63 protein-coding genes and 1 pseudogene (1 of these 64 only partly in view) are annotated in these 56,270 nt (G+C 43.5%); 22 read left to right on the plus strand and 42 right to left on the minus strand.

Translation table 11 applies throughout. The features are described 5' to 3' along the window. Positions 1 to 132: 132 nt before the first annotated feature. The 5 genes and pseudogenes from BN1067_RS01650 to BN1067_RS19715 form a co-directional block, all read right to left on the minus strand. Positions 133 to 420, minus strand: a pseudogene (locus tag BN1067_RS01650) (transposase); the annotation flags it as partial. Continuing rightward, entirely contained in the window at positions 407 to 559 is a 153-nt protein-coding gene (locus tag BN1067_RS19710) for a hypothetical protein (RefSeq protein WP_199868448.1), read from the minus strand. The gene BN1067_RS19710 and the pseudogene BN1067_RS01650, both read right to left, overlap by 14 nt. A 198-nt stretch (positions 560 to 757) precedes the next feature. Beyond that, complete coding sequence (gene pdaA / locus BN1067_RS01655) at positions 758 to 1,552, minus strand: delta-lactam-biosynthetic de-N-acetylase (RefSeq protein WP_053217198.1); 795 nt, start codon at positions 1,550 to 1,552, stop codon at positions 758 to 760. Positions 1,553 to 1,693: 141 nt separating this feature from the next. Then, positions 1,694 to 2,995, minus strand: coding sequence for a Na+/H+ antiporter family protein (locus BN1067_RS01660; protein WP_053217199.1), 1,302 nt, complete (start codon positions 2,993 to 2,995; stop codon positions 1,694 to 1,696). 128 nt (positions 2,996 to 3,123) lie between these two features. Continuing rightward, positions 3,124 to 3,273 carry an SE1561 family protein gene (locus BN1067_RS19715; RefSeq protein ID WP_199868449.1) on the minus strand — a complete coding sequence of 50 codons (150 nt, stop codon included), beginning with the start codon at positions 3,271 to 3,273 and terminating at the stop codon, positions 3,124 to 3,126. A 191-nt stretch (positions 3,274 to 3,464) separates the two neighbouring features. On the opposite strand from BN1067_RS19715, the gene BN1067_RS01665 reads away from it, so the two are divergent. After that, positions 3,465 to 4,328, plus strand: a complete 864-nt coding sequence (locus BN1067_RS01665; protein WP_053217200.1) for a mechanosensitive ion channel family protein — start codon at positions 3,465 to 3,467, stop codon at positions 4,326 to 4,328. A 90-nt stretch (positions 4,329 to 4,418) separates the two neighbouring features. Here BN1067_RS01665 and BN1067_RS01670 read toward each other — a convergent pair whose 3' ends face one another. From BN1067_RS01670 to BN1067_RS01680, 3 genes are all read right to left on the minus strand, one after another. After that, positions 4,419 to 5,219, minus strand: coding sequence for a YfkD famly protein (locus BN1067_RS01670; protein ID WP_053217352.1), 801 nt, complete (start codon positions 5,217 to 5,219; stop codon positions 4,419 to 4,421). 122 nt (positions 5,220 to 5,341) lie between these two features. Next, entirely contained in the window at positions 5,342 to 5,965 is a 624-nt protein-coding gene (locus BN1067_RS01675) for a YczE/YyaS/YitT family protein (protein WP_053217201.1), read from the minus strand. Between the two features lie 78 nt (positions 5,966 to 6,043). After that, positions 6,044 to 6,436 carry an OsmC family protein gene (locus BN1067_RS01680; protein WP_053217202.1) on the minus strand — a complete coding sequence of 131 codons (393 nt, stop codon included), beginning with the start codon at positions 6,434 to 6,436 and terminating at the stop codon, positions 6,044 to 6,046. Positions 6,437 to 6,648: 212 nt separating this feature from the next. Between BN1067_RS01680 and BN1067_RS01685 the strand changes: the two genes are divergently transcribed. The 3 genes from BN1067_RS01685 (at position 6,649) to BN1067_RS20055 (ending at position 8,950) form a co-directional block, all read left to right on the plus strand. Then, a complete protein-coding gene (locus BN1067_RS01685; RefSeq protein ID WP_053217203.1) occupies positions 6,649 to 7,827 on the plus strand; it encodes an MFS transporter in 1,179 nt (392 codons plus the stop codon). A gap of 242 nt (positions 7,828 to 8,069) precedes the next feature. Beyond that, the gene (locus BN1067_RS01690; protein ID WP_053217204.1) at positions 8,070 to 8,615 is read left to right on the plus strand and encodes a 2'-5' RNA ligase family protein; all 546 of its coding nucleotides are present in this window, start codon (positions 8,070 to 8,072) and stop codon (positions 8,613 to 8,615) included. Positions 8,616 to 8,662: 47 nt separating this feature from the next. Continuing rightward, positions 8,663 to 8,950, plus strand: a complete 288-nt coding sequence (locus tag BN1067_RS20055) for a hypothetical protein (RefSeq protein ID WP_053217205.1) — start codon at positions 8,663 to 8,665, stop codon at positions 8,948 to 8,950. A 291-nt stretch (positions 8,951 to 9,241) separates the two neighbouring features. Here BN1067_RS20055 and rbsK read toward each other — a convergent pair whose 3' ends face one another. The 6 genes from rbsK to BN1067_RS01725 form a co-directional block, all read right to left on the minus strand. Continuing rightward, positions 9,242 to 10,153, minus strand: coding sequence for a ribokinase (gene rbsK / locus BN1067_RS01700; protein WP_110943257.1), 912 nt, complete (start codon positions 10,151 to 10,153; stop codon positions 9,242 to 9,244). 29 nt (positions 10,154 to 10,182) lie between these two features. After that, the gene (locus tag BN1067_RS01705; protein ID WP_053217206.1) at positions 10,183 to 10,872 is read right to left on the minus strand and encodes an amino acid ABC transporter permease; all 690 of its coding nucleotides are present in this window, start codon (positions 10,870 to 10,872) and stop codon (positions 10,183 to 10,185) included. A gap of 6 nt (positions 10,873 to 10,878) precedes the next feature. Further along, on the minus strand, positions 10,879 to 11,751 hold the full coding sequence (locus tag BN1067_RS01710) for a transporter substrate-binding domain-containing protein (protein ID WP_053217207.1): 873 nt from the start codon (positions 11,749 to 11,751) through the stop codon (positions 10,879 to 10,881). A 203-nt stretch (positions 11,752 to 11,954) separates the two neighbouring features. Continuing rightward, positions 11,955 to 12,785 (minus strand): YihY/virulence factor BrkB family protein, encoded by an 831-nt coding sequence (locus BN1067_RS01715; protein WP_053217208.1) that lies wholly within the window; start codon positions 12,783 to 12,785, stop codon positions 11,955 to 11,957. Positions 12,786 to 12,817: 32 nt separating this feature from the next. Then, the gene (locus tag BN1067_RS01720; RefSeq protein WP_053217209.1) at positions 12,818 to 13,108 is read right to left on the minus strand and encodes a hypothetical protein; all 291 of its coding nucleotides are present in this window, start codon (positions 13,106 to 13,108) and stop codon (positions 12,818 to 12,820) included. Then, positions 13,101 to 13,595 carry a low molecular weight protein-tyrosine-phosphatase gene (locus tag BN1067_RS01725; protein ID WP_053217210.1) on the minus strand — a complete coding sequence of 165 codons (495 nt, stop codon included), beginning with the start codon at positions 13,593 to 13,595 and terminating at the stop codon, positions 13,101 to 13,103. The genes BN1067_RS01720 and BN1067_RS01725 overlap by 8 nt, the downstream gene beginning before the upstream one ends. A 272-nt stretch (positions 13,596 to 13,867) precedes the next feature. Between BN1067_RS01725 and BN1067_RS01730 the strand changes: the two genes are divergently transcribed. Continuing rightward, a complete protein-coding gene (locus tag BN1067_RS01730; protein WP_053217211.1) occupies positions 13,868 to 15,247 on the plus strand; it encodes an alanine/glycine:cation symporter family protein in 1,380 nt (459 codons plus the stop codon). A 50-nt stretch (positions 15,248 to 15,297) separates the two neighbouring features. On the opposite strand, the gene BN1067_RS01735 is transcribed toward BN1067_RS01730, so the two are convergent. The 3 genes from BN1067_RS01735 to BN1067_RS01745 form a co-directional block, all read right to left on the minus strand. Further along, positions 15,298 to 17,466, minus strand: a complete 2,169-nt coding sequence (locus tag BN1067_RS01735; RefSeq protein WP_053217212.1) for a sensor domain-containing protein — start codon at positions 17,464 to 17,466, stop codon at positions 15,298 to 15,300. Positions 17,467 to 17,808: 342 nt separating this feature from the next. Next, positions 17,809 to 18,477, minus strand: a complete 669-nt coding sequence (locus BN1067_RS01740; protein ID WP_053217213.1) for an SOS response-associated peptidase — start codon at positions 18,475 to 18,477, stop codon at positions 17,809 to 17,811. 331 nt (positions 18,478 to 18,808) lie between these two features. Beyond that, complete coding sequence (locus tag BN1067_RS01745; RefSeq protein WP_053217214.1) at positions 18,809 to 19,183, minus strand: DnaJ family domain-containing protein; 375 nt, start codon at positions 19,181 to 19,183, stop codon at positions 18,809 to 18,811. A gap of 281 nt (positions 19,184 to 19,464) precedes the next feature. Here BN1067_RS01745 and BN1067_RS01750 point away from each other — a divergent pair, with 281 nt between their 5' ends. From BN1067_RS01750 to BN1067_RS01765, 4 genes are all read left to right on the plus strand, one after another. Continuing rightward, complete coding sequence (locus tag BN1067_RS01750) at positions 19,465 to 19,596, plus strand: YflJ family protein (RefSeq protein WP_110943299.1); 132 nt, start codon at positions 19,465 to 19,467, stop codon at positions 19,594 to 19,596. 259 nt (positions 19,597 to 19,855) lie between these two features. Then, positions 19,856 to 20,863 (plus strand): rod-share determining protein MreBH, encoded by a 1,008-nt coding sequence (gene mreBH, locus BN1067_RS01755; RefSeq protein ID WP_053217216.1) that lies wholly within the window; start codon positions 19,856 to 19,858, stop codon positions 20,861 to 20,863. Between the two features lie 100 nt (positions 20,864 to 20,963). After that, complete coding sequence (locus BN1067_RS01760; RefSeq protein WP_053217217.1) at positions 20,964 to 21,308, plus strand: DUF1428 family protein; 345 nt, start codon at positions 20,964 to 20,966, stop codon at positions 21,306 to 21,308. Between the two features lie 180 nt (positions 21,309 to 21,488). Continuing rightward, the gene (locus BN1067_RS01765) at positions 21,489 to 22,964 is read left to right on the plus strand and encodes a UDP-N-acetylmuramoyl-L-alanyl-D-glutamate--2,6-diaminopimelate ligase (protein WP_053217218.1); all 1,476 of its coding nucleotides are present in this window, start codon (positions 21,489 to 21,491) and stop codon (positions 22,962 to 22,964) included. Positions 22,965 to 23,016: 52 nt separating this feature from the next. On the opposite strand, the gene BN1067_RS01770 is transcribed toward BN1067_RS01765, so the two are convergent. Continuing rightward, entirely contained in the window at positions 23,017 to 23,652 is a 636-nt protein-coding gene (locus tag BN1067_RS01770) for a uracil-DNA glycosylase (RefSeq protein WP_053217219.1), read from the minus strand. A 91-nt stretch (positions 23,653 to 23,743) separates the two neighbouring features. Next, complete coding sequence (locus tag BN1067_RS01775; RefSeq protein ID WP_053217220.1) at positions 23,744 to 23,962, minus strand: YdbC family protein; 219 nt, start codon at positions 23,960 to 23,962, stop codon at positions 23,744 to 23,746. 97 nt (positions 23,963 to 24,059) lie between these two features. On the opposite strand from BN1067_RS01775, the gene BN1067_RS01780 reads away from it, so the two are divergent. Further along, entirely contained in the window at positions 24,060 to 24,287 is a 228-nt protein-coding gene (locus BN1067_RS01780; protein ID WP_053217221.1) for a DUF2164 domain-containing protein, read from the plus strand. A 28-nt stretch (positions 24,288 to 24,315) separates the two neighbouring features. Here BN1067_RS01780 and BN1067_RS01785 read toward each other — a convergent pair whose 3' ends face one another. From BN1067_RS01785 to BN1067_RS01820, 8 genes are all read right to left on the minus strand, one after another. Then, positions 24,316 to 24,828: a GNAT family N-acetyltransferase gene (locus BN1067_RS01785; RefSeq protein WP_053217354.1), complete on the minus strand. Its 513-nt coding sequence runs from the start codon at positions 24,826 to 24,828 to the stop codon at positions 24,316 to 24,318. Positions 24,829 to 24,965: 137 nt separating this feature from the next. Continuing rightward, entirely contained in the window at positions 24,966 to 25,493 is a 528-nt protein-coding gene (locus BN1067_RS01790) for a hypothetical protein (protein WP_053217222.1), read from the minus strand. Between the two features lie 105 nt (positions 25,494 to 25,598). Continuing rightward, positions 25,599 to 25,820, minus strand: coding sequence for a hypothetical protein (locus BN1067_RS01795; protein WP_053217223.1), 222 nt, complete (start codon positions 25,818 to 25,820; stop codon positions 25,599 to 25,601). 36 nt (positions 25,821 to 25,856) lie between these two features. Next, positions 25,857 to 26,153, minus strand: a complete 297-nt coding sequence (locus BN1067_RS01800) for a DUF5658 family protein (protein ID WP_053217224.1) — start codon at positions 26,151 to 26,153, stop codon at positions 25,857 to 25,859. A 101-nt stretch (positions 26,154 to 26,254) separates the two neighbouring features. Next, on the minus strand, positions 26,255 to 26,917 hold the full coding sequence (locus BN1067_RS01805; RefSeq protein ID WP_053217225.1) for a TasA family protein: 663 nt from the start codon (positions 26,915 to 26,917) through the stop codon (positions 26,255 to 26,257). Positions 26,918 to 26,942: 25 nt separating this feature from the next. Next, positions 26,943 to 27,539 (minus strand): signal peptidase I SipW, encoded by a 597-nt coding sequence (gene sipW / locus BN1067_RS01810; protein ID WP_053217226.1) that lies wholly within the window; start codon positions 27,537 to 27,539, stop codon positions 26,943 to 26,945. After that, complete coding sequence (tapA, locus tag BN1067_RS01815; protein ID WP_053217227.1) at positions 27,536 to 28,414, minus strand: amyloid fiber anchoring/assembly protein TapA; 879 nt, start codon at positions 28,412 to 28,414, stop codon at positions 27,536 to 27,538. The genes sipW and tapA overlap by 4 nt, the downstream gene beginning before the upstream one ends. A gap of 115 nt (positions 28,415 to 28,529) precedes the next feature. After that, positions 28,530 to 29,147, minus strand: a complete 618-nt coding sequence (locus BN1067_RS01820; protein ID WP_053217228.1) for a CalY family protein — start codon at positions 29,145 to 29,147, stop codon at positions 28,530 to 28,532. A gap of 266 nt (positions 29,148 to 29,413) precedes the next feature. Between BN1067_RS01820 and BN1067_RS01825 the strand changes: the two genes are divergently transcribed. The 4 genes from BN1067_RS01825 (at position 29,414) to BN1067_RS01840 (ending at position 31,235) form a co-directional block, all read left to right on the plus strand. After that, a complete protein-coding gene (locus BN1067_RS01825) occupies positions 29,414 to 29,845 on the plus strand; it encodes a helix-turn-helix domain-containing protein (RefSeq protein WP_324777775.1) in 432 nt (143 codons plus the stop codon). Then, entirely contained in the window at positions 29,845 to 29,991 is a 147-nt protein-coding gene (locus BN1067_RS01830) for an anti-repressor SinI family protein (RefSeq protein ID WP_110943259.1), read from the plus strand. Before BN1067_RS01825 ends, BN1067_RS01830 begins: the two co-directional genes overlap by 1 nt. 171 nt (positions 29,992 to 30,162) lie before the next feature. Continuing rightward, on the plus strand, positions 30,163 to 30,768 hold the full coding sequence (locus tag BN1067_RS01835) for a YdcF family protein (RefSeq protein ID WP_053217230.1): 606 nt from the start codon (positions 30,163 to 30,165) through the stop codon (positions 30,766 to 30,768). A gap of 11 nt (positions 30,769 to 30,779) precedes the next feature. Continuing rightward, positions 30,780 to 31,235, plus strand: coding sequence for an aminoglycoside 6-adenylyltransferase (locus BN1067_RS01840; RefSeq protein ID WP_199868450.1), 456 nt, complete (start codon positions 30,780 to 30,782; stop codon positions 31,233 to 31,235). 43 nt (positions 31,236 to 31,278) lie between these two features. Here BN1067_RS01840 and BN1067_RS01845 read toward each other — a convergent pair whose 3' ends face one another. Beyond that, on the minus strand, positions 31,279 to 32,022 hold the full coding sequence (locus tag BN1067_RS01845) for an HAD family hydrolase (protein WP_267893593.1): 744 nt from the start codon (positions 32,020 to 32,022) through the stop codon (positions 31,279 to 31,281). A 948-nt stretch (positions 32,023 to 32,970) separates the two neighbouring features. Beyond that, complete coding sequence (gene sda, locus BN1067_RS01850) at positions 32,971 to 33,102, minus strand: sporulation histidine kinase inhibitor Sda (protein WP_110943260.1); 132 nt, start codon at positions 33,100 to 33,102, stop codon at positions 32,971 to 32,973. 239 nt (positions 33,103 to 33,341) lie between these two features. On the opposite strand from sda, the gene BN1067_RS01855 reads away from it, so the two are divergent. Further along, complete coding sequence (locus BN1067_RS01855) at positions 33,342 to 33,680, plus strand: helix-turn-helix domain-containing protein (RefSeq protein ID WP_053217232.1); 339 nt, start codon at positions 33,342 to 33,344, stop codon at positions 33,678 to 33,680. A gap of 134 nt (positions 33,681 to 33,814) precedes the next feature. On the opposite strand, the gene BN1067_RS01860 is transcribed toward BN1067_RS01855, so the two are convergent. Both BN1067_RS01860 and BN1067_RS01865 read right to left on the minus strand, forming a co-directional pair. Next, a complete protein-coding gene (locus BN1067_RS01860) occupies positions 33,815 to 34,111 on the minus strand; it encodes a spore coat protein (RefSeq protein ID WP_053217233.1) in 297 nt (98 codons plus the stop codon). A gap of 20 nt (positions 34,112 to 34,131) precedes the next feature. Continuing rightward, a complete protein-coding gene (locus BN1067_RS01865; protein WP_053217234.1) occupies positions 34,132 to 34,326 on the minus strand; it encodes a hypothetical protein in 195 nt (64 codons plus the stop codon). Positions 34,327 to 34,777: 451 nt separating this feature from the next. On the opposite strand from BN1067_RS01865, the gene BN1067_RS01870 reads away from it, so the two are divergent. Further along, positions 34,778 to 37,810, plus strand: coding sequence for an efflux RND transporter permease subunit (locus BN1067_RS01870; protein ID WP_053217235.1), 3,033 nt, complete (start codon positions 34,778 to 34,780; stop codon positions 37,808 to 37,810). 159 nt (positions 37,811 to 37,969) lie between these two features. Here the strand turns inward: BN1067_RS01870 and ppc are convergent, their stop codons facing one another. Together ppc and BN1067_RS01880 are read right to left on the minus strand one after the other, a co-directional pair. Beyond that, positions 37,970 to 40,702, minus strand: coding sequence for a phosphoenolpyruvate carboxylase (ppc, locus tag BN1067_RS01875; RefSeq protein ID WP_053217356.1), 2,733 nt, complete (start codon positions 40,700 to 40,702; stop codon positions 37,970 to 37,972). Positions 40,703 to 40,913: 211 nt separating this feature from the next. Beyond that, positions 40,914 to 42,419, minus strand: a complete 1,506-nt coding sequence (locus tag BN1067_RS01880; protein WP_234400616.1) for a DUF4179 domain-containing protein — start codon at positions 42,417 to 42,419, stop codon at positions 40,914 to 40,916. A 289-nt stretch (positions 42,420 to 42,708) separates the two neighbouring features. Here BN1067_RS01880 and BN1067_RS01885 point away from each other — a divergent pair, with 289 nt between their 5' ends. Then, positions 42,709 to 43,383: a serine/threonine-protein kinase gene (locus tag BN1067_RS01885; RefSeq protein ID WP_053217237.1), complete on the plus strand. Its 675-nt coding sequence runs from the start codon at positions 42,709 to 42,711 to the stop codon at positions 43,381 to 43,383. A gap of 107 nt (positions 43,384 to 43,490) precedes the next feature. On the opposite strand, the gene galU is transcribed toward BN1067_RS01885, so the two are convergent. Together galU and BN1067_RS01895 are read right to left on the minus strand one after the other, a co-directional pair. After that, positions 43,491 to 44,381, minus strand: a complete 891-nt coding sequence (galU, locus tag BN1067_RS01890) for a UTP--glucose-1-phosphate uridylyltransferase GalU (protein ID WP_053217238.1) — start codon at positions 44,379 to 44,381, stop codon at positions 43,491 to 43,493. 165 nt (positions 44,382 to 44,546) lie between these two features. After that, complete coding sequence (locus tag BN1067_RS01895) at positions 44,547 to 46,124, minus strand: alpha,alpha-trehalose-phosphate synthase (UDP-forming) (RefSeq protein ID WP_110943262.1); 1,578 nt, start codon at positions 46,122 to 46,124, stop codon at positions 44,547 to 44,549. Positions 46,125 to 46,579: 455 nt separating this feature from the next. Here BN1067_RS01895 and BN1067_RS01900 point away from each other — a divergent pair, with 455 nt between their 5' ends. Next, on the plus strand, positions 46,580 to 47,542 hold the full coding sequence (locus BN1067_RS01900; RefSeq protein WP_053217239.1) for an LCP family protein: 963 nt from the start codon (positions 46,580 to 46,582) through the stop codon (positions 47,540 to 47,542). Positions 47,543 to 48,058: 516 nt separating this feature from the next. Here the strand turns inward: BN1067_RS01900 and BN1067_RS01905 are convergent. Continuing rightward, positions 48,059 to 48,289, minus strand: coding sequence for an excisionase family DNA-binding protein (locus BN1067_RS01905; RefSeq protein WP_053217240.1), 231 nt, complete (start codon positions 48,287 to 48,289; stop codon positions 48,059 to 48,061). Between the two features lie 434 nt (positions 48,290 to 48,723). On the opposite strand from BN1067_RS01905, the gene BN1067_RS19720 reads away from it, so the two are divergent. Next, positions 48,724 to 48,891 (plus strand): hypothetical protein, encoded by a 168-nt coding sequence (locus BN1067_RS19720; protein WP_199868451.1) that lies wholly within the window; start codon positions 48,724 to 48,726, stop codon positions 48,889 to 48,891. A gap of 322 nt (positions 48,892 to 49,213) precedes the next feature. Next, positions 49,214 to 49,687, plus strand: coding sequence for a DUF4362 domain-containing protein (locus BN1067_RS01910; protein ID WP_053217241.1), 474 nt, complete (start codon positions 49,214 to 49,216; stop codon positions 49,685 to 49,687). A 103-nt stretch (positions 49,688 to 49,790) separates the two neighbouring features. Here the strand turns inward: BN1067_RS01910 and BN1067_RS01915 are convergent, their stop codons facing one another. Next, positions 49,791 to 51,275 carry a methyl-accepting chemotaxis protein gene (locus BN1067_RS01915; RefSeq protein WP_053217242.1) on the minus strand — a complete coding sequence of 495 codons (1,485 nt, stop codon included), beginning with the start codon at positions 51,273 to 51,275 and terminating at the stop codon, positions 49,791 to 49,793. A 179-nt stretch (positions 51,276 to 51,454) separates the two neighbouring features. Here BN1067_RS01915 and BN1067_RS01920 point away from each other — a divergent pair, with 179 nt between their 5' ends. After that, positions 51,455 to 52,495, plus strand: coding sequence for a ketopantoate reductase family protein (locus BN1067_RS01920; RefSeq protein ID WP_053217243.1), 1,041 nt, complete (start codon positions 51,455 to 51,457; stop codon positions 52,493 to 52,495). Positions 52,496 to 52,592: 97 nt separating this feature from the next. Here the strand turns inward: BN1067_RS01920 and BN1067_RS01925 are convergent, their stop codons facing one another. From BN1067_RS01925 to BN1067_RS01940, 4 genes are all read right to left on the minus strand, one after another. Then, positions 52,593 to 53,420 (minus strand): DUF817 domain-containing protein, encoded by an 828-nt coding sequence (locus BN1067_RS01925; RefSeq protein ID WP_407701344.1) that lies wholly within the window; start codon positions 53,418 to 53,420, stop codon positions 52,593 to 52,595. Positions 53,421 to 53,446: 26 nt separating this feature from the next. Further along, positions 53,447 to 53,671, minus strand: coding sequence for a helix-turn-helix domain-containing protein (locus BN1067_RS01930; protein WP_053217244.1), 225 nt, complete (start codon positions 53,669 to 53,671; stop codon positions 53,447 to 53,449). Positions 53,672 to 53,681: 10 nt separating this feature from the next. Further along, positions 53,682 to 54,164: a DUF2975 domain-containing protein gene (locus tag BN1067_RS01935; RefSeq protein WP_053217245.1), complete on the minus strand. Its 483-nt coding sequence runs from the start codon at positions 54,162 to 54,164 to the stop codon at positions 53,682 to 53,684. A gap of 347 nt (positions 54,165 to 54,511) precedes the next feature. Further along, positions 54,512 to 55,012, minus strand: a complete 501-nt coding sequence (locus tag BN1067_RS01940; protein WP_053217246.1) for a hypothetical protein — start codon at positions 55,010 to 55,012, stop codon at positions 54,512 to 54,514. Positions 55,013 to 55,218: 206 nt separating this feature from the next. On the opposite strand from BN1067_RS01940, the gene BN1067_RS01945 reads away from it, so the two are divergent. Continuing rightward, positions 55,219 to 55,923 carry a class I SAM-dependent methyltransferase gene (locus BN1067_RS01945; RefSeq protein ID WP_053217247.1) on the plus strand — a complete coding sequence of 235 codons (705 nt, stop codon included), beginning with the start codon at positions 55,219 to 55,221 and terminating at the stop codon, positions 55,921 to 55,923. A 133-nt stretch (positions 55,924 to 56,056) separates the two neighbouring features. On the opposite strand, the gene BN1067_RS01950 is transcribed toward BN1067_RS01945, so the two are convergent. Beyond that, positions 56,057 to 56,270, minus strand: partial view of an SDR family oxidoreductase gene (locus tag BN1067_RS01950; RefSeq protein WP_053217248.1) — the final stretch only. Its footprint extends 548 nt past the window's final position; only the last 214 of its 762 coding nucleotides appear in the window; its start codon lies beyond the right edge, outside the window; it ends in the stop codon at positions 56,057 to 56,059.

Raw genomic sequence — 56,270 nt, forward strand, 5'->3', positions numbered from 1 at the left:
CAGACCGCAGAGGAAATAAACTCGCTTTCCGCGGACGAACGCCCGAGCCTCCTCGCAAGGCCCGCTGTGGGGTCTCGGCCGCCCGTTTTTCCGCAGGAGTCTCGCTTATTTCCTCTGCTACACTATTTCGCTCTACAGAGCCTTTTTAACCGCTTGCTGCCATAAAATTTTATGCTTTAATCGTTCAACGTCTTTGATTCCAAAGGAATCTCGTTTTAAAACCTTTATCGTATGGTTTATTCCCTTGATATACCCATTATGAAATGGATACATGAATGACTGTAAAATCTCTTGTTTCCAACGCATGAACGTTTTTCTTACACGGCGAAATGCCTCTATGTTTGAAGCACGCATCCATTTCAAACATTCTTCCAGCCCTTTTCCGGCTGTCTTCTCATCACTTGTCTTAAACCATTGTTTTCTCTTTACAGAACGGGCACTTTTGTTGCCTTTGTCTTGTGTAAAGCTCTACTCTTAAGGCGCTTCCTTCTTCCTCTATATTCCATACATCTACTTGTTTATCTTTAATCCCCAGTAATTCCATAATATAACGTTGCACTCATATCCCTCTCTTTTTCCTTTGGTGTCAGCAACTTTAGGGTAACAAAGAGAGAGGGAATGAGTGTATTTTTTTTGCACACTGCAGGTACACCCATCACAACAGGGGACACCACCACATTCAGTATAGAGCCGTTTTTCTTTCCATCATCCAGCCAAAAGAAAAACCGCCCTCCAAAGGGAGAGGCGGAAAAATTTTTTACAATTGATAGAACGGACGTGGAAGCATATCTTTCATGACTAAATCATCCAGACTTTTGAAGGTGTAGCCTTGCTTGCGCATGTCATCAATCATATACTCCAACGCTTCTGCATTATCTTCTGAAACCGTATGAAGCAGGATAACGGCACCAGGATGGACTTGATTAATCACCTGCTGGTAAGCTGATCGCCAGCCCTTCTGACTGTTCGTATTCCAATCAACGAATGCGAGGGACCAAAACATATGGATATATCCAAGTTCATTTGCCCATTTAATCGACTGTTCCGTAAATGTACCCTTTGGCGGGCGGACATACTGCATCTTTTTTTGGTCGCTGATTTTCGCGACAGCTGATTCGAGTCTGTCCAGTTCCTCTTTCATCTTCTGCTTCGATAGCTTGGTGAAATCGGGATGATGGTAGGAATGGTTTCCGACAATATGGCCTTCGTTCACCATCCGTTTTACCAGCTCCGGACTGCTGTCTACATAATGCCCTGTCACAAAAAAAGTAGCAGGAACATCCTTTTTCTTCAGAACGTCGAGAATTTTGCCTGTATAGCCCTGTTCATACCCATTATCGAAGGTTAAATAAATCACCTTATCTCCTGATTTATCGAGATAATAACCACCGTTTTCTTCTAAAATGGCGCCATATTTCCCTACTTCAGGTGGCTGATGACTGCTGTTCTTTTTGTATCCCCAGCCATAAGCGTCCGCCTGATTTACCGCCGGCAGTGCCATTGTTCCGAGCAGCAGCACAGCAAGCACGATCATCCAATACAATTTATGCATGTGGTTCACCCAGATTCTTTTTTAATTTTATTTTTTCTTCTGGCGAACACTATTATACGGTGATCTCAGGCGCAATAATTTCCATCTCAGACAAAAAAGCGACTGCCTCAAATAAAGAGACAGCCGCTTTTTCAGCTGATCTTACAGGATAACCGCTGCAATCCAGCCAAAGATAAACAATGGAATATTGTAATGGAGAAAAGTTGGAACAACCGTGTCCCAAATGTGATTATGCTTGCCGTCTGCATTAAGACCTGCAGTCGGTCCAAGTGTACTGTCGGATGCCGGTGAACCTGCATCGCCCAGTGCACCTGCTGTACCGATTAATGCTGCAGTAGCCAGTGGTGAAAAACCGGCAGCAAGACAAATCGGAACATACAAAGCAGCCAAAATCGGCACAGTACCAAAGGAAGAACCGATTCCCATGGTGACCAACAAACCGACCAGCAGGAGGACAAAGGCGATAACCACTTTATTATCTCCCAGTACGCTGGAGGAAGCCTCCACCAATCCGTTTACAGCTTCCGTTTCTTGTAGAATGTGACCATAACCGGAAGCGACGAGCATGACGAAAGCAATGGTTCCCATCATCGCAATCCCTTCACTGATGACACTGTCTCCTTTTTTAAACGGAACGACAAGGAAAGCAAACATCAGCACAAGTCCTGTCAAAGCCCCGATAATCAAGTTATCTGTCAAAATCTGTGCAATCAACGCTGCCACAATCGAAACGATGGTAAGCGCATGTTTCCGGTTGAAAGTAACCACTTGATTGACTTCCTCGACCGCGTTTGTTTGAGCGACGGCTTCAATCGGCTCTTTTGGTTTCCGGTACGTGATAAACACAGCGATCAACAATCCGACAATCATTCCCGATCCGGGAATCAACATCGCCAGTGCTGCCTGACTCATCGTCAAGTCGCTGCCGTTGTTCACCATTCCATTCACGATTGTCTGGTGGAACAGAATACCGAAACCGGCCGGAATCATGATATATGGTGCTTTCAAACCGAATGTCAGGGCAGTTGCCACCCCTCGGCGGTCCAGTTTCATTTTATCGAATAGTTTTAACAATGGCGGAATCAATATCGGAATAAAAGCAATGTGTACAGGCACTACGTTTTGCGATAACGATGCAATCCCGGCAATCGCCAACAGCATAATCGTTTTTTTGCCGGTCAATACTTTGATCAAGTAGTTCACCAACAAATTGGTGATGCCTGTATAGCTGATAGCAACGGCAAATGCCCCTAGCAAAATATAACTTAACGCGGTACTTGACTGTCCACCCATTCCATCAACCAGCATCCCCACTGCTTCAACCGGCGATAATCCGGCCATCAATCCGGCAGTGAGTGCCGCGGCAATAATTGCTATAATAACATTGACGCGCAAAAGACTGAGCACGGTCATGACTAAAACGGAAATAATAACAATCCACATACGTATTTAACTCCTCTCAAAAAATAAAAACGTTTCTCTTTATCTCTCTACCACTTTACCATAGTAAAGGATGGGGCGAAAAAAATCAACCGACAATCGGAAATTGCCGGTATTTGACAGCAACTATTTTATTTTAAGCTTGATTCCATTTTTTCTAAGATATCGATCAATTGGTCGATATCTTCTATGGAAGTCTCTTCCGGATCCATGTTTTCCAACCGGGTCATAAAACCCGCCAAATGGACTTTAAGTTGTTCTATTTTATCCTGGTCTGCCATCTGCCCCTGCTCCTCCTTCTCTATGGTGCTGTAACTGCTTCAATAAACGATAGCATTTAAAAAGCCATTACTACTCTAACGGAAAACAGGCCGTCTGTCCAATGCTCAAACGGAATGTTCGTCCAGCTACATTTATCCTACCACCAGTAACATGCTATAATACCTTTTAAGCAAAACATGGAGGTATTATTATGTCGCTTCAAGATATATGGAAATACGCAGGGGATTTTTGGGATCATGCGATCACACAAATTATCGTCGGTGCCATCCTTACATTCCTATTAGTCGTTATTTTGCGGAGGATTATTCATTCCTTTTTCAAAAGAACAAATTTTATGGAAGAAAAGAAAGAAAAAACGATAGAATCCATGCTGAATTCGTTAATCAAATACATTGCCACCTTCGGCTTTATCGTCTATGTGCTTGGCCAATTCGGTATCAATGCCGGCAATATCCTGGCTGGAGCCGGAGTCATCGGGATTATCGTCGGGTTCGGGGCTCAAAGCCTCGTCAGGGACCTGCTCGCCGGTATGTTCCTTCTATATGAAAAGCAGCTAGAAAAAGGGGACTGGGTCAAAGTCAACAATACGTATGAAGGTTTGGTCGAAGAAATTGGGTTGCGTTTTTTAAAGGTACGACAATGGTCCGGAAAGCTTACTACAATCGGCAATGGGCAAATCCATACGATTGAAAACTACAATATGGATGAGATGCGGGTTGTCGAGCATGTCAGTATCAGTTTTTATGAAGACCCTAAAAAGATTTTTGCTATCTTAGAGGACACCGTGGAACGGCTCAATACCGAGCTGGGCACCTACTTAAAAAAAGATTTGACCGGGAATCCAATCGAACCGTTTCAGTTATATGGGATGTCATCGTTGAATGATCATTTCCACGGCTATCAATATACCGTCACTGGCCTTTGCAATGACCTGCTCTACTTTACTGCCGCCAAAGAAACAAGGCGGATCCTTGCAGAAACAATGTACGAGCATGGAATCACGATGGCAGAACAACAAATAAGCTATCGAATGCCGCCAGGAGAACATTCGTAACGTTAATCTCTATGGGAAGTTTACCTGTTCCGGACAATATCCGCTCCATCTAAAAAAGCATTCGATTTGATCATCGAATGCTTTTTGCTGTTATTTCAACTGGAAGGAAAAGGATACATGGTCCTGAACTGGTATCCAGGCGCCGATGCCTTGTTTGGTGACATTTTTGACGACAATTCGTTTTTTCGAGCCTTTCAGCTCCAGATACACTTCCCCGAAGGTTACCTGCCCTTTTTCATTAACAGCTGGTGCGTACGCGGTTAAATAGCCGACTTTTTCCTTTGGAACACCGTACGCGTTACTAGTTTTCGTTCCTCTTCCCAAGACTGTATGAAAGGAAAGCGGCAGGTCGGTGTTCGCCTTAGCATCAAGCAGCATCATCCGTTTCACCTGGTCGGAGTTGGTGATTTTAGCTGTCAACGCGCCTTTTATATGCTTCTCCTCTTCCTGATTGTAGCTCATCGTTTTCTGTTTGTCTCCACCGATATTGTTTAACTGGTTGGTGTTGATTTTTTGGTATTCCCAGTTGGGAGTTGTTTCAGCCGATTTATAATTCAATGGCCAATGGCCCATATAAACCATTCCCCTGTAGCCGATTGCCAATGGGGAAGGCTTTAATGACGTTTCATTCAACAATTTAATTAATTCAGGGTTTTCTATTTTCACATCGGATGCTTTGATAAGCTCCTTGGCCAGCTTGCTTGGTTCTAAAACCGCTTCATCCTTCGATGAATTCGGATAAGTGTTTTCCTTGGATACATTCAACACATGACTGGGGATTTCATTCTTTTCCGGCTCTTCTTCCCGCTTTTTCTCTTCTGCTTGCAAAAGTTGAGGAGAAACGGTAAAGAGACATAAGGCAATAGCCAATATCCATTTTAACTTATTCACTGTGCCCAATCCTTTCAGGTTTTCCCCTAGTATTTCACCGTCAGGGCTTGTTATGCACCTGATGAGAGATTCGCAAACCTGGCTAAGTTATTCCTCAAAAAGGACCCTGTTTGTTAGAGCGATTATCCCTGACTATGTAGCAGCCTCGTCATCAGCTTCCTTGCTTTTGGTTCAAAGAACTGGATTGCTGGTCCGATCACGACTAATATCACGATGGTACCGATGCCGACCGGACCACCGATAAGCAGAGCAGCAACCAGTGCCAATCCTTCCGTAGTGGTCTTGGCCGCCAAAAGCGGGAGATTCCACCGTTTTTGCAAAGAAACCATTAACCCATCGACTGGATTCAACGATAATTTCGGCTGCAGATACAAAGCAACACCAAGGGCAAGCACCAAGATACCAACTACAAGGATGACGGCTTGAATAAGGGCACCATTTAATTCCCATGCCTCCATAACCACCAACAGCCAAAAGTCAATCATCATCCCAACTACGAGGATGGTAACGATTGCAAAATAATCAGGGCGTTCTCTCGTTAGCCAGGCGTTCACCCCTATCAATACAACTCCGATGATCATTACCCAGTTCCCGACGGTGAAATCCGTCAGCTCAGATAGGCCGACATTAACCGCATCCCATGCTCCCACTCCTAAGTCTGCCGTGATCGTCAAACTGATTCCAAATGACAGCACAATCAAACCGGCAATGAAAAACAACCACCGTATTACTAACTGTTTCCCCATCGTTTTGGCCCCTTCTGTCTCTTCGCTCTCTTCTCCATTAAGAAAAAAGGCCTTATAAAAAGATAAGACCCTTTCAGTTTAAACAGACAGCTCGATGTATTCAAGACTTTCTTCGATTGTGATGCTATTTTCGACGGTGCGGATCATTGAACAATTTTTGCGTGCTGTCCGCAAGCTTTTTTTGAGTTTCTCCTCACTGAGCCCTTTCCCTTTTACAATATAGCGCAGATGAATCCGCTCGATCCGGTTTGCTTCTTCTGGATTCCGTTCAACATCGGCAATTATTTTCCAGTCCTCCAATTTCATCCGCTGCTTCTCTACGATTTTTCTGAATACAGAAGCACTGCACCCTGCAATGGAGGATACCATCAGCTGATATGGTCGGAAACCATAATCTTCATTTCCCGATATATTCAACTGACCGTAATCAAAAGAGGTACGAACGCCTTGTTCTTTCATATAGAAGTCCATAACACCACTCCCTTGTACCGTTTAGTATGGTTGTTCCCGAAACACCAACTGTTTAATACAATAAAGAAGGATAAAAATGTTGACCTTTCTCACAGGACATATTAGATTGGAAAGGATTGCTATTATTTTCGTCATAAGCTCTTGATTTTTAGATGGCATACTAGTTTAATTACAGACTGCTAGTTGCTCATAACAGATGGGAGGAAAGAGCGATGGTTTCCGATCGTACACGTTTTAAATTATTGATCGGCCTGGTGACTATTTCCGGTTTTTCACAAGGGATGCTGCTTCCGCTTCTTGCCCTCATATTGGAACAAGACGGGGTGCCATCTTCGGTTAATGGCCTTCATGCAACAGGATTATACATAGGTGTGCTGTTAGCTTCCCCATTCATGGAGAAACCGATTCAAAAGCTGGGATTTAAGCCGATGATCTTAATCGGCGGGCTGCTCGTTTTTGTTTCCCTCGCGTTTTTTCCGGTTTGGCATGCGTTATGGTTCTGGTTCATCCTGCGGGTGACCGTCGGAATTGGCGACCACATGCTCAATTTCGGCACCCAGACATGGATCACTTATACATCAGCGCCAGAAAAAAGGGGAAGAAACATCGCGTATTACGGATTGTTTTTTAGCCTTGGATTTTCTATCGGGCCGATGATGACTCGTTTGTTGTCCGTCAATGAGAATCTTCCGTTCATTATCTCTGCCATCCTATGTTTTCTTGTATGGACATCATTGTTTTTCATCCGTAATGAATGGCCGCAGCAGGAGGGAGAGGAACGTGTTTACGCGGCTCCACGCTCTTCGCTGGGACGATTTATCAAAACATGGAAGCTTGCTTGGGTGGCATTGCTTCCACCATTCGGTTATGGATTCCTGGAAGCTACGTTAAACGGCATTTTCCCTGTTTACGGATTGCGGATCGGCCATGAGGTAAACATACTGTCACTGATTATCCCTTGTTTTGCGGCAAGCAGTTTGATTACACAAATACCGCTCGGAATACTCAGCGACAGAATCGGACGTAAAAAGCTGTTAAGTATCGTGCTCTGCTTCGGCAGTGCCTCGTTTTTGCTCGCAGCTCTGTTCGAGGATTCGGCAGTCTGGTTGTTCATTACATTTGCTTTAGCAGGCATGTTCCTGGGATCCATTTTTTCTTTAGGCGTTTCCTATATGACCGATATCCTGCCGAAAGCCTTGCTTCCTGCAGGTAATATTTTGTGCGGGATAGCCTTTAGCATTGGGAGTATCTCCGGCCCTTACCTGGGTGGGGTGTTTATCGATCTGTTCCCATCCGTTTCCTTCTTTTACGTCATCGTCGTAATGCTGGTTATCATTTTGGGAGCGCTGCATCTGCAACAGTCGAAACAGCCCCTGCAAGCAGCTGAGTAAAAGCACCATATCGCTCTCAACTTGGCACAAAGAGATACTGATTCACACACGTTATTTCCTCTTGGGAATAACGTTTTTTCTATTTTTTAAAAAGATTTTCTGTTTGCGGAAAAACGAATCGAATCGAAGGGCATGTGTGCATTTCCCTATAGGCTATATAACTATCTGGATAATTGTGGTAACATGTTCCTTAACAATTATGAGGTTATTCATGAGATAAGCGACTTTAAGGTGGGTGTTTTATGTATGCATTAATCGCTTTATTTGATAAAAAAACGGAGACGTGCATCGAGAATATTTGGCAGGAATTAAAAGAAAGATCCATTTCTTCTTATGCCTATGAGGTGGAAGATCGAAAACCTCATCTTACGTTGGCAAGTTATCATGTGTTAAAGGTTGAAGAATTTAAGCAGCAAATGGAAAGTACCTATAAAAAACAACCTATACTTGAAATAAAATTCAATACGATTGGCTCCTTCCTGAATTCACGTACATTGATCTTTTCTCCTAATGTAACAAAAGAATTAATAGAACTGCATGAACGTCATCACCAAGACTTTGAACGGTTTCATGATATTCCTGATTCCCTTTACCTCCCCGGTAATTGGGTACCACATTGCACACTAGCAAACAGGTTATCATCATATAAAAGGATGGAAGCATTTGATTATGTTTCCAAAAGATATAACGGAATGGTTGGCAAGATAGTGGAATTGGCATTAATCGATGTATCACAGCCAAGCAAAGCACCAATTATATACTCGAAAAACCTACAATCCACTGAATGAAAATATTTTGTCTCATTGCGGAGAAAATAATTTAATAGGGGAGGATGATGAATAAACGTTTCTCTTTGTTTCTTGATTTGTTTATTCTCTGTACACTGACTGGTTGCTTTGGTGAAGATTATGATGTCGGTGTGCCAACTGCTTATTTAGATACACACGCCCACTTGAATATAGGTGCTGAACATGTGCAATTGACAGCGGCTAATACAAACTGGAAATCATCCAGTGGAGAGGTAGAAAAAACAATCGAAAATACAGAAGAATACGGCTCGTCACAAGAGGAAATAAAGGTTTTTCCGAACCAAAGCTTCTTTAGATTTCAAAGAGAATGCTGAAAATGGTGGGGATATTTGGACCGATCCAACCATAAAAGCAACTTTATGGAAAGACGGAGTGAAAAACGAAGTTCATTTGAAAGAGAACAGGGACTTTCAGTTCCATTCAAATAAAGGGAACTATTTTTTGGAGGTTGTCTTTAAAAATAAAAGCGGAACTGCCCAATATGCAGGGAACGTGATTATCCAATGATAGGTTTTATCTCTTAGCAGATAAATAGAAGGCATGGAGAAAAAAACTCCATGCCTTCTTTGTTGGCCGGTAGAGCCTTGCAGACTTTTCATCCGGCATTAGCTATTCATCCATTCCATTACTTCCTCAAATGACGGCATGCCTGCCTGAGCCCCGAATTTTGTAACAGACAACGAAGCGGCAGCCACTGCGAAGTTAATGGAGCGGGGCAGTTCCCATCCTTCTGCTAAGCCGTAGGCGAGTGCTCCATTAAAACAATCGCCGGCTCCCGTCGTATCCCTTACGTTTTTCACTACTGGTGCGGGAACGATTTTTAATACGCCATTTTCCGAATATGCCGCCCCTCTGCTTCCCAATGTGACAATCAAATGCCCTCCATAGTCCGCTTCCCATTGTTTTATGGTACTGCCCAGCTGCTCATCCGTCGTTATCCTTCTGCCTGTCAGCGTCTCGAGTTCCGTTTGATTTGGGGTAATAAAATCCGCCAACTGCAGCATGTCTGCAGGAAGCTTTATAGCCGGGGCAGGATTCAAGATGGTGGGCACTCCATGTTGTTTTGCCAGCTTTAACGCTTCATGTACTGCATCAATCGGGATTTCCAACTGCATTAATAAGATGTCAGCAGTAACTATTTCTTCGGAGAAGCCAGCAATCGTTTCAGGCGTCCATTTCTGATTCGCACCCGGGATAACGACGATACTATTGTCATCAGGCACAAGTGTAATATTGGCAATGCCAGTCGCTGTTTCTTCTGTAAATATGGTTTCCGTAGACAGACCTTGTTGGGAAAGACTCTCACGCACATCCTTCCCGAAAGGATCGTTTCCAACTTTTCCATACAGTTGGATGTCTCCGCCCAATTTATAGACAGCTACTGCCTGGTTGGCACCTTTACCTCCTGGTAAGTACTGTACCGTTTTTCCGTGGATGGTTTCTCCTTTTTTCGGCATTCGATCCACGGATACGATAATATCCATGTTAAGACTGCCGATGACTGCGATTTTTCCCATGCGCCCTTCTCCCTTCTCTGCTTCTTTTTTTATTTTACAAAACGGCTGTACCGTTTTTCCAATTTTTCCTGCAGAAAAGAGATGACAGAGCATAACGGCCAGTAGATTAGGGCAACCAGGACATACATGGTCATGGTGTCGAACGTCCTGCCACCAGCGATTTGTGCCTTTTGAAATAACTCTGGTACCGTAATGACTGCAGCAAGCGAGGTTGCTTTAACAAGGTCGAGAAAAATATTCGTCAGCGGAGGAATCGCTATCCGGAATGCCTGGGGCAGAACAATCCTTCTCAGCGTCTGCCAATAGCTGAATCCGAGCGCGTGGGCAGATTCCCATTGGCCGCGCGGTACACTATTCAGTGCAGAACGATTCACTTCCGCAATATAAGCAGCGCTGTTCAAACCAAATCCGAGCACGGCAGCGGTATAAGCTGTGAGTTCGATGCCTGCCACCGGTAAGCCAAAATATAAAATAAACAAAAACACTAAAATCGGTGTACCTCTCATAAACGAAATATACACACGCGCTGGCCATCGAAGCAGTTTCTTTTCCGAGCTGCGCGCCAAGGCAAGCAACATACCAAGCACCATTCCAAGTGCCATTCCGGCAAATGACACTGCAATGGTCATCGGTACGCCGCCCAACACAAATGGCAGATTCTCTAATGCCAGCTCGACATCAAACAAGCCTCCGAAGGAAAATCCGTTTACATCGATCATGGCCCCTTACAAGTCCAATCCTTCAATTTCCTGGATTTCGTCTTCCGGTTTCTGTGAAGCATCTTCCTTATAAAATTTTTCAGCCAACTCGGTCAACGTACCGTCTTCCCGCATTTCGGCAAGGGTTGCATTTACTTTTTCGGTCAGCACATCCGCACCTTTTGGCAATACCACTGCCTGTTCGGTCGGATGGAACTTCAAGTCAGGATGCAGGTGAATATCGAAATCGGGAAAAGCAGCCACCCCGAATTTGGATAAAAAGTAGTCATTGACGATAACGTCGGTTCGTCCGTTATCGACGTCCCGCAAGTAAGCTTCATTTGGAGCGTTTCCATATGTTTTGATCTCAGCACCGTAATGCTCGGCGATTTGACTGTAAATAGTCGTGGCACCACCGCCCGCTATTTTGCCTTCAAGGTCCTCCAGTGTTTCAATACCGGAGTTATCCCCTTTCCGGACAACCATTGTCGAGTAAGAATATTTGTACGGTTCACTAAAATTGAATTTTTCTTTTCGTTTGTCCGTCGCTTCGATATCGTTGACAGCAACATCGATACGGCCGCTGTTGACCGCCGGAAGCATACTGTCGATTCCCATGATTTCGAAAGACACATCTAGACCCAGTCTATCAGCAATCTCCCGCATCACTTCGACATCATAACCGGTCAATTGATCCGGATTTTCTTCTTCCCCTTCATAGTAAGAGGCAGCAACCAGAGTTCCGGAAGTTCCCGCAACAATTTCCCCGCTTTCTTCGATTTCCGCCCATTTATCCCCACTTGTTGTTTCTTCTGATGTTTGTGATTGATCCGATTCATCTCCACAGGCTGTTAAAAGTACCGCCAAGGTGACAACGGACCAAATCCATATCTTCTTCATTTCATCCCGCCTTTTCTTTTTGTTATATGTAAAACTCTAATAAAAAGATAACAGTATAACCGCTTTAATTCAACATATTCTTATTCTGTATTTAACCAATTTCATAACTGTTATATTTTAACTGAAGATTTAGCGCAAGGTGCATGCGAGCATTTCCCTCCTACAAAAAAAGCTATCCCTTAACAGGATAGCCATTTCTGTATTTATGAATGACGTTTTTCCACTCGATATTTTTCAAATAAAGCATTTATTTCGCCACCGGCAATGATGATCATACCGGAAAGATAGAACCATATCATCATTACGATGACAGTCCCCAAACTGCCATACACAGCAGAATAACTACCAATGGTATCGACGTAATAGGAAAAGGCAAGCGAAACCAGCTGCCAGCCAAGGGTGGCGATTGCCGCCCCGACGGCAGCATCCTTAAAAAACACTTTCCGGTTCGGCGCCATTTTGTACAATGCAAGCAGTACGATGAAAAATACGATAAAGGAAATAACCCAGCGCAAGGCATTCCACATTTGCAAAAAGCCTGCAGACAAACCGAAAAAAGAAAACAAATAAACACCAATTGCTTTCCCGAAAATCGGCAGCAGAAAGGCAATCGCAATCACCGTTACCATGGCAATTGTCAAGACGACGGCAATCAGCCGTGATACGATAAAGGATCGGTTTTCCTCGACATTGTAAGCAGCGTTTAAAGAACGAATAATGCCGTTGATGCCATTGGATGCCGTCCACAATGTAGCCAGGATCGCCACCGACAATAAACTGCCATTGCGGCTTTCTGCAATACCGCTCAGATTCTCGTTGATCAGGTTGAATGTTTCTTCCGGCGCATACAGAGATACAAACCGCATGATATCAAGCTGGGTCAGCGGGAGATAACCAATCAGCGTAATCAAAAACAACAAGAAAGGAAAAAAGGACAACAGAAAAAAGAAGGCAAGCTGCGCTGCCATGCCAGCCACATCATCGTCCATTATCCGTTTAATAAGCTGCGTGACAAACTGGATCAACTTGCGCAATGCCTTTGTTCTCCTTTTCCAATGGGCTATGGCTATTTATTGTCGTCATCTAGCTTGCTGACATTTTCCAATGTTGATTGTACCTGGTCCATTATTTCCAGGGCACTTTCGGCTCCGCTTGATAACGCACCGGCCGCCTTTTCATAACATTCGCGAATATTACGGACAGCGTCAGACGGATTCCGCAAATAATAACCCGCACTGCTGCCGGTCTTTTTCAAGTTCCTTACTAGCTGTGTTCTTGTCGGCCGGTCATACAGGGAAAGCAATCCTCCGACAGCCGCCCCGATGATTATTCCTTTTGTTAATTTTGAATCACTCATTCAATCCACTCCTTGTCTTTAAATGATGGTCCAGTTTAATATGGTCCAGCAGCTGGTTGCAGCCTTGATAAATCAACTCATATACATAATCGAAATTACCGGTGAAATAGGGGTCTGGTATATTTACCTCGTCCGCATCCTTCACATAATCCATCAGCCTGGCCACCTTGAGCCCCTGTGGTGTTTCTCTGATCAGATCAAGATCATGGATGTTATTTTCATCCATCGCAATGATGTACTGATAATCATCCCAATCAGCAGGTCGCACTTGTCTGGCGGTGATGCCCTGATAAGATATGGAACGCTCGTCCAGAATCGCTCGGGTTCCTTCGTGCGGAAGATTTCCAGTATGCCAGTCACCGATTCCCGCCGAATCAGCGGCGATTTCTGTTTCCAGTCCTTCCTTACGAACCAACTCGCGAAAAATCGCTTCGGCCATCGGCGATCGGCAAATATTCCCCAGGCATACAAACAAGACGTTAATCACTAGGTGTTTTCACCCGCTTTCCAAAAAGTCTGGTTACTCTATAATAAATGTAACGTTTTTATCCCCGATTTTCACGGAAAATACTTCGGGAACTTTTACCTCGGTCAAGGCGTCTCCTATGTTTTCTATTTTTCCGGTTAGTTTTCCTTCTCTATCGCTATTTATGTCCAAACCTTCAGTTTAGAAAGACTGGTAATTTTTATCCTTGACATTTTACCTAAATTTTCGGAAAATTTCATTAGTACGTACTTTATTTATAAAGGGGGAAAAATATGGGGGAAGAAAGTAAATTATTAGACATGATCAATACGATCAGCGGATATGTATGGGGGCCGCCGCTGCTTATTCTATTGGTCGGAACAGGTATTTATCTAACACTGAGGCTCGGCTTTTTGCAAATCAGGTCGTTGCCTTATGCATTAAAGCTGGCGTTCAGTCCATCGAAACAGGATAAAAAATCAACAGGGGACATCAGCCACTACCAGGCATTGACCACTGCTATGGCTGCCACCATTGGAACCGGTAACATCGCTGGTGTGGCCACCGCTGTGGTATTAGGCGGTCCAGGTGCCGTGTTTTGGATGTGGATCACAGCTGTATTCGGCATGGCAACAAAGTACGCAGAAGCGATTCTGGCCGTGAAATACCGGGTTACCAACAGCAATGGAGAGATGGCCGGGGGACCTATGTACTATTTGGAAAAAGGTTTGAAAGCGAAATGGCTTGGTGTTTTATTCGCTCTCTTCGGTGCTGTAGCAGCATTCGGAATCGGCAACATGGTGCAAGCGAACTCAGTAGCCGATGTACTGGAAACCTCTTTCAGCATTCCTACCTGGATTACCGGAGTCATTTTAACCGTATTGGTATTCCTTGTTATCATTGGCGGGATTAAGAGTATCGGAAAAGTCACTTCTTTCTTCGTTCCGATCATGGCTGCCTTTTATGTTCTTGGCGGATTGGCTATTATTATCATGAATATCGACCTGGTACCTTCTGCTTTGGGAACCATTTTCTCTGATGCCTTTACCGGAAGCGCTCTGGGCGGCGGTCTTCTCGGAACCGTCATCCGTTACGGGGTAGCGCGTGGTGTGTTTTCCAATGAAGCGGGCTTGGGCTCCGCACCGATTGCGGCGGCTGCAGCACGTACCGACTATCCTGGCAGACAGGCACTCGTTTCGATGACCCAGGTATTCATCGATACGATACTGGTTTGTTCCATCACCGGCCTGACCATTGTCATGGCTGGGCAATATACCGGCGGATTGGACGGGGCAGATTTGACCTCTGAATCTTTCGGCGTATTTCTCGGCAGCACAGGCACTTATATTGTGGCTATCGGTATTATCTTTTTCGCGTTTTCAACCCTTGTCGGCTGGTCTTATTATGGAGAAAAATGTATCGGTTACCTGATTAATGATAAGGCTATTCCGATTTACCGGATTGTTTTTGTACTAGCGGTATTCGTTGGTTCTGTTGCAGCCCTAGACATCGTCTGGGGAATCGCGGACATCATGAACGGATTGATGGCCTTCCCGAACTTGATTGGACTTCTGGGGCTATCCGGTGTGGTAGCGGCCGAAACAAAACGTTTCCTGAAGGTCGCCAAAGAAGAAAAAAACCAGCTGGATCAACAAAATACGTATGGTGCATAAATAAAATCCCGCCTTATGGCGGGATTTTTACTTAGAAAAGCTATTATATATCAAACCTCTTCAGCCACCAGCATGTTTTCGAATTCTTCAGCTGGTACTGGCCTGCTGTAATAATAACCTTGGTAGTAATCACATTTTTGATGTTTCAAAAATTCGAGGGCAGCACGCTCTTCCACCCCTTCAGCGACTACTTTGACTCCAAAGGTATGAGCAAGCTGGATCATGGCTTTGACGATTTCGGCATTGCTCGGTTCATGAAATGCATCTCGGATAAACGATTGGTCGATTTTCAAATGATTGATCGGAAATTTACGCAAATAACCAAATGATGAATAGCCTGTTCCAAAATCATCAATCGATAGCGTAATTCCCATTTCCCGTAATTCATTCATGGTTTCGATGCATTCTTCTGTGTTTTGCATGACGCTATTCTCTGTAATTTCCAATTCCAGACATTCTGGCGGTACGCCGGTTTCCTGAAGAATGTGCCGGACTTTGGCTGTAAAATCCTTACGCTGGATCTCTAAAGCGGAAACGTTGATAGCGACCCTCTGGATCTTAAAGCCAGCCTCTTTCCAACGTCTCTGCTGCCGGCAAGCTTCTTTGATAACCCATTCACCCAGCTGGATGATCAACCCTGTTTCTTCGGCAAGCGCGATGAATTGCTGTGGCGAAATGAAGCCGCGTTCCGGATGGAACCACCTGGTCAACGCCTCCATTCCGATAATCTCCCCGCTGTTCACATCAATTTTCGGCTGGTAATAAAGCGTCAGGTCTTCTTTGGTCAATGCCCGCCGCAATTCACCTTCTAACAAAATGAGATCGTTGTACGTTTGATTCATTTCTTTCGAATATACTAGCTTGTCATTACGGCCGTTGACTTTACAGTAATGCATTGCGATACCTGCATGGTTGATCAGCTGTTCAGGGGTTTTTCCATGGCTCCCGAACCTGCTGATGCCGATAGAACAAGTAATAAAGAACTCTTTACCAGTAATCATCAGCGGCTTGTTAATCTGTTTAAGAATGGCGCTGCCGATCCGTTCCATCGCTTCTTCCGTACAGTCTTTTTGCAGGATAAAAATAAATTCATCCCCGCCATAACGATAAAGGTTACCCTGTCCCCAGGTTATATCCTGAATTCTCTCGGCAATCGTCGAGATTACCTGGTCCCCAGCGAACTGTCCCATCGCATCGTTTATGTATTTGAGCCTGTCCAAGTCGCAATAAAAAACCACAAATGGTCCATTGTCTTCGGCAATCCAAGCATCCAAATCTTCTGCCAATTTCGTGCGGTTCGGGAGACCGGTCAACTGGTCATGGTATGCCAAATGACGTACTTGCTGCTCCGCCTCTTCAAGGGAGGTAATATCGACAGCTGAACCGACCACTTCCACTACCTTGCCATTTTCCCAAATAGGTGCCAGTGTAAAAAATAAGTATAATGCGTTGAATTCCATTTTAAAATGAATTTCTTCACCCTGAAAGGCCGCCCGATATTTTTCTTTGAATTGTTCCGCCTGCTCAGGCTGGAGAAACTCTTCCAAAACCATCCCATCTCCCAGCTCGGTAGGCAAATCCAGCGTTTTCGCAAGCCGGCCCTTGATCATTGTATAAAAGAACCTGTCATCTCGCTTCTCGACTTTATAAATCATATTGATCAAAGCATCGAATGTTCTTTCGAACTCATCCTCCATCGTTTTGATCAATTGCTGCTCCATTTCTTTTTCCCTGGTGATGTCTTTTCGGAAAGCGATGAATGAGGCGGGAGCACCCTCCTGTTCCTGCAAAGGGATGATGGTTGTCTGCATCCAAATAATACTGCCATTTTTATGACGATTTTTCACGTTGCCGCGCCATACTTTACCTTCCAGGATGGTCAGCCATAAATCCCGAAAAAAGGATTCTGGATGGTACCCGGAATTAATGACTTGATGCGTTTCACCGAGAATTTCCTCGGCAGAATAACCTGTCATCTGACAAAAGTTGCTATCAACATATGTAATCTTGCCTCGGTTGTCCGTGATGGTAATCGTAGTGTCCGATTGTTCCATGGCATACTTGAATTGACGAAAACCCTCGAAAAGGGTCTTAACCATGTTTTTCAACTCAATCATTAATTGGACCGATTCATCTTGGTTATCCGTATCATCCAACCGACTTAATAAATTCTCGAGTTTATCCAGATCACAAGTAAGATCTAAGTTTAGTAGTGTCATTTTAGTCACCTTTAGAATTAATGTAAATGTATGGCTATCGTCTCTTAAGTATAAAGGAAATGAAAGCGATTGTATATCACGAATCAAGAGAAAACAAGAACAAAATCGAACCCAATAGAAAAACGTCGGACCAAGGATGTAAACCGGGGTCAGTCCCCCGCCACACTACCAATCTACCACTGCGTCGTGCTGGGGGACTATGCTGCGGGACTGTCCCCCACCTCGGTAGTGCTCGATCGCGGTAAAAGGGGGATGTGCCAGGCAAGCTGTTTATCTACCGCTGCATCACAAGGTAAGGTTATGAATTACAGACATCGCCCAATCTAAAAAAGCCATCAGCTTTTAGGCTAATGGCTTGATACAGGATTCTCCTTCATTTTTCGGCGAATTGACAAAGGTACTAACATCATATGCTTTCAATGGTTCCGTTGGCAGCTTTTCAATGAACCTGGCCACTTCCTCGGGATGCCGTTTTACCGGGGCGATCCATTCTTCTTCTGCGTCCTTAGGAAGAATGACTGGCATGCGGTCATGAATGTCCTCCATAAAACTGTCTGCTTTTCTGGTCAGAATCGTACACGTAAATAACGGCTCCTCGCCATCCACTTCCCATTTGTCCCACAAGCCGGCAAAGGCAAATAATGCACGTTGTGCGGAGGAAATCCGTTTCGGCTGCTTCCCGCCGTCTGTTTTTTTCCATTCGTAAAAACTATCCGCCACAATCAGGCAGCGTTTCCTCGACAGTAAATTTTTAAAGCTTGGTTTCTCATGCGCTGTTTCACTCCGGGCATTGATCATTTTATAACCGATCTTTGGATCTTTCGCCCAAGAGGGAACCAATCCCCAACGTAAAAATCCGGCCTTGCGATCTTCCCCGTTATGAACAATCGACAATATTTGCTGTCCCGGGGCAATGTTAAACCGGCTCTGATAACCTTCCAACTGCTGATCCAGATCAAATTCCTTCAAGATCTGCAACTCACTAGCTTGTAAAGTAAACCGCCCACACATCCTACCCCTCCTGTTCCTTTTCTTCTGGGGTCAGTCCCTCAAATGGCCAATCGTCCTAAAAGCTTTGTTTTGGGGACTGACCCCAAAACTGAAAATTGATTACCCCCTATAATCTGTCATCCCTGGTATGCCGGGGATTCAGATGAAATAGCAGCTTTCGGGGACTGTCCCCAAACTGCTATTAATCACCGATTTAAGTATTTTGGGGACTGACCCCACGACCTGACCCCACGACCTCTGACCCCGCGATCTGGGGACTGTCCCCGCCAACCGAACCATCCCCTGGTTCCCCCGCCATCACACCGACCCATCCCCTGGTTCCCGGGTGTCACTATATCCCGAAGCGCTTATTGATTTTTCCGGAATATTTCCGGAATCCGCTGCTTTTCTTCATATTATTTTTTTCGATCAACATGCGAAGTTGTAGCTCTTTTTCGGATAACTGCTTACGGTAACCTTCTTTTTGCTCCGGATTCTTGGCAAGGTCCACCATTTCCTGAAGAGAAATCAATTCTTTTTGTAGCCGCACTTCGTCTGGAAGATAGCCGGAATTTTTCATCATTAGGTAACTGGTGCGCATATCTTCCGGTATTGCCGACAAATCCTCCAGTTCCTGCCTCTTCCCCTTCCCTGGTAGGTTATCCAATTCTCCGTCACGAATCGCCTGTTGAATTTTTTCCTCTGCCATTCGGCTCGCAAAATCCATCGCCATCCTCCTCTCATTTTTTCTTCCCACTATATTCCAAGTGCAACAGCAGCCCTGCATGAGGGCATGTAGCAAATTTTTCAAGTAACAAATAGTCTCTCTATTTTATATAATAGCACCTAGTTGAACATTCTTTTAACCTTTTCCCCTTTTTCGTTGTTTTTATAGATGTTACAATGGCCCGTGAAAAAATCAGGGTAGGTCTATCCCACCCTGATTTGAAACGTTTTGGATCAGACCTGACGTTTCATTCAAGTAAAAAACGGGAAAGGATGATAGGGATGCATGTAGGAAGCAAAGGTTGGTACGTAAGCAAATTGAAGAATTTGGGTGTCCGCCACATAGAAGGACGCAAAATCGAACGCTATAAAAAGCCAGTACTTGCAAACCTATTGGAAGAAAAGCAGCAGTAAGCTTTCTATGAAAAAACGCAAAGGGCGGGAATTCAACTTCCTGCCTTTTTTTATAACGTAACCGTTATTGCGAAAATGCATCCTTTTCCATTGTATGTAAAATAAAAACAGTAATGTAAAGACAAGTATGAAAATGAAATGTTCTTTGGAAATCGTAAACAAAAAAACCATCAAATCCCATGCTTTTCACCCCCCATAAATAATAGGGCGTATTAGAAAGGCTATAGTTGAAAATTTTCATCAATGGAGGAAATTATATATGTTTTCTAATGCTGAGATTGGAATCGATTTAGGAACTGCAAATATATTAGTTTATACAAAAGCCAAAGGAATTGTTCTAAACGAACCATCCGTGGTCGCTATAGATATGAATACGAAAAATGTAGTAGCTGTAGGCAGCGAAGCCAAAGAAATGGTCGGAAAAACACCGCAAAACATCGTACCGATCCGCCCGTTGAAAGACGGCGTCATCGCTGACTATGATGTGACGGCACAAATGTTAAAAGAAATTCTGAAAAAGGTCAGCAAAAAAGCCGGATTATCGATGCGGAAACCGACGGTAGTCGTTTGTACACCTTCCGGAAGTACTTCTGTCGAACGCAGGGCCATCCATAACGCCGTGAAAAGTTATGGGGCAAAGGAAGTGCATTTAATCGAGGAACCAGTTGCGGCTGCCATCGGATCTGATTTACCAGTGGACGAGCCTGTCGCCAACGTCATCGTGGACATCGGCGGAGGAACGAGCGAAGTCGGCATCATTTCCTTTGGCGGGGTTGTATCTTGCCATTCAGTGCGTACCGGTGGAGACAAGATGGACGACGAAATCATCCAGTATATCCGCAAGCATTACAATATTTTAATCGGAGAAAGAACGGCCGAAAACATCAAAATGGAAATTGGATATGCCTTGATTGAACATGACGAATTATCCATGGATATCCGTGGCCGTGACATGGTTTCCGGTCTTCCACGAACCATTACCATCACTTCTCCTGAAGTACAGGAGGCGATAAAAGAATCGCTGGAGGCAATACTGGAAACGATCCGTACAACTCTGGAAAACTGTCCGCCTGAATTGAGCGGAGACATTGTCGACCACGGGGTCATGTTGACTGGAGGCGGTGCATTGCTAAAGGGAATGCAAAAATGGCTGTCTGAAGAAATCGTCGTACCAGTCCATTTAGCACCGAATCCGCTTGAATCCGTAGCGATCGGTACCGGTCGTGCTCTGAAAATGATCAACAAGCTGCAAAAAGCCGCTAAGTAAACCGGCTGAGCAATCGCTACTCTAGTGCATAAAACCACTCTGCTCCTTTTCACACTTTGTCGTTTCTGCTCATATAGTGGTTGAAAAGGAGTGGATTGCTTTGTTCACTGTTGTCTCTTTTTACCGGGTAAAGAAGCATCATACAAACCAATTTATTACCCTTAATCAGGAAGTTGGCGTCATCAACATGTCATATGGCGCTATCGCACATGATATTTGTCTCCCCGCTAGTGCTGATTCGGCGGCAGCTTTGGCTGCCTTTATGCAGACTGCAGAAGATGAAGACCTTTTGTTCGGTCAAATTGTCTTTCGCAATCAGTCTCACTACGAGGAGGTTTCCTTAAAATTGAAAGAAGATTTACAAATACAAGCACTTACAAAGGATTTGGCTGAGTTGATTGATTCCTCACATATCCTGACGGCTTCTTTTTCATCTGAAAAATAGCTTTGGTAACCAAATCATGCTATTTATCGTATAAATCCATTTTTAGTGCCGAAAAATAAGATTAATCGCTTGATCTCTTGGGTATAAGGGTACTATTGGAGAAGCCCTCCTCCTAACAAGCAGAAAACTCCTACATAAATAGGACAAGCAGATAGACATTATGGATTGAGAGGTTGCGATATGAAAACAGCAGAACTATTGTCATCACTTAAAATCAAACAAATATACGGAACATTGCCTGAGGAAGTGACCGCGATCCATAACGACTCGAGGCAGACAGAGCCGGACAGCATTTTCATCTGTACACGTGGATTTACTGTGGATAGCCACGACTACTTCCAGCAGGCGATCGATAACGGCGCTTCTGTCATCATTGCTGAAAAAAAGCTTGATGTCGACTTGGATAAGACAGCACTTGTCATTGTGAATGATTCCTACAAAGCCACCGCTATCCTTGCCAATCATTTTTATGATTTTCCTTCAACAAAAATGACATTGTTTGGAGTGACCGGGACGAACGGTAAAACGACAGTGACCAATCTGATTCACTCCCTTTTACAAAAAAACGGCAAAAAATCGGCTGTTTCCGGAACCATCGGTGTGGAATTAGCAGATGAACAAATAACGAGCAACAATACAACTTGCGACGCATTGACAAATCAAAAGATCCTACAGCGTGCGATGGATCAGGACATCGACCACATGGCTATGGAAGTCTCTTCCCATGGTTTAAGCCAGGGCAGATTATGGGGAGTGGACTTCGACGTTGTGACGTTCACCAATTTAACCCATGACCATTTGGATTATCACGATACAATGGAACAGTATGGCTATGCCAAAGGGCTTTTGTTTGCCCAATTGGGACAAGACATGACCAAAACCAAATATGCCGTATTGAATAAAGACGATGCATGGTTCGATACGTACAGGACAATTACCGCAGCGGAGGTTATTTCCTACAGCCTGCGAGCGCCTGCCGACTTCCAAGCGGAAAATATCCAATACTATCCGGATAAAACGGTATTCACTTTGCATTCTCCGGAAGGATCCTATACGGTATCGATGAACTTGCTTGGTGAGTTCAATGTGTATAACGTATTGGCAGCTATGGCCTCACTGTATGCCTACGGGGTCCCGGTGGAACAACTGGTCCAATTTATCGGGGAACTCGATCCGGTGGATGGACGAATGGATAAGGTGGCAATTGAAGCTCCTGTATCGATGTACATCGATTATGCCCACACACCTGATGCGATTGACAAAGCAATTGATTCCGTACAGCCATTCAAAGAAAACAGGTTGATTTTCATGGTTGGTACAGGCGGGGATCGTGATGAATACAAACGTCCGGCGATGGCTGAAAAAGCTTCGCGTGCAGATTATGTCATCCTGACAATCAATGATCCTCGATTTGAAGATGAAGAAACGATCTTGCGGGATATGAAAAAAGGAATGAAGCATGCCAATTATGCGTTGATCGCTGACCGCAAGGAAGCCATCCGCCATGCGATCGAAGTGAGCGAACCGGGAGATATTCTGATTTTTGCCGGAAAAGGACAAGAGGATTATCAGATTATCGAAGATACCAAGTATCCGCACAGCGACCGAAAAATCGTCGAGGAGCAATCGCTGCTTAAATATGGAAGCGTCGAATAGAATCAAGGAATAACGTAGAAAAGGACAGCCATCTGATTGGGGTTTACCCAAATCAGATGCTGTCCTTTAGTTGTTTCAACTGATCGATATCTTGATAAGCTTTCGCTTCCAATCGTCGTGCATACAAAATCGCTGCCGGATGGTAGATCGGAAAAACCGAATATTTCTCTTTTGTCGGGCGGTATGTCTTTTGGTCTAGACTCTCCAGTTCCATAATCGATGTTTCAAACAAACGGCCGGTTATTTCCTGCATGCTTGTATTCCATCCAGTCAATCTCCATACTGCGGTCTTGCCCATGGGGATTAGTATTTTCGGCTGAACTTGCCTTATTTCTTCATCCAATATCGGGGCATGCGCAAGTATTTCTTTTTTATTGGGCGTACGGTTGTAATTTTTGATGACCTTTTTGCCATCAACCACTTTCTCGATGATTTTATAAGGCCGGCTGCGTACCGCACTAGTAATAAATACTTCTTCTCTTGTCACACCAAGCCTGTCCAAATATCCGGAAAAAACCTTTCCGGCCTGCCCGGTGAACGGCTTCCCGACTTCCAGCTCCGTTTTTCCCGGTGCCTCGCCGACAAACATCAAGTCTGCTCCTCGTGGCCCACGCCCCCGCACAAATCCCTCGCAAGCATATGGACGCATCCGCTCCATCGCCAACGCAATCAAATCCTCCGAAAGCATCCTACACACTCCTTATCAACGAGGGGTCAGTCCCCCAACACTCTAACACGACGCAGCGCTACCTTGGTGGGGGACTGACCCCAAATAAACTTTAATCAATATTTTCGAGTACTTTTTTTAGGTTTTCTGCTTCTTCTTTGGTTAGGGTGATGCCTTTTCCCATTTTTTCGTGATCCGGTGCCCAGTCGCGGATGTCATACTTGGCTTCTCTGCCGTTCCAACTCACCAAGTTCAATTCCTTTTTCCAGCCTTTCTGGGATTCGGAGATTACTCCAATGGTTTCGATGATTTCATAGTCTAACCCGGCCATAAACATGTTGCCTCCTCTTCTTCTGTCTATCTTCCACCATTTGACTCTGCTATACTCAAACTAACTACTATTTTATCATTCCCGGGAGGTTTTTCTAATGAAACAAAACTTCGAATTGACACCTCAGCAAAAAGAAGAGATGACCACTGCCATCAAAACGTATTTTTCCGAAGAAAGAAACGAAGAATTAGGTGATTTGGCAGCCTCGCTTATTTTGGATTTTTTTATGGAAAAGCTTGCTCCTAAGTTTTACAATCTAGGCATCGAGGATGCCCACGCCTATATGTCTTCAAAGCTGGAAGACATCTTTGAAATTCAGAAATGAACTAGAAAGCCAATTCCAAGACTATCCACTATGCTTCCCTATTCCATACTTGGTAAATCGCAATCGCCTTATTCCATTTCCTAATGGTTTTTATGTAATCCATCCCCAGTCTCCTGGCAACCTTTATTGACGGCCGGTTGTCAGGATCAATCAAAGAAATCAGTTCCTGACATTTCAAATAGTCAAATCCATAATCCTTACATGCCAGTGCCGCTTCTGTTGCGTAGCCCTGTCCCCAATGCTTCCTCACAAACAAATAACCGATTTCCATTCGAACTGTTCCATCGATCTTTTGCGGCACCAATCCGCACATCCCTAAAAATTCCCCGGTAGAAGAAGCTTCTACAACCCACAAACCGACACCGAATTTCCGGTAATTATCAAGTGTCCAATTAATCCAAAAGTTGGCTTCCTCTTCATTTTTGGTACTGGGATAATAACGCATTGCAATAGGATCAGAAAAGATTTTCATAATATTGGCATGGTCCCCCCACTTCATCAACCTTATTCGCAGCCGCTCTGTTTTCATTACAACAGTCATTCGACATTTCCCCAATCCGCTAGATTTCTTTCTATTGATCATCATTCCCCTATCAGCATCTCTAATAGACATCAAGTTGCATCCAAACAAAAAGCACCTCCTTTCAACTGTCAAAAAGAAGTGCTCCATCTATGGATTTAATGTATTACTGATTGCTTTTTATCGGTTCTATCCAAGTAGAAATCGATATCTTCGACCTGAAAATATTCGATGTCACCCGCTTCAAGGTCTCTCTCGCCCTCGAAACCAGCCTGTTTTGCCTCATCACTCGTTAAAATGCCTTTATCCTGTAAAACGGAAAGCAGTTTTTCATTGGCTTGCTTCAGCTTGACGACTGTCTCCGCCAAATCCTTTTTGTTTTGCTTTCCATAAAAATCATGTAACTCTTTTGTTCTGTCTTTTTCGATCAAAGTGGCTCTCCATTTAATAAAATCTCCGTGGTCGGAATAAATGATTTTACCAAAGCGCATCGGTTTCACATAATCAGCGATCATTACGTGGAAACCCTCTCCGTCCTTTACCGATTGTTCTCTTAGTTGATCGAGCTTTTGATAATCTTCTCTGGTCAATTTGACATTTATCGTTAACCTATACTGGTCCGACTGCTCTTCTTCCCATTTGTACGCCTCCAATGGAATCCCATTGATCAACATATGCAAAGACATGCTCAGCGCTCCTTTCTTCTGTTGTCACCCAGCGTCTTATATCCTAAGTATAATATATTTGTCGCCGTTTGTCGGTACGAGCAGTCCAATCTCCAGCAATTATTGTTAAATATATGTAGAAATGGCCGGCGGGTTATCTGGAAGTTGTTTATATCGCACTTTCAGTTTATTTGCCTGATAATCATTCCTCGGCAAATCACGAGGATCACCCGGATTGCGCGCCTTCCGTTTGGTCAGATCATGATTACAGACAGGACAAAGCCATTTGCCGATTTTGGTACTGCTGTAGGATAACTGATAACAGCGGTCACACGTTTTTCGATACATGAAAAAAACCTCCTTCATTTTCTTATGGATATGACATTAAGTAAGCTGCCATAACCAGAAACCGTGCAACAGACAAATAACTGAGTACAGCAATGCTGCTGTACAAGTTAAAAATTTAACAATCCCTGACGTTGGCAGTATTCGAAGGGTACAAAAAACGACAAGTGCGAAAGACAGGGAAATTTTCACGAATAAGAATAAAAACGGGCCAGTCTGATAGAGACTGTACATTAATGGATTTGCTTCTGATATATAGCCAGACTCGATTCCAAAGAAGGTAATCAAAGTATCCAGCAAATTAAGCAATGCCAGGTACAGGAAGCATCCTTTCATTCACCTTCCCCCATTCTTCAAAAAAGGGCGTTCTTTTGAAAGAACGCCCCTTGTATAGAAAAAGGCCCTGATTATTGGGGGTAATGCAAGACCTTTTTCACCTAACTTATTTTGATGTCTTTCCTGCTGCGTCGGCTATATAGATAAACGCCTGCTCCAGCAAGGAATAGAGCGGTACCTGCGATCAACAGATTGTACATGTGCGTCGCTGTGTCCGGAAGACCTTTTCCTTCGCTGGCTCCTGTACGATCGGATTCACTGGAACCATTGTCTGGTGCTGCCCCGACTGGCGGAGTCCCTTCCGCACTTACATTGATCGAAAAATCACTGACTAAGCCTTGAAAATCATTCCCAAGCTCCTCTGGGAATTGGACCGTAAACGTCAACTTTTCTTGATTGCTCGCTGTCAGCGATCTTTTTTCCAGCTCTGTAAAATCAGCAAGGCTTCCACTATATAAAGACTTTTCTCCATCTTTGACTTGAAGTCTCAAGGCTTTATACAATTTTTCCGATCCTGATTTAAACTGCGCTGAAAGATAGTAATCCATGTCCATGGTCCCCTGATTCTGGATGGTGTAAGTTCTCGTTGCCCAGTCACCGGGTTTCATATTGTCTACATCGAACAGGATATCTTTCGGCAAGGTTTCAATGTCTATCTCGTTACTGCTGGCAAATGACTTATGATAACCTACTGTGGAGAACACCATGATGAACACCACCAGCGCACATGCCGATGTGAAAAGAAGCCGGGCTTTGTTTTTCATCCTTATCACCCTCTATCTATATCAATTATGATTCCGTTGTTTCTTCCTGTTTTGCCAACGCTCCCTTTTTACTTCTAGCATCAAGCTGGGAGATCGTCTGCCAAATCGTGAACCCGGCATAACCGAGCAGCAAAACCCCCGGCAAAATCAAAAGCAGCGCGCTTCCTTCTTTTGATTGGGCAAAGCTTATCAAATAACCGATATAAGGAACCGTAAATCCGGTATATTCCCCGATAACATTTTGTGATAGAACTGGTTCTCTATCTGCTGCATCATTGTTATCCCCTTTTGTTTCATAGAGGACATTTTCTCCGCTCTTGGTAACATCGATAATCCGGTGTGTGATCAGTAGATTTTCCTCTGTCTGAAACGTGATAACATCACCTTTTTCAAAACCTTTCATATCACCGCCCGGCTTGATTGCTATGATCGAACCAGTTTTGATGCCAGGCTCCATCGACCCCGACAAAACCGACTTTAACTGGTAGCCCAATACTTGCGGCTCTCCACCCGAAGCTTTCGAGGAAATCACCACGAAAACCATAAACAAGAGCGTCGCGAATAATGTGAATGTTACGAGTCGGCTGAGCCACCTCATGATCCATTTAGATCTTTTCTTCATTCCTTGTCACCCTCGCCTTTTTCTTTGGATTCAGAAGCTTCCTCATCCTTCGTATTTTCTGCTTGCAAGTTAGTAGCTTCCGTTTCAGTGTTCGCAGCTTTCGCCTCTGGCTGTTTTTCCTTGTCGGTTTGCTGTTCCTCTTTTTCATTCGATTCTTCCTGTTTTTCATCTGTTGCTTTGTCTGATTCCTGTTGATTTTCATCGGTTGTTTGCCCATCATCTTTGTTTACATCCGGTTGTTTGTTGTCCTTTTCTTCAGTTGCTTGATCATTCTGCTCAGTCTGTTCTTCTGCGGTCTTTTCCTCTGCCTGTTTTTCATTTCCGGTTTCCGACTTGTTCTGTTGCTGGCATTCTATGGTGATCGTTTCACTCCAAAGTTCTCCACTGCCTTTATGTCCTTCCACTTGATACGCTTTGAATTTATAGTTTCCTGGTTCTTCTGCTAAAAATATCAGTTCAACCTCTTCTCCTTCTTTCAATTTCTCTATCGTTCCTTCATCCGCTTCCAGCTCCAGCCTTTCTCCTTTTTTCGGATTCCCTTTAACGGCATAGTACACTTCATAAGTGGAGGTTGCCTGCATTTCTCCCCCGCCGTTTTTCAGCTTGACCTGGATTTCTTCTGGTTCACAGGTTTTTATATTTTGATCGTTATTTTCATTAGGGAAAACCAACGAGCTACTATCCTTCTCATCCGCCTCCCACTCGCCAATTGGAATGGTCGTAAACGCTACGGCAGTATCATTGAAATATGCCCCAGTCGGAGATGTCAGCAATGCCGCACTGAAGACGACAGCATACCAGATTGCCAGGATTTGCAGGGCTATTACAGCTTTTTTGTACTTTCGTTTGTATTTCATTAAACGCGAGCTTCGCATGAGGCAGCCTCCCTATAATTTATTCTTTCTTATCAATATACAAAGCGGATCGTCTATTCATGAGAAAGAATAAGGATGGAAAGGCGAGGGTCGCTCGCCTTTCCTGAAAGTCAGCTTATCTTCTTTCACCAGCTTCTTGATGTGCTTCGAATGTCCATGTAAGCTCTAAAGAGTCTCCTTGGAATTCGTTTTGGTCTTCACCGTTGTCTACGAACTCAAACTGTACGTAAAGCGTATCGGAGTCACCAGCTTGCAAGCCATCGTTTTCTTCCAGCCATGGAATGAAAATATGGTTTTCGACTGCATCTGGAGACATGGATTGCAACTCTGCCAAAGTGGTTTTATAGATGATATCATCGGATAGTAAATCGTTTGGCGGAAGCGTAGCCTTGTCGTCGTTCCATAGGAAGTTAACTCTGATATGTTTTCCGAAATCCTCCGAGTTATTGTCTTCTGCATCACCCACTGTATAGCTAGTGTGTAACAGAACTTCCGCAATATCTAAAGTCCCTGTGTTTTGCAATTCAAAAGACCTTGTCATCCAGTCGCCCGGCTTCAGGTTATCTACATCAATGATCGTAGTTGGCTCTGCAGTCAAGTCTAGCATACCAGCCGCAAAGGTACTGTTCGTGTCTTCGGAGTCACTAAAATACGCATATGTACCTCCCCCGATCAAAGATAAACCTAGCGCTGCTGACATAACTCCCATACCTAATTTCTTTTTAACGCTCATTCTTTCTCCTCCTCTTTCTTCCTTTTTATATTTTTGAACTCCTACCTACTGAAGGAGTTGCAAACAAAGAATGAATTGTTCGTTGATCAGCTTTCGTTTGTTCTTTTTAAAGAACTGACAATTGGAGTATATGCCATAACAGATAGATTTTAAAACCGCAAATTCGTCCGAATTTCTTAATTAAGAACCGTTTCCGTTCGTTTTCACGAATTATCGGCTGTTTTCTTAATTTTTTGTATTTTTTATAGAACGGTATGTTTTATATAATGAACAAAACAACAATGTATGCTTTTGCTCTGTTCTTTATTACAACCAAAGATGGGAAGAAAGCCATGATTGGTAACCGGGTTAGAAACCAAAGAAAGAAAAAAGGGTACTCGATAACAGATCTTGCAAGGGCGGCGAAGGTGTCTAAGTCTTATTTAAGTTACATAGAGCGTGACATACAACAGAATCCGTCACTGCAAATCCTCTCCAAGATCGCTTCAGCGCTCGACACGAGTATTGATTACCTGTTGGGTCAGCAGCCAGAAGAACCAGTAAAGGGAACGCCGAAATTGGACAAAGAATGGGAGGGACTATTTCAAAAAGCTATCGATGAAGGAATGAGTAAGGACGACTTTCGCGATCTCCTGGAATACGTAAAATTCAAGAATTGGCTGGATGGAAAAGAAAATATCCATAACGGAGGAAAATAATGAGAAAAACAAAAGAGAAATCGGATTTTCTGGACCAGGAATGGCTGCAACTGATCATCAATGCCAAAGGGCTTGGTATGACTACGGAAGAGGTTCGGTACTTTCTCCATACAAATACCAGGCAAAAAGAGAAAACAATAAAGTAACCTGGATGACCAGCCTAAATCTTAAAGGATTTAGGCTTTTTACTTAAATGTCTCAATCGCCGATTCTTCTTTTTGAAAAAGGCGCTGAAATTCCTAATGGTTATGATACATTTAAACTACATCGTTCATATTTTGGAGTAAGACAACTATTCACAGGAGGTGAGGTGAAAAATGTACATTTCCGAGCTAAACGAAGAAAAACTTACCGATGCCCAGTTGGAAAAGTTATTGTTTACCGATATAGAAGATGACTGCCAAAACGGTGATTGTATCTTTGTTGCCGGCAGCAGCATGGCTGTCCAAAACCGACTGCCTAAAGCGATCGAGCTTTTCAATCAAGGGCGTGCCAGGAAGATTTTGTTTTCTGGTGGAGTGATTTGGGACGGTAAATCCGTCCCCGAAGCAATCGAATTAAAAAACGAAGCCATCGCATTGGGAATCCCCAAAGAACACATTTTAACCGAAACACTCTCTGTGCATACGCTGGAAAACGTACTCGCCTCCCTGCTCGTCCTGGATCGGGCATTCCATCTCTTTAAAGTAGAAAGGCTGCTGGTGGTAACTGCTTCTTATCATATGAAAAGACTTTATTTGACCATGAAAACGTACATGCCGGATTGGATATCCTTTTCTCTAAGTGCCTCGGATGATCTTCTACCTGGTAAAAACAATTGGTATCAAACCGAACATAATAGAAAACGCGCGTATGCAGAGGCAATGAAAATCATTCGCTATGTGAAGCAGGGTGCTTTAATTGATGAAAAAATCAGCAATTAATATAGGAGGAATTGTATAATGCTTCGAGTAACCTTTGGATGGCCAGCCAGGATATTGAAAACCTCATTCCTGATTTTTGGTACCATGCTTATTTGGCAGCAAAAAAAATCCGGCGTGGAGAACTGTTGGACGGGAAGTCCATTTGTGATGGTTATATGAAAAATTGCCTTGTTTCCATGATAAAAATTCAGACAATAGCAAGAAAAGGCACTGGTTTCGAGGTATGGCACGGTTATCGCTTTTTTGAACAATGGACGGACCCAAACGTCGCCGGAGCATTTTCAAATCTGTTTGCACGTTATGAAAAAGAGGAAGTGTGGGAAGCTCTGCATAGAACCATGCTTTATTTTCGCGATATTTCCACCGACGTATGCAACCTGTTGGAAATCGATTATCCTGATGAAGCTGCTGCGTATGCCACAAAGCTTGTTCATCTGTTGTACGACAATCGAAATGCTGCAAATTAAAAACGCCTGGATGCTGATATCCAAGCGTTTTTATTCATGGAGATTAGAGAACCCAATGCTCAATTGCTTTGGCAACCCCATCATGATCGTTATCTGTCGTGATCCAGTCGGCGGTCTGTTTTACTTCTTCCTGGGCGTTGCCCATTGCTACGCCTAGTCCTGCTTCCTGGATCATTTTGATGTCATTGAGACTGTCGCCTACAGTCATTACCTGCTCAAGCGTAATACCCATCAACCCACAGATTTTTTCCAAAGCCCTCGCTTTGTTGATTCCAACAGCATTGATTTCGATATTCATTGGATGGGAATTACTCAATTCGAGCAACTCGTTATCTTCCAGTTCCTCCAGGATTCGGTCCTTGACCTCTTCACTGTCTATATCAATGCCTACCTTCAACCATTCATATCTTTCCAAGTCGGTAGGAAACTCACCTCTAAAGACTTTCTCTGTCGAGGCCATCCATGCACGTGTACCATATCGTTCATTCAGGTCCACCAGTTTTTTAATCGTATCGATATCTAAAGACTGGCGTTGTACCAGTTCTCCTTCGGACGTCCAAATCTCACTGCCATTTACCGTGATTAAATAGGAGGACAGATTCAAAGAGGTTGCATGTGTCTCACAGGATGTCCGATGGCGCCCGGTGGAAAGGACAACTTCCACTCCTTGATTGCGCGCTTCTGTTATCGCCTTGCGGTTCGCTTCCGAAATCTCATCATTTGAATTCAGCAATGTTCCGTCCATATCTAGTGCAATTAGCTTTATGTCAGGTTTACTTACCACCAAAACAACTCCTTTTAGTATGAAATCATCTGTATAAATTCCTCAACCCACCCTATTATAATACAAAACGCCAAAACTGCCAGTCCAGCAGATTGGAGTAGTTTAATTAGGATGACAAAACGCCCGGAGAAAACCGGGGACAGAAACCAGGGACAGTCCCTTCTCCCACAAAATAGGTGTATTTTCGTCATGCCGGCGCATAGGAGGGACTGTCCCCTATCCCCGCAAATCAGCATTCCTATTGCTATAGATTGCTGTTATATCAATGTTTTTCCTATTCCAAGGTCTGTCCCCAAATCGATTTGTTTCTCTCCTTTGTAGCTTTTGGGGCCTGACCCTCCGCCCTTTCTTTTACCCGGTTTTCCGATGTTTATTCCTTTTTGGGGACTGTCCCCTCAACTTGTCCCCTCCACCTAATCTATCTGGGCATTTTTTATCAATCTTTTTGTTTTGGGGTTAATATTCTTTTATCATGGGTATATTTCTGATGTGCACATAATGGAAGTGAACATGTAAGGGATAGAGTATTGACATTCCACCTGCAGAATGTTATATTTAACATTAGACTTCGCCAAAGAAGTAACTTATTTAAAGGATGACAAGTCTCATGAAACTGGCATTCTGCTTAGTTTTTAGCAACACTTATTCACACTGGATCGGCTTCGGAGCCGTAAGGATGTAAGAGAGGTAGGGCTTACGTCGTTTAAGTTTTAAAAACGTCCAGGTGGAACTTATACCGCGGCAACATTCATTTGGTTATGATACTTGTTGACAGAAAACAAGTTGCTTATAGTGTTCATAAAAATGAGGCGCTCCCTATAGGGGGCGCCTTTCTAATTTCATGCTTATTATCCATGTACTTAAACCCGCAGGATTCCTAATTGTCGGCTGCTCCTTTTGAAGCAATCAACCTTTCGCTTCCGTAGCAAGTTCGATGACAATCATGTCCCACTATCTCGGAATGCATAATCCCCGGCAAGCCAAAGCATTTTCCAACAGGTGAATAAAATCCTTTTCCAAATCGAGTTCAATTGCCTTCAAATAAGCATCCACCAAAATATCATCTGACAAGCTATCAAACATTTACATCACCTTTAACCAATAGTTATTTCATTAAGTTGAAAGTAGTGTCGTGTTGTAACAGCAAATTCTTTTTCTCTATCCTAAATCCGTCAGAAACCACCTACACTTCGCACGATAGGAACAATTGCCTACTAACATTTTACTAAAATACTTATAGTATTTCAACGTTCACAAAACACTATCTATAGTATCTTCGATTGTTTGATAATTCCATGTATATTTTTTATAGAGGTGATAGAATGCCCCAAAAGCCAATCACAAAAGTTATAGGTGAACGGATCCGAGTACTCCGAAAACATCAGGAACTCAGCCAGGAAGAACTGGCGCATTTAGCCGAATTACATCCAACCTATATTGGGCAACTTGAAAGAGGCGAGAAAAACCCTACGATCCACACCATCCATAAAATCACTATGGCTTTGGAGGTTCCCATTTCGCAACTTTTCCATCTTGCCGAAGCGGTTAATGATGAGCAGATAAACACGCTATTACTAGTAAATGACTTGAATGAAGAAGATCGTCAAGCAATTATCAAAATCATAGAAGTGATGTTGAACTGGAAAAATCATAATAAATAATGTACATCCCGCTGCATGGAAACATTCTCCATCAATCAGCGGTTCACTTAGACATATTCCATAAGATATACATATCCCAATCAAAAAAGCCCTGACCCAATTTAGCAATTGGGTACAGGACTTTATTCTTTCTTTTATCCATTGACCATTTCCAAGGCTTTTTGCACCTTTTCCTTATCGTGAGATAGTTGTTCCTCTAAATCATAAGCATGGTACATTTCATTCTTAATCATATAGTTGGCGATTTTCGCATGCGTTTCAATTGCTTCATCCAATTGTTTTTTCAACACTTCCCTGACTTCTGGAGAAGCCGTTTCTGTGATAGCAACTGCATATGTCCTTACGGCAGCTTTAGCCGTTACGAGGAAATCCGTCGCAATGACTTCATCGCGCATTTTACCGGCTGTCTTTAATTTCTCCAATAGTTCCATACATACCATCCCTTCTTTGTTTATCTACCCAACACTTCTTCCAGTTCTTTCATCGCTTTTTCCGAACGACTCACTTCATTATCCAACATTTGTTTCAAGGTATCGTCTTCTACTAACGATTTCATTGCATAGGCTTTGAGAATCGTTGATTGCTTTAATGTAAGAATCTCATGCACTTCTAGTGTTTCATGTAAGGCAAGCTTATTGGAAGCCATTATTATCCTCCTTATGATAAGGGTTTGTTTCCATATTTCTTATTCCCCTTGGTCCCTCCCAATCAAAATCACCCTTGTGAATGGATCACAAATGCATATCTCCATGTACCCACACCTAGCCAGAGTGACCAACGCTTCTTCATTCCAAAGAAGCGGCTTTTCCTCTGGCATAATACCTGCTTCCTCCGTCTAAAGTCTTAGATGAGATACATCGGGAGATCATTATGAAAGAAAAACGCTAACGGTAAGATAGAAATAGTCAGTGGAAAAGCACGTGAACACAAGGCCATTCATACTTGCTAAAGGATTCATGAATTCTTTACTGTTTATCCTAATGAATTAACATTTTTCATCTAACTTGGCCTTAAGCACTCCCACTACTGCGCTTTCTTCAGGTTAATAGTGTGGTTCAAAAGTGCGTATTTCCGATAACCGATAAAGGAGAATGTAAATGAAGCTAGTGGAATTTATTTTAAAAAGAAAAATCTTGATCGGACTTATGGCAGTACTGGTCTTGATGGTTGGCAGTTATGCCATCGTAAAGCTGGATAAAGAATTAATGCCGGCAATTGACATGGACGGCGCCTACATTGAGATTCTTGCTGGTGAGATGTCCGCTGCCGATGTAGAGCGCTCGATTACGACCCCTATTGAAAACCAATTGCTGGCCATGGAAGGCGTATCGGATGTTGAATCGACGACAAGTATTGGCCGGAGTTCCTTCCAGTTAACGTTTGACAGTGGAAAAGGGGACGATTTATATCCAAAGGTAGAGACAACGGTGAATGCTGCCGCTGCCGATACACCTGCAATCGAACATATAGAAAGTGGACGGTTCGGCTCCAACCAAAGCTATGAATTTTATCTGGATGTATCCGATGGATCGATGGAAGAAATGACCGCTTTCTCAAAGGATGTACTGGAACCCCGGTTGGAAGATTTGCCGGAAGTAAGCGATGTCTCTCTCTCCGGCATTGAGGAACGGGAAGCTATCCTGGCGTTTGATGAACAAAAGCTGGCCGAACACTCATTAAATGCCCAACAAATCATACAAGCTGTCCAGGCAGCCAACAGTGAGGCAACTGTCGGGGAATTCAGCGAGGACAAAGACACACCGTCCCTGCGCTGGGATACGACTTACACATCAATTGAAGATATAGAAAACACGGAGATTACCACTAATGATGGTTTGGTCCCTTTAAAAGAGCTTGCAGATGTCTCGTTAAAACCTGTTCAGGAAGCTTCCTTTGTCTGGAAAAACGGGAGCAGGGACTTTATTTTTGTCCAAGTTGGACGGTCTGCAGAGACCAGTCAAATCGAAATGGCCGAGGCGGTCCGGGATGAAATAAAAGCAATCGAAGAGGAAGGGCTCGATTCCGGATTCAACCTGCATGAAATGGTCGCCCAGGCTGACTACGTCCAGGATGCGATTGACGGTGTCAGCAACAACATTTTAATAGGCGGCGTCATTGCCATTGCGGTTTTACTTTTATTCTTACGCAGTTTCCGGGCAACAGCCATTATTGCTTTGTCGATCCCGACTTCGATTTTACTAACCTTTACCGCAATGTGGCTGTTTGATTATAGTTTTAACATGTTGACGTTGATCGGCCTTGGCTTAGGAATCGGGATGATGGTCGACTCTTCCATCGTCATCCTTGAATCGATCTATCGCAAAAAGGAAACCGGACTGCCAAACCGACAGGCCGTCATTCAAGGGATTAAAGAAGTGGCTACAGCAGTATTTGCATCCATGCTGACAACCATTGTTGTCTTTCTTCCAATCGGACTGCTTGGCGGCGAGATCGCTCAATTCATGATCATGTTATCGCTTGTCGTCGTCTTTACCTTAACCAGTTCGGTTGTCATATCGTTTACACTAATTCCCGCTTTATCAGAAAAATTCTTGAAACTACGCAATAAACAAGTCTCCCAAAAAGATGGAAAGATGTTGCGGTTATACCAGCACCTACTGGCATGGACAGTCCGTAAAAAACGTTACAGCCTGGCTGTCATCGGAATGTTTTTCATCATGTTTGCCGCCTCTCTTTTCCTAGTAACCAAACTTCCGATGACTATCATGCCGGACGTTTTCAACCGTTATTCGGAATTGATGGTAGACACGGAAACCGGCATTTCCCTGGAAGAAAAGGAAGCACTGATCCAGAAGGTGAATCAAACGCTTCAGGAAATCGACGACGTGGAAACTAATTACATCATGGACAACGGTAATATGCTGTACGCCATTATCAACATGACCACCGGAAAAGACATTACCCGTGATCAAAAAGAAATCAATGAAGACATTATGGAGTCTTTGCGAAATCTTGAGGATGAGACACCGCTGAGTAGTGTTCAAAACGTGATGACCGGTGGAGGAGGTTATCCTGTTCAAATAAATATTGCAGGAGAGGAATTTACGGAGTTAAACGTTTTAGCCAATCAATTTATAACGGACTTACAAGCTATAGATGGCATCGTCGGAGTTACTCATTCAATGGAAAACTCCTCGCCCGAACAGCTGGTAGAATTGAATAAAGACAGGATTGAAGATGCCGGCTTGTCGCAAATGCAAATCAAACAGTATATTGAGCAAGCATTTCTTGACATGCCAGTCGGCGAAATGATAATCGAAGATGAAACCATTCCCCTGAAGGCGAGCTGGCAAGACGAAACGACTAGTAGTAAGCAGTTATTGGAAAAGAAAATCCCAACGATTGAAGGAGAACAGAATCTTGCTGAGTTTGTCTCGCTAAAAACAGTGGAAACACCGAATGAAATTTCCCACACAGATGGCGAACGCTATATTTCCATCTCTGCCGATATTCAAGATAAAGACTTGGGGACGATCAATCGGGAAGTGCAAAAGCTGATTGATGATTTTGAAATTCCGAATGGCTACTCCATTTCGACAGCGGGAGACTTGGAACAGCAGCAGGAATTAATGATGGACATGGCTGTCATTCTGCTTTTGGCCATTTTCCTCGTCTACCTGGTGATGGCTGTCCAGTTCAACCACCTTGCCCATCCGCTGATTGTCATGTCGATTATACCCATGACGGTAGTCGGAGTAATTGTCGGTCTGTTCCTCACCCAACGGGAGTTGAGCATCATGTCCGGAATGGGAATCGTCATGCTGATCGGTATTGTGCTGAACAATGCTATCTTATTGATCGACCGAACCAATCAACTACGTATACAGGGACACAGTCCAGAAGAGGCTTTGGTAGAAGCAGGGAAGAACCGAATTCGTCCCATCTTCCTGACTACGTTTACCACGGTGGGCGGAATGCTGCCATTGGCCTTGGCAACCGGTACTTCCGGAAACTACCAGGCGCCTATGGCAACGGTCATCATATCCGGGCTTTTGTTCGCAACCTTTATCACGTTATTTCTGATTCCCGCAGTTTACCGCCTTTTCACCAGGAAGAAGGCAACAAAGGAACAACAACCGGCTATTTCATCGGAAAATAAAGCAATATAAGGTAAGAACTGCACCTGTACGATCGTATAAAAGAAAGAGCCTGGATGGAATACAAAATTCCTTCCAGGCTCTTTTTTGGGTGGAATGCCTTCTTGCCGGCTTATCGACTAGAAAAAAAGTCCCGGGTAATAGCCGTCTATCATCCGGGACTTCCTTTTATCAACCAGTGTTCCTCAATCCTGCAGCAATACCACTAATCGTCAGCAATGCCTCCACAAGCAAATCGTCATCCGGGTTTTCCTGTTCCCGCAGTTCTTTGATCAGGTTAACCTGCAATAAATTCAGCGGATCAACATACGGATTGCGGCGATGGACCGATTCCTGTATATTCACCGTATTATCCAACAATTCCTGGTTCCCGGTAATTTTCAACAAGACTTCTCTGGTCATAATGTACTCTTCCAGGATATTGCCGAAAATACGATCTGCGATTTCCTCATCCTCGACCAACGCTGCATATTCTTTAGCAGTCGTGATATCCGCCTTCAACAAGGCCATTTGCAAATTATCGATGGTGGAACGGAAAAATGGCCACTTTTCATACATTTCCTGTAACCGTTCCAAACATGCCGGACTCTGGGAAGCATAGCTGTTCAATCCCGTTCCGGCTGCATACCATGCAGGAAGCAGCTGCCTGCTTTGCGTCCAGGCGAATACCCACGGAATTGCCCGTAAATCTTCAAATTTGTCGCGATTTTTCCGGCTCATTGGACGGGAGCCAATGTTCAATGCACCTAATTCATTCAGCGGGGTTGCCTGTTTAAAATATGTCAGGAAGTCCGGGTCACCAAACACCAATGACTGGTATTTTTTTAAGGAGACATTGGAGATGTCCTCCATGATGCTTCGCCATTCCTCTTCCTCCATCTCTTCGCTACCGCTAAAACCGATCGTGTTATCGACCGTTGATTGCAACAGTGTCGAGGTAGCCTGTTCCAAACTGCGATAGGCGATATCCTCCAATAAATAACGGGAAGACAGCACTTCTCCCTGCTCGGTTATTTTCACCCCATCCCCGAGGGTTTCCGGAGGCTGAGATAAAATACTCCGGTTCAGTGGTCCGCCGCCTCTTCCAAGCGAACCGCCTCTGCCATGGAAAAATTTCAATCCGAGACCGAATTTTTTGGCGACCTCATGAATTTCCTGCTGGGCCCGATATAGTCTCCAGTTAGCAGTCAGTGTCCCTCCGTCTTTACTGCCGTCCGAATATCCGAGCATGATTTCCTGCTGATCTCCATGCTTACTTAAATGGCTTCGATAACAGTTCATCCGGAATAACGTTTCCATGATCTCCGGCCCGGCAATTAAATCATCGACCGTTTCCAGCAGCGGCGCTACGTTCAAATGGGTCTCCACTGATCCATCTGCATGAACCCGGTAAATACCGGCCTCTTTAGCCAGCACTAGAACCTCAAGCAAATCACTGGCCGATTCGGTCATACTTACCAAATATACGGTTATGGCATTACGGCCAAATTCCTCATGCGCATTTTTAATCATCTGGAAAACCTTGAGCATTTCCTGCGTTTCTTTTGAATAATCTTCATTCAGAAGCAAAAGCGGACGTGGATCATTCAACACTTCTTCCAGTATACGTTGTTTTTCCGGCTCCGAAAGCGATGTATAGTCATCGGCAATATGCACCTTCTTCAGGATTTCGGTAATCGCTGCTTCATGCTCGCCGCTATGATTGCGGATATCCAGCGAAGCAAGATGGAATCCAAACAATTGCACCTGCCTAATCAGCTTGCCCAGTGCCTTCCATTCCCGTCCCACCGGTTGGTGTGCCTGGACACTGCGATCGATCAGCTGTAAATCTTCCAGCATTTCAGAAGCATCCTGGTAACCGATAGATGATTCCCCAGTCTCTTCAAGCCGTTTGAGCATGACCGCAAACTTCCGGCGATAGATTTCCGCTTCCACTGCCCAAGCCTGACCTTTTTCCATGTATTCCGCTTCATCCTTTTCTACCGAAGCAATCAACTCTTCGCTAATCGTCACCCGCTCGGTTGAATGGCTGAAACGTTTCATGAGCTGAACGATGATTTCTTTGTATTTTTTCAATGCCAGATTACGCTGCTTGTGCAATGTTTCCCATGTAACTTCCGGAGTGACATTCGGATTGCCATCCCTGTCCCCGCCGATCCAGGAGCCAAAGTGAAGAAAATTCGGAATTTTCCAGTTACTGCCTTCGTAGTTTTCCTTCAACTGTTCCTCTAACTCCTGATGGATTTCCGGAAGCACTTCAAAAAAGGTTTGGTCGAAATAATATAATCCATTCCGGACTTCATCCATGACTGTCGGCTTTCGATGGCGCAGCTCATCCGTCTGCCAGAGAATGGTCACTTCATTGACCAACCCATCCTCCAGTTCTTTTCGTTCTTTTTTAGTGAGCTGCGGCTGATCTAGCTTTTGCAAGATGCTGGCAATCTGCTTTTGTATTTCCAAAACGGAATGCTTGGTTGCTTCTGTCGGGTGCGCTGTAATGATTAACTCCAGAGATAGCTCATCGAGCACCTTTTGAATCGTTTCTTCATCTATCTGTTTGTTTTTCAAGGAAGCCACAGCTCTTTCTATGGATCCAGGCTGTGCCATTTCCGCTTCCTGCAACTGGTATTCCCTCCGTCTGCGAATACGGTGGTTTTGTTCGGCGGCATTGATCAAATGGAAATAGACCGAAAATGCACGAATCACCTGTTGGCGCATAGGCTGCTTCAATCCCGCAATTTCCTGTTTCAGCGCTTTATATGTTCCCTCATCATATTCACTTCGAAGTTTTTTTGTGGTGACCCGGATTTTTTCCACTTTGTCCAAAAGTTCAGGTCCGCCATGGTGCAACAATACTTCACCAAGAATATTCCCTAATGCTTTTACGTCTCTTCTTAACGACATGCTACTGTCCCTTTCCTTTTCTAAAGTATGCAAAAGTGTCACCTTCCCCTAAATCTTCTGAATTTAGAAAACGTTGTCTTATCTCTATTCTATAATGAATGACCGAAAGTATCACGGAAAAACCGGTCATTCATCTAAAATCGATATAAAAAGGAAGGTTATTAATCTATTATTTTAATCGTTCCACTAACTACATAACTGCTCCCCCTATCTATAAATCAAAAGAAATGGTTTCGGTCGGAAAGTCTGTTTTCTGGTAACGAATAATCCTAACTCCTATCGGCTTTACTTCTTCCGATCCACTGGAATCTAGAATAAAGGTGTGTTCGAGAGGAAAATAACGCAGCTTCTGCATTTGCTCCCAGCTTTGAACGTCGCCTTCTTCATATCTATTTCCCTCTTCATCTACCAGAATTCCGTTCTTCTCCTGTTGTCCAATTGTCATACTTTTCGGCTCGGACAGAACCTCATATTCCAGGCGTTCAAAAGGCCGGTCTTTGTTCCAGTCTTCTTTGATCGTCAAACTGGTGTCCTGATCGACTTGAATGTCTTCGACTGTGATATCGATTCCTTTAAAGGTAAAAGACTGTGGTCCGCTTTTTTCCGGATCGATTGGAAAAGATTCGTTTACCGGAATATATTGTTCCAGCCTGGAGATGCCAAGTTCTAATGAATCAGCCGACGTACGGTACATCGATTCGAACACAGCACGCTCGTGCACCCACGCACTTTCCTGGTTTTGTTCCACCCCGTTGGCCATACCAAAGTCCTCACGATGATAGGATGTTTCACCATCCGATAAATGGTCGAAATAAAAAAATGTATCGCTGCCGGCCGGGCCCCGTTCATACCGATACTCGATGACGGTTCCTGTCGGCGCCAGTCTTACCTGATCAACGACTATCTGAATACCTTCTATTTCAGTCTCGACATCTATGGGTTTCTCGATCATTTCTTCTTTATCAGCTTCAATAGTGAATTCCCACTTCCCATTTTGGAACGCTCCTGTGGAAGGAGCTCCTCTATAAGGATCGTTCGATTCTTCTAAATCCTCCGGAGAAACCTCCATCAATCGACTGATTTTCAAATCGAACGCACCATTGTCCTCCTTTATCGGAGGCAGGGCGATACGCCCGCGATACTTACCTTCCGGCTGCTGTGGATCATCCTTAAAACCATTGACTAACTGACCATAGGAACGTTCCATATTAAAAACGCCCCTGTCACTGCTTATTCTCGGAGGATCCGAATAGTCCAACCGAAGCAATCTTCCCTCCGCATGATCTTCCACTTCATAGTAAACGAAGGTCTGCAAATCATCCGAAATCACGTGCGTAATGGTGACTTCGACGTCCTTGTCCTGCTGGCTGACATACACTTCATTGCCAATACCATACTGTGCAATTTCCGCCAGACTGTCTTCTGTAGGCATGCGGATGCTGTTCCACCAATCAGCTGCTTTATGGAATCCGCCAAAAGTATAGGCAGCTCCCGCCAGGATCAAGCAACCGAGGAATACCATTCCCCAGAACTTCGGCTCTTTTTCGGCAAGCCATTCCTTCATGCCTTTTCCGTTGTCTGTCTGATACTCACGGAAATACTCCCGGCAGTCAGGACACTGGCTTACGTGCACTTCCACTTTTGCCTTTTTTCTATCCGGCAGTTTTCCTTGTTTATATTTTTTGACTACCCGTCTGGATTGTTCACAATCGATCATGATCACCTACTTTTCCTTCTCGATTCCCTTATTTCCATATTCGACAGTTACTTACTTAATCCCTGTATTATCTTCCTTTTTCCCTTTTAAAAAATCACTGTTTTTCCATAATTTGAGTGAAGACAGAGGGATTACCGCATTTCTAAATTCAGTCTTTCAATCGAAGAAATAGTACAGCGGCATCCCAGGATGGCGACTGTAAAAAATTAACGAATCCTTGATTTCTTAGCGTATAATATACAAAAGCAAATAATGCTTCATTACTTCTGTTGTGAAGGACGGGAAAAACATGACCGGATGGATGATAGCCGAGCCGGCTTTAAAACAAATCGACATTCATGCTACGGAGGATAACCAGTTGGTAACTGTTACCGGTACCAGTAATTTATTGACGAAAATCGGTACGGGGACAGATGCTGCTGTTTTCTGCCATCAAGCTCTTCCAGGCTATGCCTTTAAACTTTATGCAAGAGAGAAAACCGCAAAAAAAGAGATGGAATATCAGGTTTATCATCTACTTGGACATAGCCGGCATTTTCCTGTCTGCTACGGCGCCGGGGAGCGTTATCTAGTCCTGAGCCATGAGCCGGGCATCACTTTATATGACTGCCTGTTACAGGGTATTTCGATCCCCCGCCAAGTGATGGAAGATGTAGAGGATGCGCGCCAATACATCATCTCTTTAGGGCTTAACCCAAGGGATATCCATTTAAAAAATATACTGATGCAGAACGGCCGTGCGAAACTGCTTGATGTATCAGAATATATCAAGCCTGGGAACGACTATCGATGGGAACATTTGAAAAGAGGCTATGATTTGTATTATCACCTTGTCGATGGTAAACCAGTTCCTATCTGGTTGATTGATCGAATCAGGAAATGGTATCAGCCCGGAAACAACCAGACGCCCACTTTCGAAGAGGTTGTCATGCGTGCTGCCAGGCTGATAAAACGGAGAAGATGAAAAGGAGTAACACTGTTCAGTTACAGTAGCGAGCTATCACCCTTAAGAAAGAAAAAAAGAAGCAGATGACTGCGCGCCTGATTACACGCCAGTCTTCTGCTTCGCTGTTATTTCGTGCTGTTTTCTACATCATACTCTTCCAGTGCCTTGCGAAGGAAGTCGGTAAGCTGTTCGCTCATCTCTTTATCCTGAAGAGCCATTTCAATCGTACTTTTAATGAAACCGAATTTCTCCCCAACATCATATCGTTTTCCTTCGAAGTTATAGGCAAAAACGCGTTGGATTGTATTCAAGTGTTGAATCGCGTCAGTCAGCTGAATTTCCCCACCTGCACCTTTTTCCTGTTTATCAAGGTACATGAAAATCTCCGGTGTCAGGATATAACGTCCCATGATTGCCAGGTTGGATGGTGCAGACCCTTGAGGCGGCTTCTCCACGAAGTCTGACACTTCGTACAGGCGGCCCTTCTCACTGGAAGGATCAATGATACCGTAACGCTGCGTCTCATCCTCCGGAACTGTTTGGACACCGATGACTGAAGATAATGTTTCATCGTAAATATTCATCAGCTGTTTCAGACAAGGAACCTCCGATTGGACAATGTCATCCCCTAACAATACAGCGAACGGCTCGTTTCCGATGAATTTCCGCGCACTCCAGACAGCGTGCCCTAATCCTTGTGGTTCTTTTTGGCGAATGTAGTGGATATCCACTTTTGCAGGCTGCTTGATTTTTTCCAGTAGATCATATTTTTCTTTTCTTCTTAAATTTTCTTCCAGTTCGAAAGAATAATCGAAATGGTCTTCAATGGCACGTTTACCCTTACCAGTAACAATGATGATGTCCTCGATGCCAGCTTCCACCGCTTCTTCTACAATATATTGTATAGTTGGTTTGTCCACGATCGGAAGCATTTCCTTTGGCATTGCTTTCGTTGCCGGTAAAAATCTCGTTCCTAACCCTGCTGCTGGAATGATTGCTTTTTTGATCTTGCTCATTTTTCTCTCACCCTTTTGCTGATTTTATTTTTTTACCGTTCTAGTAGCCATAAAGGAAAAAGCCCTTCCCGGAACGGCATCCAGGAAAGCTTCTACATTTGTCTAATCCCATTATAACAGAACGCGAATTTTTTCATGAATCCATTATTGTCTTGATTTATAACTTTATTTATCGATCCCAAGATCATCGAGAATATCGCTGGCCCAGCGGTCGACGTCATATTCAAAAACATGTTCACGCATCGTGCTCATCCGTCGCTTCTGTTCTTCTTCAGATGCATCCCAGGCCTCTTTGACCACTTCCTTCATCCCGTCAATGTCATGAGGGTTGCATAGCCAAGCGTCTTTCAATTCCTGGGCAGCGCCTGCAAACTCACTTAATATCAGATTGCCATCACCATGAATGCGTGAAGCGACATATTCCTTACATACTAAGTTCATGCCATCCCGGATAGGCGTAACCATCATCAGGTCAGCGATGCGGAATAACGCAGCAAGTTCTGTACGGTTCAAAGATCGAGGGATATAATCAACAGCCGGAAGTCCAAATCGTCCGAATTCACCATTGATACCGCCAACTTCCCGTTCTACTTCTTCACGGAGTTTTGCATAGCTTTCCACCCGTTCACGAGATGGCGGAGCCACTTGAACGAGGACAACCTCCTCTGGATCCAGCATGCCGTCTGCAAGCATTTCACGATAAACCTTTAAACGTCGATCGATTCCCTTCGTATAATCCAGGCGGTCGACCCCCAAAATAATGCGGCGATTTCCCAGCTCACTAAGGTATTGATGAATCAATTTCTCCACCTCTGAACTGCGAGCCAGGCTGTCATATTCCTTACTGCTGATAGAAATTGGATAGTCGTCGACTTTTACAGTCCGGCCATCTTTGGCAACCACCGTATTCTCCGTCGGGGATAATCCGAGGAAGTCACGAGTCAAATCAAGGAAGTTCCGTGCTGCTCCTTGTACTTGGAAACCAATCAGGTCTGCCCCGAGCAGCCCCTCGACAACTCTGCGTCTCCATGGAAGTTGGGAGAACAACTCTTTTGGAGGGAAAGGAATATGCAGGAAGAATCCAATTCGTACATCTGGTCTTAATTCTCTCAGCATTTGTGGAACGAGTTGAAGCTGATAGTCCTGGATAAACACCGTTCCTCCCTCTGCCGCTTCTTTGGCAGCAGCATCAGCAAAACGCTGATTCACTTCCACGTATTTATCCCACCAGCTTCGATCAAAGATTGGTGTGACCATCGCATCGTGATAAAGCGGCCAAAGGGTCGCGTTTGAAAATCCTTCATAATACTCTTCTACATCTTCCTGGGTCAGCTCGATCGGCACAATCTTCATGCCGTCTTCCCGGAATGGCTTAGGCGGTTCGCTTGTACCTCCTGCCCATCCGATCCAGGCACCTTCTCGTTTCTTCAGCATTGGTTCCAATGCTGTAACAAGTCCGCCTGGCGACCTTCTCCATCTTACATTTCCATTTTCGTCTATATAACTATCTACAGGAAGCCTGTTCGCTAATACAAGAAAAGTCGAACCTTCCTGCTTCTTCTTTGTTGATATTTGTTGTTGGTTGTTTTGATTAGTTTCTGCGTTATTTTCCTGAGATTTGGTGGTACCTCTATTAGTTATGGATTTATTATTATATATTGTTTTTCCTGTTTGTATTTCTTGTTCGATAATTGCGGATGAACCATCAGGCGATCCATTCTCAACATTTTTCACTGGTTTCATTTGCCCATCCTCCTTGATAATATTGTCAGAAAAATAACTGGTAACCAATAGATACCCTATCTTTTTCTCGATAAAACAAGTTTTATTTTGGCTGGACTGGCAAGATCTTCTTTGAAGAAAAAAAATGAGGCGAAAGTCCGGTAATTAATCAAAAGTAACGAAATCGTTTAACGGTACAAAGACGTATAAAAAGAAGAAGTTAAAGCCGGATTAATGGTAGTAAGTCATATTATAAATGAATAGTAAGGGAGTTGTTTCATTTTTGATAGGTAATCTGACAATAGTTTCCGTTACCTCCATTCTTACCGCCGGATACCCTGCTATAGAGCAGCTGTACGTAAAAAACGGGAATGTACTATAGTTATCCCCGGCATTATTATGATAGAATGAGAGGGGAAAGCCTTCCGGAAAACCGGAAAAACTATGTTATCTATCCCACATTAGGAGAGTTCATAATGACAGAGACAAACGATAAAGGTTTGGAAAATAGAAGAATAAAACGAAAGAGAAAGCGCAAAAAAAGAAGACGGTTGCTTTTGATTTTCTTGCTGCTTGTAATAGGAATTGGTGCCTATTCGATCTTTCAATGGTACCAAGCTAAGTCAACAGCTGAAGAAAAGAATCCGAAAGAAGAGTTCGAGTTCCATGGAGCAGAAGAAACGGCTGATAATTTTAACGTACTGTTGCTTGGGGATGATTCCCGCAGTGATGAGCGAGCTCGAACTGACACCATCATGGTTGCCCATTACGATTCGAGTGCCAAGCGCCCGAAAATCGTTTCAATTATGCGTGATACGTATGTAGAAATACCGGGCCATGGCTATAACAAAATCAACGCTGCCTATTCGATAGGCGGTCCCGATTTATTGAGGGAAACAATTAGCCAAAACTTCGGCATTGATTTACATTACTATGCGATTGTTGGATTTGAAGGTTTCGTGGATGTAGTCGATACGATTGCGCCAAATGGAATTGAAGCGACCGTAACGCCGGAAATGACCCAGGATAAAAAAGCGCTGGGAGTTCAGCTACAAGAGGGAACGCAGAAGTTGAACGGGGAAGAGCTGCTCGCATATGCCCGTTTTCGACATGACAACCAAAACGATTTCGGCAGGGTACAGCGCCAGCAGGAAGTCATTCAAAAGCTGACTGAAAAAGTCAAAAGCGTCTCTACGGTTACCAAACTTCCAGAACTGATCGGCTATGCTCAAGGGTATGTCGATACCAATGTCCGTACTGGTTTGTTAACCAGCATGGCAAAAGATGTCGTCTTAGGAAACACCAAGGAATTTGAAACACTGAGAATACCGGAAGACGGTACTTATCAAGATGTAAGATATGAAAATGTCGGTTTGGCGTTATCGATCGACCTTGAACAAAACGCAGCTTTAATGCAAGACTTTTTGTCAGACGAATAATCATAAGTGGGAGACCTTATTGGTAACCAGTTCGGATTTGGGTTACGATATTACAAGGAAAAGGTAAAAACGCAATCGATTGAACATTGAAAACCGCTCAGAAATTTTTTAATCTCTGAGCGTTTCTTTTTATTTTCTTCTACAACTAACGCAGCCGTTTTAGTTTAACTACCAAAAGTAACTATTTTTTATTATTCACACTGGAAAATACCATTATTTTAAAAACAACGCTGACTCCTAACAATAAGTTAATTATTCCTCCCATAAAAACCTCCTTACTTGAAAAGTATTTTAACGTAAATACCCATTTTATCGGTGTTTTAGTGGAGGCAATTAGCAACCGTAACTGGGGAGTTTTTTAGCAATTGTAAATTTGCTGTCATCTTGGACATAAACATTGTTCAAAATTAATAAGCATTCCAATTTATATGCTAATTGGAATGCTTAAAGAGTTGTTATCTTACATTTTTCACTTTCGTACCGATCCGTTACCTTATTGGTGTCCCGCTTTTTCTATTAATCTTCGTCTTTCACGTCGATATCTTCCGGCATTGGTTCATTAAGGTAATCCTGAATCATCTGCTTGTATTTTTCCATCTCTTCCAAATGGGAAACAAACTGTTCCTTATTTATCAGATACTGCTCGCCATCATGGATGGCCCGGATACGGTTATGAAGAATCAGCTTATCAATTACCGACTCCTTCATCGACAAATACTCCGCCGTTTCCTTCACCGTCATATACACAGCATCACCCTCTTTTCCTTGGAAGTTTTGGAATACTCCTCTTTGCGCCCTTTCCTTACTCCTATTGTGGCAAAAACCAGTCCGGAATGCCAGTAAATTGATACAAAAGCTCAATCCGACCAAGTACTGAAACAAGCTAGCCAAACCATATAGTAAAGAGAAGACCGGGGACAGTCCCCGAACGGCACCAGGGACAGCCAACTTCTGATTCGGGGACTGTCCCCAAAACCACTATTTTTTCTCCTTTCAGGAGGTTGAAACAGTAACATTGCTGTCATGGAGCGATTTTTTCTCCAAAAAGGTCTGTCCCCATTTAGGTATGTTCAGCGCACGTACTTGATATGGGGACTGACCCCTCAATCAGATCTTAAAGGGAATAATCGATTCTGGGGACTGTCCCCGGAGAAGACTCGGAGAAGATGGGAGGATGATAAATGCGGGGTGTGGATTGGCAGATGGTTTTGTTTGTCGGAACGTCGTTGGTTCAAGAGTACTGGTTGTATTGGGGACTACCAAGGGTTTACTTTTGGGATGTTCAGCGGGAGTTCATGAAAAGTCCGGAATTCTCTAATCAAGAGGATGAGCACAATAGAGCAGCATAAATCCATCATTAAGATAAAACTAAGGCATCTGGGCCTTAGTTTTTTTGCCAAAAAAACTATCCCTTTATTTGGTAAGAGATGAAATAAAAGTTGTATCTGGAGTTATTTGAAAATATACTATAAAGTAAGCATTATCGAAGGATGCGCCACACACTCAGGAGATGCATTGCATACGTTTCCCAACCACGTCCTTATTTGGTCCTTGCATACACTCTCCACTTATTTAACGTATACACAACTACACCTTATCTAACCCAGCATTTCCGCCATATCCAATACCCACACTACGCCATCCTGAAAAAGTCAAAACCAAGGAGGCATTATGAAAAAATCACTATTACTTTTATTACTTCCGCTAGCGTTGCTTGCAGCCTGTTCAAATGCTGAATCAGAAGAAAGTTATTCCGTCGAAGATGCCCGGGAAAACGGAGATGTAATCGCCCAGCATCAAGCCAATAGCTTTGATGAAATCGTCCAAGGCGCAGTCGAAGTAGAAAATGCAGAAAAGCTCACACAGCTGATCACCAATGTGGAAGAAAACAAAGAAGACGAAGTAAATATTTCGGTCTTTGACCTTGATGGAAGTCACAGTGAGAACAAGATTTCCTACAACGGAGAAACGATCACCTTTGAAAATAACTACGGCAACTATGAACAATCCCCTGCCGGTACATACGAGTGTTCCTACATTTCCCAACGGGGACCTGTTGTCTATCTAAGCTCTTGCTCAGCCGAAGATGAATCTGAAGTATCCACGATGATTGGCTTTGTCGGAACCGAAGAGGCATTCAGGTAAGCACAAAATCAAAAGGAACAGAACGGTTCTTCCGTCGCTGTTCCTTTTTTGGTTTTAGGCTTTATTTTAGGACCCACGGACGTCCCGCTCTCAACCTATCTACTTACTTGTTTTTGACCATTTCTTTCAGCTCACCACTTAGTTTATTTATTTCTGCTACAGCATCATTGATGACGGCAATCAACTCATGTTCATTTTCCAATGTCGAAACGATCTCCTGGGTTGAAGCCGCATTTTCTTCGGAAATATTGGCTACATTTTCAATTTGCGATTGGATATGGACAAAATTGTCTGTAGCCGATTTGATTTCCTCCATTCCTAACGACAGCTGTTCATTTGTCCCTTGGAACGAGTCTTTCATTTCCTCAAAAAACTGTGATACTTCGGTTAATAACTTCTGCCCTTCCTCTACGGCTGACTCACCCTGACTCGATTTGTCCTGTGCTTCCTGCGACTTATGAAAGAGCGTATTGGTAACCTCGGTAATGTCCACCGTTATATTGGCACTCTGTTCGGCCAGCTTGCGAACTTCGTCTGCTACGACTGCAAAGCCTTTGCCCTGTTCTCCCGCACGCGCTGATTCAATTGCGGCATTTAAAGCTAGCAAATTTGTTTGTTCGGCAATTTGCTTGATTCCTTCCAACAAGGAATTCACTGTTTCAAGGCTGGACTGCAAATCCGAAACGGTTACAGCCGTTGTTCCGATTGCCGAATTAACCGTAGTGAAGTGTTCGGTAACCCGCTGAATTTTATCCCAACCATCCTGCACTTTGTTATTCATGACATCTGATTGATCGGCTATTTGCTGTGAAATTGCGATCGTTTGATTGGTTTTTTCCAACGAACTTCCCATCGATTCACTTACGAGGCTGACACTGTTCGCTTCTTCTTGAATGCCGGCAGCCATTTGCTGGACGGAATCCAAGATATTATGACTCGAATCATAAATGGTAGAAATGTTGGTATTAAAATTGCCAATATTACTTTCCAGTGTAGCTGTTCCTTCTTCAATCGAGTGGAACGTTTCTTCCAATTTCTCCACCAACTGCTTTGCTTCCATCTCTTTTTCATAGGAAGCATCAATCAGTTCACGTCCCCAGCTGGTCAATAAATATAAAACAGCCAAAATAGCATTGACCAATACAAATACCGTAATGAATCCTTTAAAATTATCGTCTATATTTAAAAGTTCTGCCGAATTGAACAAATAAGTTAAAACCAGCCCTGCATCGACAACTACTCCAAAAAGTAGGATCAGTCCTTTTTTAAAATATAATGCAATCATAGCAATGGATAATAAGATTAAATAATGCTTATTTAAAGCAAAACCATCCGAGAAAAAAAGTGCGATGACAACGAGGTATGGCAGAAGTGCAAAAATAAATCCTTTCCAATAAGTACGAATCGGCAAAAAGTAATTTCCAACTGACAGAAGAAGAACAACTGCCCCGGCAACCACAATACCAATACTGTCTGCAAGTCCCCGCTCAAAAACAATTGGTATGACCAAAAGAAATACGACAACCAACAAAAGTATCAAATTAACGTTATGTACCCGCTGCGTGTTATAACTATCATGCTGTTCCATCCAATCTCCCTTTCCCCTGTTTGAACTTTATTAGATGACGCAGTTTCTATGGTAATACATATTTCCTATAAAAGGAATAAAATTTGATAAAAAATTCCCATTTTGGTATAATTTTTATGCTATTTACCAAGAATTTTAGGTTTTATTACCTATTCTATACACCACAGGGAGGATACATAATGAGAATTGCAGTTATGGGAGCTGGATCTTTAGGTACAATTATTGGCGCTTTTTTGTCAAAGGGAAAGCAAACAGTGGAATTAATTGATGTAAATCAGGAGCATGTTGATGCCTTAAATAAAGATGGTGCGACCATTGTTGGTACGTTGGAGGACAATATTCCGGTTAAAGCCATCACCCCCGATGAGATGGACGGCATCTATGACTTAGTCTTATTACTGACTAAACAGGTCTACAATCCACAAGTGCTGGAAAATCTTAAGCAATATATAAACCAAAACAGCCTTGTTCTTTCCTTGCAGAACGGTGTCCCTGAAGAAGGACTCGCCACTGAGCTAGGTGACAATCGTGTTATCGGCGGCTCTGTAGAATTTGGGGCGACCTGGATCAAACCAGGTGTATCCGAATTGACTACTGCCGTTGATTCTTTCAAAGCAAATGCTTTTCAAATCGGTGAGTTGGACGGATCTATTTCAGATCGGACGAAAGAAATCAAAGACATCCTCGAGCTGGTTGGAGGCACTGAAATTTCTACAAACCTGGTTGGTACCAAGTGGTCCAAGTTGCTGGTTAACGTGGCAATGAGCGGCACCTCCACCGTATTTGGCTGTACCTACGGGGATGTGCTTGCAGACGATGCAGCGGTTACAAGTGCAGTAATGTTAGCAGATGAAACCTTGGAAGCAGGACAAGCTTCCGGAGTCGATTTCACCTCCATAGCCGGTATCGATGTGGCGAAAACATTCAAAATCAATAAAGATAAAAGCAATCTGGCCCAAGTGATCGGCTTGGCGAGAAAAGTATTCGAACCTCAAGCCCGCTTGAGAGCAAGCATGCTGCAGGACTTGGAAAAGCAGCGCAAATCAGAAATTGACTATATCAATGGAGTGGTAGCAACAAAAGGGAAAGAAACCGGCACCCCTACCCCTTTCAACGATTTGTTAGTAAGCTTGGTTCGAAAAGCAGAGGACGAAAAAACCGTACCTGTTTTTGAAGAAAACCTTGCTTACTTCAAGGAATTAATCAAAAAAGAAATCTAGTTAAAAAAGACAGCGATCATCGGTTTGATGATCGCTGTTTTTTGAGTGTGAGATGCCGCCATACGGTTATGTCGAGCATTTGCTTTTAAATAGGAAACTATTCAGCGGCTTTTTTCCCCTTCACCTGCTTCAAGGTCGCTACGATAAGAAAACTAACAATCACCAATAAAAGCCACGAACTCACCTTCCCTAAATGAACAAGACTCCATGCATCGGTTTGGTTAGGATATTGCCATGCCCCAAAGAAAGTGGAGATATTTTCGGCGATCCAGATAAAAAATCCAATAAGTACAAAAGAAAGTGCGAGCGGCATACGATAGCGGGTTCCATTTACCTCGTAGGCGACCCATGAATTCCAAAAAACGATGAGTACAAGCCCTGACAAAACCCAACGAATGTCCAACCAATAATGATGGGTGAAAAAGTTCAAATAAATGGCAGATGCCAATGGAACAACCATCCAAAATGGCGGCCAATTAATCAATTCAACCGTTAACCTCCTCCAGGCCTGACAAAGGTAACTCGCCACGCTTGCATACATGAACCCGCTATACAAAGGCACCCCTAATATTTTCGCATACCCTTCTTCCGGATATGACCAAGAGCCCATATGTACCTTAAAAAGCTCTAGAGCAAGCCCGATCAGGTGGAACACCGTAATGACTTTTAATTCGTCCTTTGTTTCAAGCCCGGAACGCACCATCCATACCTGCATGAGAAGGCAAATGATGAGCAGCCAGTCATATCGTGGCAGAAAGGGAAGCGGCACTACTTTTGTAAAAGCCAGAGAGGCAAAAATAACAACAGGAAACAAGCAAGACAAGGCCTGCTCCCAACAAAAACGAACGAGTTGGTTGAACGGTCTCTTGAATGGTACATCCATTTTTGAATGGTTGAATACCTGAGCAGTTTCTCGTTTTTCCATTTGATTCATTGAAATTTTCCTTTCCTTTATCCATCTTGGCTATCTTCATCACTTCTGTATTCCAAAATATCACCTGGTTGACAGTCCAACGCTTTGCATATTGCTTCCAAGGTCGATATCCGAATCGCTTTTGCTTTTCCATTTTTCAATATAGAAAGATTGGCCATCGTAATCCCGACTCTATCTGATAGTTCGGTTACGCTCATTTTCCTTTTCGCCAGCATTACATCGATATTGATTATAATCGCCATATTCTTCACCTCAAACCGTTAAATCATTTTCTGATTTGATATGAATCGCTTCCTGTAAAAGCCTTTGAAGAACAGCAGCAAAGACTGCAATTACCATCGCTGCAAAAATTACGACCATACCGATCAGTATAATTCCTGGAGCGTCATCCGCCTCCGCAATAAGATAAAAGAGGGGCATGCCTATTGCATAAAAGGCGCTGATAGTGATTGCACAGTACTTTATTTTCTTTAGCGCTTTTACCGATAATTCCGAGAAGGCTTTGTTGCGGTCAATAAAATTTAAAAGCCTAAACGCCTGATACAGCGCAAAATAAAACGGGAACGCTGTAATGTACAAGTCGATATATACAAGGTATTTCAAGTAAGCACTTTCCGGATAAAGTTCTGCTGCAAAGTTCCCTATTTCCGGCACAACAAATATGCACAAGGCAAGAATCGGGATGCCAATAAGAATAACAGCTATCCTTAAAAAGAGTGTCGTTCCACGGTTCATAAAAAAGCACCTCACCTGTTTATAATTAATATGAATTCTAACACGCCGTTTATCGTTTTACAATAAATAATTAATGATTTATATTATATTTTTATTTTTATTTAAACAACTCCTGCGTTACTAATAAATAGAAAAAGCATTCCTCTTCGCAGAGAAATGCCCTTAAGAAACGTGAAGCTATTGATTTCATAATTCAGACGACCCTACGGGAAACTTTTTCCCTTCCCATCATTTGATCAGGTATACTGTAAATCGGCATAAAAAAGACCAAATCCCTAAGAGATTCGGTCCAATGCTTTCGTATATTTTTGAGTTGGTCATCCATTTCTGTTAACTAACTATAAACATTACCACATAATGCTTTTGCCGGATGTCACCTTTGCTCCCTGAAGAATATCCTCAGAACCAGGGCCAACTCCGATTTGCAAATCAAACACTTCAAAAAGGGTACCATAACTATCTTTCTCAGGACCCTCTAGTTCATCGTAATAGAAGGAAGCATTGGAAGATAGATTTCGGACGAAATTGTCCCCCAGTTCTTTGCGCTTCTCCTCATTCAAGCTCGCAGCCACTTGAAGAGTCATGGTGATCTGGTCGCCGTCTACTTCGATATAAGCGTCTTTGACTCCTTCATAACCTTCCATCGTGGAATAAGTCATGTCTTTTATTTCATCCGTAATTTCGATATCGCCTGGTTTAATATCAGTCGTATCCGCTTCGATTGTATCAGACGTCTCTTCGTCTGCTTTAGATGTGTCTTGGTTTTCGTTGTCCGCATCACTATCTGAACAAGCAGTGAACAGTACAGCCAATGAAATCACAAGAATGCTAAACCATAACTTTTTCAATTGTGTTCTCTCCTTTGATGTTAGAAATAAAGACTAGAAAATTATAACACTATCTACATAACAAAAGAAAGATACCCAAGTGGTTGGCTGGATTTAACAAAACGATCTGCTCTTAGCCTACTCCCTTTTACCCCTAATATGCATAGCATATACGGAACCAAAGCAGCGTTCTTTTTTTTTATAATTTGCTTGGGAGTGAATGATTTGTGAAGAAAAACTACACCGATTTACTAGCTGCACTGAATGTTGCCGGGGCCCATCCTGGCAGCTTCAAACATACACAGTTCATGCTAAAAACACTCGACATAAACAACCAATCGAAAGTATTGGATGTCGGCTGCGGAACGGGACAGACAATTGCTTATATCGCTGAAAAGTTTAGATGTACCGTTTATGGGATTGATCACCATGAAGAAATGGTTCTAAAAGCCAAAAGCCGCATCGCCGGGATTGCTGTTCCACCGAGGGTACTCCTAGGGAGAATCGAAAAACTCCCATTTGAAGACAATAGCTTTGATATTATCTTGTCTGAATCTGTAACAGCCTTCACCCAAATACAGAGCGCATTGAAGGAATACCACCGTGTACTGAAAAATGACGGAATGTTAATCATGAATGAACTGACGAAAATAGATTTGTTGGAGCCCGAGGAAGAAACGAACTTTAAAGAGTTCTATGGTTTTTCTGAGTTGTTAAAGGAAAGGGAGTGGAAAAAAAGGATTGCTGAAGCAGGATTTAAACACATAAATTCAAAGCGAATTCCCACACATAGCGAAGCTCCTGGGGAAGTATACAGCATCGAAAAGCTGGATAGAGATTATAACGACCTGCTGATGAATCATCAACTGCTGACGGAGAAATTTGCTTCCAAAATCGCAGCTTATTTGTACATTTGTCATCGTTCAACTTAAATATCCTTATGCTTATATTTCCACTTTCACCAGGCAACTTTCAAATTCCACCCAGGTAGCATTCTCCACGAAAAAGCCCGGGATCCAAGAGTACACTTTTCTCGGATTACGGGCTTTTTCACCTAACCATCTTTTAAAAAGCAGCTGTCCAGCCACCGTCTGCCGTTACAACCGTTCCGTTGACAAAGCTTGCATCATCCGATGCCAGGAATAACGCAACCTTCGCGATTTCTTCCGGCTTGCCAGTCCTAGGCATGACATCACGGACAGATTTGGTACGTTCAAAACCAAATGAATTGATATTTTTCATGGAGGCCCCAATGTTTGTTTCTACTCCACCAGGGGCA

It is taken from the genome of Virgibacillus senegalensis, assembly GCF_000821245.2.
GTDB lineage: Bacteria > Bacillota > Bacilli > Bacillales > Amphibacillaceae > Sediminibacillus > Sediminibacillus senegalensis.

Coding starts and splice junctions, on each gene's coding strand:
- pdaA (WP_053217198.1), bottom strand. CDS start 1,552: ATGCATAAATTGTATTGGATGATCGTGCTTGCTGTGCTGCTGCTCGGA.
- BN1067_RS01660 (WP_053217199.1), bottom strand. CDS start 2,995: ATGTGGATTGTTATTATTTCCGTTTTAGTCATGACCGTGCTCAGTCTT.
- BN1067_RS19715 (WP_199868449.1), bottom strand. CDS start 3,273: ATGGCAGACCAGGATAAAATAGAACAACTTAAAGTCCATTTGGCGGGT.
- BN1067_RS01665 (WP_053217200.1), top strand. CDS start 3,465: ATGTCGCTTCAAGATATATGGAAATACGCAGGGGATTTTTGGGATCAT.
- BN1067_RS01675 (WP_053217201.1), bottom strand. CDS start 5,965: ATGGGGAAACAGTTAGTAATACGGTGGTTGTTTTTCATTGCCGGTTTG.
- BN1067_RS01680 (WP_053217202.1), bottom strand. CDS start 6,436: ATGGACTTCTATATGAAAGAACAAGGCGTTCGTACCTCTTTTGATTAC.
- BN1067_RS01685 (WP_053217203.1), top strand. CDS start 6,649: ATGGTTTCCGATCGTACACGTTTTAAATTATTGATCGGCCTGGTGACT.
- BN1067_RS01690 (WP_053217204.1), top strand. CDS start 8,070: ATGTATGCATTAATCGCTTTATTTGATAAAAAAACGGAGACGTGCATC.
- BN1067_RS20055 (WP_053217205.1), top strand. CDS start 8,663: ATGAATAAACGTTTCTCTTTGTTTCTTGATTTGTTTATTCTCTGTACA.
- rbsK (WP_110943257.1), bottom strand. CDS start 10,153: ATGGGAAAAATCGCAGTCATCGGCAGTCTTAACATGGATATTATCGTA.
- BN1067_RS01705 (WP_053217206.1), bottom strand. CDS start 10,872: ATGATCGATGTAAACGGATTTTCCTTCGGAGGCTTGTTTGATGTCGAG.
- BN1067_RS01710 (WP_053217207.1), bottom strand. CDS start 11,751: ATGAAGAAGATATGGATTTGGTCCGTTGTCACCTTGGCGGTACTTTTA.
- BN1067_RS01720 (WP_053217209.1), bottom strand. CDS start 13,108: ATGAGTGATTCAAAATTAACAAAAGGAATAATCATCGGGGCGGCTGTC.
- BN1067_RS01730 (WP_053217211.1), top strand. CDS start 13,868: ATGGGGGAAGAAAGTAAATTATTAGACATGATCAATACGATCAGCGGA.
- BN1067_RS01735 (WP_053217212.1), bottom strand. CDS start 17,466: ATGACACTACTAAACTTAGATCTTACTTGTGATCTGGATAAACTCGAG.
- BN1067_RS01740 (WP_053217213.1), bottom strand. CDS start 18,477: ATGTGTGGGCGGTTTACTTTACAAGCTAGTGAGTTGCAGATCTTGAAG.
- BN1067_RS01745 (WP_053217214.1), bottom strand. CDS start 19,183: ATGGATTTTGCGAGCCGAATGGCAGAGGAAAAAATTCAACAGGCGATT.
- BN1067_RS01750 (WP_110943299.1), top strand. CDS start 19,465: ATGCATGTAGGAAGCAAAGGTTGGTACGTAAGCAAATTGAAGAATTTG.
- mreBH (WP_053217216.1), top strand. CDS start 19,856: ATGTTTTCTAATGCTGAGATTGGAATCGATTTAGGAACTGCAAATATA.
- BN1067_RS01765 (WP_053217218.1), top strand. CDS start 21,489: ATGAAAACAGCAGAACTATTGTCATCACTTAAAATCAAACAAATATAC.
- BN1067_RS01770 (WP_053217219.1), bottom strand. CDS start 23,652: ATGCTTTCGGAGGATTTGATTGCGTTGGCGATGGAGCGGATGCGTCCA.
- BN1067_RS01775 (WP_053217220.1), bottom strand. CDS start 23,962: ATGGCCGGGTTAGACTATGAAATCATCGAAACCATTGGAGTAATCTCC.
- BN1067_RS01780 (WP_053217221.1), top strand. CDS start 24,060: ATGAAACAAAACTTCGAATTGACACCTCAGCAAAAAGAAGAGATGACC.
- BN1067_RS01785 (WP_053217354.1), bottom strand. CDS start 24,828: ATGACTGTTGTAATGAAAACAGAGCGGCTGCGAATAAGGTTGATGAAG.
- BN1067_RS01790 (WP_053217222.1), bottom strand. CDS start 25,493: ATGTCTTTGCATATGTTGATCAATGGGATTCCATTGGAGGCGTACAAA.
- BN1067_RS01795 (WP_053217223.1), bottom strand. CDS start 25,820: ATGTATCGAAAAACGTGTGACCGCTGTTATCAGTTATCCTACAGCAGT.
- BN1067_RS01800 (WP_053217224.1), bottom strand. CDS start 26,153: ATGAAAGGATGCTTCCTGTACCTGGCATTGCTTAATTTGCTGGATACT.
- BN1067_RS01805 (WP_053217225.1), bottom strand. CDS start 26,917: ATGAAAAACAAAGCCCGGCTTCTTTTCACATCGGCATGTGCGCTGGTG.
- sipW (WP_053217226.1), bottom strand. CDS start 27,539: ATGAAGAAAAGATCTAAATGGATCATGAGGTGGCTCAGCCGACTCGTA.
- tapA (WP_053217227.1), bottom strand. CDS start 28,414: ATGCGAAGCTCGCGTTTAATGAAATACAAACGAAAGTACAAAAAAGCT.
- BN1067_RS01820 (WP_053217228.1), bottom strand. CDS start 29,147: ATGAGCGTTAAAAAGAAATTAGGTATGGGAGTTATGTCAGCAGCGCTA.
- BN1067_RS01825 (WP_324777775.1), top strand. CDS start 29,414: ATGAACAAAACAACAATGTATGCTTTTGCTCTGTTCTTTATTACAACC.
- BN1067_RS01830 (WP_110943259.1), top strand. CDS start 29,845: ATGAGAAAAACAAAAGAGAAATCGGATTTTCTGGACCAGGAATGGCTG.
- BN1067_RS01835 (WP_053217230.1), top strand. CDS start 30,163: ATGTACATTTCCGAGCTAAACGAAGAAAAACTTACCGATGCCCAGTTG.
- sda (WP_110943260.1), bottom strand. CDS start 33,102: ATGTTTGATAGCTTGTCAGATGATATTTTGGTGGATGCTTATTTGAAG.
- BN1067_RS01855 (WP_053217232.1), top strand. CDS start 33,342: ATGCCCCAAAAGCCAATCACAAAAGTTATAGGTGAACGGATCCGAGTA.
- BN1067_RS01860 (WP_053217233.1), bottom strand. CDS start 34,111: ATGGAACTATTGGAGAAATTAAAGACAGCCGGTAAAATGCGCGATGAA.
- BN1067_RS01865 (WP_053217234.1), bottom strand. CDS start 34,326: ATGGCTTCCAATAAGCTTGCCTTACATGAAACACTAGAAGTGCATGAG.
- BN1067_RS01870 (WP_053217235.1), top strand. CDS start 34,778: ATGAAGCTAGTGGAATTTATTTTAAAAAGAAAAATCTTGATCGGACTT.
- ppc (WP_053217356.1), bottom strand. CDS start 40,702: ATGTCGTTAAGAAGAGACGTAAAAGCATTAGGGAATATTCTTGGTGAA.
- BN1067_RS01880 (WP_234400616.1), bottom strand. CDS start 42,419: ATGATCGATTGTGAACAATCCAGACGGGTAGTCAAAAAATATAAACAA.
- BN1067_RS01885 (WP_053217237.1), top strand. CDS start 42,709: ATGACCGGATGGATGATAGCCGAGCCGGCTTTAAAACAAATCGACATT.
- galU (WP_053217238.1), bottom strand. CDS start 44,381: ATGAGCAAGATCAAAAAAGCAATCATTCCAGCAGCAGGGTTAGGAACG.
- BN1067_RS01895 (WP_110943262.1), bottom strand. CDS start 46,124: ATGAAACCAGTGAAAAATGTTGAGAATGGATCGCCTGATGGTTCATCC.
- BN1067_RS01900 (WP_053217239.1), top strand. CDS start 46,580: ATGACAGAGACAAACGATAAAGGTTTGGAAAATAGAAGAATAAAACGA.
- BN1067_RS19720 (WP_199868451.1), top strand. CDS start 48,724: ATGCGGGGTGTGGATTGGCAGATGGTTTTGTTTGTCGGAACGTCGTTG.
- BN1067_RS01910 (WP_053217241.1), top strand. CDS start 49,214: ATGAAAAAATCACTATTACTTTTATTACTTCCGCTAGCGTTGCTTGCA.
- BN1067_RS01915 (WP_053217242.1), bottom strand. CDS start 51,275: ATGGAACAGCATGATAGTTATAACACGCAGCGGGTACATAACGTTAAT.
- BN1067_RS01920 (WP_053217243.1), top strand. CDS start 51,455: ATGAGAATTGCAGTTATGGGAGCTGGATCTTTAGGTACAATTATTGGC.
- BN1067_RS01925 (WP_407701344.1), bottom strand. CDS start 53,420: ATGGAAAAACGAGAAACTGCTCAGGTATTCAACCATTCAAAAATGGAT.
- BN1067_RS01930 (WP_053217244.1), bottom strand. CDS start 53,671: ATGGCGATTATAATCAATATCGATGTAATGCTGGCGAAAAGGAAAATG.
- BN1067_RS01935 (WP_053217245.1), bottom strand. CDS start 54,164: ATGAACCGTGGAACGACACTCTTTTTAAGGATAGCTGTTATTCTTATT.